Annotated in this window: 53 protein-coding genes and 1 pseudogene; 36 read left to right on the plus strand and 18 right to left on the minus strand. The window is 67.9% G+C overall.

The genetic code is table 11. The annotated features are described in order from the left end of the window. Nucleotides 1-348 precede the first annotated feature (348 nt). The 4 genes from ABZ893_RS35185 (at nt 349) to ABZ893_RS35200 (ending at nt 2,860) form a co-directional block, all read left to right on the plus strand. A complete protein-coding gene (locus ABZ893_RS35185) occupies nt 349-987 on the plus strand; it encodes a hypothetical protein (protein ID WP_361412262.1) in 639 nt (212 codons plus the stop codon). 290 nt (nt 988-1,277) lie between these two features. Further along, nucleotides 1,278-2,177: a replication initiation protein gene (locus tag ABZ893_RS35190; RefSeq protein ID WP_361412264.1), complete on the plus strand. Its 900-nt coding sequence runs from the start codon at nt 1,278-1,280 to the stop codon at nt 2,175-2,177. Further along, nucleotides 2,174-2,485: a hypothetical protein gene (locus ABZ893_RS35195; protein ID WP_361412266.1), complete on the plus strand. Its 312-nt coding sequence runs from the start codon at nt 2,174-2,176 to the stop codon at nt 2,483-2,485. Before ABZ893_RS35190 ends, ABZ893_RS35195 begins: the two co-directional genes overlap by 4 nt. A gap of 63 nt (nt 2,486-2,548) precedes the next feature. After that, entirely contained in the window at nt 2,549-2,860 is a 312-nt protein-coding gene (locus ABZ893_RS35200) for a hypothetical protein (RefSeq protein WP_361412268.1), read from the plus strand. 13 nt (nt 2,861-2,873) lie between these two features. On the opposite strand, the gene ABZ893_RS35205 is transcribed toward ABZ893_RS35200, so the two are convergent. Further along, nucleotides 2,874-3,161 (minus strand): hypothetical protein, encoded by a 288-nt coding sequence (locus ABZ893_RS35205; protein ID WP_361412270.1) that lies wholly within the window; start codon nt 3,159-3,161, stop codon nt 2,874-2,876. A 195-nt stretch (nt 3,162-3,356) separates the two neighbouring features. Between ABZ893_RS35205 and ABZ893_RS35210 the strand changes: the two genes are divergently transcribed. Next, nucleotides 3,357-3,710 carry a hypothetical protein gene (locus ABZ893_RS35210; RefSeq protein WP_361412272.1) on the plus strand — a complete coding sequence of 118 codons (354 nt, stop codon included), beginning with the start codon at nt 3,357-3,359 and terminating at the stop codon, nt 3,708-3,710. A 45-nt stretch (nt 3,711-3,755) separates the two neighbouring features. Here the strand turns inward: ABZ893_RS35210 and ABZ893_RS35215 are convergent, their stop codons facing one another. The 10 genes from ABZ893_RS35215 to ABZ893_RS35260 form a co-directional block, all read right to left on the minus strand. Next, nucleotides 3,756-4,037: a hypothetical protein gene (locus ABZ893_RS35215; protein WP_361412274.1), complete on the minus strand. Its 282-nt coding sequence runs from the start codon at nt 4,035-4,037 to the stop codon at nt 3,756-3,758. Between the two features lie 15 nt (nt 4,038-4,052). Beyond that, on the minus strand, nt 4,053-4,367 hold the full coding sequence (locus ABZ893_RS35220; protein ID WP_361412276.1) for a hypothetical protein: 315 nt from the start codon (nt 4,365-4,367) through the stop codon (nt 4,053-4,055). Beyond that, on the minus strand, nt 4,364-4,561 hold the full coding sequence (locus tag ABZ893_RS35225) for a DUF1778 domain-containing protein (RefSeq protein ID WP_361412278.1): 198 nt from the start codon (nt 4,559-4,561) through the stop codon (nt 4,364-4,366). The genes ABZ893_RS35220 and ABZ893_RS35225 overlap by 4 nt, the downstream gene beginning before the upstream one ends. Before the next feature lie 116 nt (nt 4,562-4,677). After that, nucleotides 4,678-5,202, minus strand: a complete 525-nt coding sequence (locus ABZ893_RS35230; RefSeq protein ID WP_361412280.1) for a hypothetical protein — start codon at nt 5,200-5,202, stop codon at nt 4,678-4,680. Nucleotides 5,203-5,301: 99 nt separating this feature from the next. Further along, nucleotides 5,302-5,898: a hypothetical protein gene (locus ABZ893_RS35235; protein WP_361412282.1), complete on the minus strand. Its 597-nt coding sequence runs from the start codon at nt 5,896-5,898 to the stop codon at nt 5,302-5,304. A 2-nt stretch (nt 5,899-5,900) separates the two neighbouring features. Continuing rightward, a complete protein-coding gene (locus ABZ893_RS35240; protein WP_361412284.1) occupies nt 5,901-7,508 on the minus strand; it encodes an acyltransferase in 1,608 nt (535 codons plus the stop codon). Nucleotides 7,509-7,655: 147 nt separating this feature from the next. Continuing rightward, complete coding sequence (locus ABZ893_RS35245) at nt 7,656-8,129, minus strand: hypothetical protein (RefSeq protein ID WP_361412286.1); 474 nt, start codon at nt 8,127-8,129, stop codon at nt 7,656-7,658. A gap of 118 nt (nt 8,130-8,247) precedes the next feature. Beyond that, a complete protein-coding gene (locus tag ABZ893_RS35250) occupies nt 8,248-8,472 on the minus strand; it encodes a hypothetical protein (protein WP_361412288.1) in 225 nt (74 codons plus the stop codon). Between the two features lie 406 nt (nt 8,473-8,878). Further along, nucleotides 8,879-9,328, minus strand: coding sequence for an ATP-binding protein (locus ABZ893_RS35255; protein WP_361412290.1), 450 nt, complete (start codon nt 9,326-9,328; stop codon nt 8,879-8,881). Continuing rightward, nucleotides 9,325-9,591 carry a hypothetical protein gene (locus ABZ893_RS35260; RefSeq protein ID WP_361412292.1) on the minus strand — a complete coding sequence of 89 codons (267 nt, stop codon included), beginning with the start codon at nt 9,589-9,591 and terminating at the stop codon, nt 9,325-9,327. Before ABZ893_RS35260 ends, ABZ893_RS35255 begins: the two co-directional genes overlap by 4 nt. A 187-nt stretch (nt 9,592-9,778) precedes the next feature. Between ABZ893_RS35260 and ABZ893_RS35265 the strand changes: the two genes are divergently transcribed. The 3 genes from ABZ893_RS35265 (at nt 9,779) to ABZ893_RS35275 (ending at nt 12,923) form a co-directional block, all read left to right on the plus strand. Beyond that, nucleotides 9,779-10,969 (plus strand): helix-turn-helix transcriptional regulator, encoded by a 1,191-nt coding sequence (locus ABZ893_RS35265; RefSeq protein ID WP_361412294.1) that lies wholly within the window; start codon nt 9,779-9,781, stop codon nt 10,967-10,969. 122 nt (nt 10,970-11,091) lie between these two features. Continuing rightward, a complete protein-coding gene (locus ABZ893_RS35270; RefSeq protein WP_361412296.1) occupies nt 11,092-11,751 on the plus strand; it encodes a ParA family protein in 660 nt (219 codons plus the stop codon). Continuing rightward, on the plus strand, nt 11,751-12,923 hold the full coding sequence (locus ABZ893_RS35275) for a ParB/RepB/Spo0J family partition protein (RefSeq protein ID WP_361412298.1): 1,173 nt from the start codon (nt 11,751-11,753) through the stop codon (nt 12,921-12,923). Before ABZ893_RS35270 ends, ABZ893_RS35275 begins: the two co-directional genes overlap by 1 nt. Before the next feature lie 109 nt (nt 12,924-13,032). Here the strand turns inward: ABZ893_RS35275 and dnaB are convergent. The 5 genes and pseudogenes from dnaB to ABZ893_RS35300 all read right to left on the minus strand — a co-directional run. Beyond that, nucleotides 13,033-14,352 (minus strand): annotated as a pseudogene (dnaB, locus tag ABZ893_RS35280) (replicative DNA helicase); the annotation flags it as partial. Nucleotides 14,353-14,492: 140 nt separating this feature from the next. Next, the gene (locus ABZ893_RS35285) at nt 14,493-15,179 is read right to left on the minus strand and encodes a hypothetical protein (RefSeq protein WP_361412300.1); all 687 of its coding nucleotides are present in this window, start codon (nt 15,177-15,179) and stop codon (nt 14,493-14,495) included. Between the two features lie 952 nt (nt 15,180-16,131). After that, entirely contained in the window at nt 16,132-16,812 is a 681-nt protein-coding gene (locus ABZ893_RS35290; RefSeq protein WP_361412302.1) for a dihydrofolate reductase family protein, read from the minus strand. A 22-nt stretch (nt 16,813-16,834) separates the two neighbouring features. Next, the gene (locus ABZ893_RS35295; RefSeq protein ID WP_361412304.1) at nt 16,835-18,259 is read right to left on the minus strand and encodes a helix-turn-helix transcriptional regulator; all 1,425 of its coding nucleotides are present in this window, start codon (nt 18,257-18,259) and stop codon (nt 16,835-16,837) included. A gap of 144 nt (nt 18,260-18,403) precedes the next feature. Then, a complete protein-coding gene (locus ABZ893_RS35300) occupies nt 18,404-18,736 on the minus strand; it encodes a GntR family transcriptional regulator (protein WP_361412306.1) in 333 nt (110 codons plus the stop codon). Nucleotides 18,737-19,152: 416 nt separating this feature from the next. On the opposite strand from ABZ893_RS35300, the gene ABZ893_RS35305 reads away from it, so the two are divergent. From ABZ893_RS35305 to ABZ893_RS35380, 16 genes are all read left to right on the plus strand, one after another. Next, on the plus strand, nt 19,153-19,761 hold the full coding sequence (locus tag ABZ893_RS35305) for a hypothetical protein (RefSeq protein WP_361412308.1): 609 nt from the start codon (nt 19,153-19,155) through the stop codon (nt 19,759-19,761). Nucleotides 19,762-19,791: 30 nt separating this feature from the next. Beyond that, complete coding sequence (locus ABZ893_RS35310; RefSeq protein WP_361412310.1) at nt 19,792-19,929, plus strand: hypothetical protein; 138 nt, start codon at nt 19,792-19,794, stop codon at nt 19,927-19,929. A 224-nt stretch (nt 19,930-20,153) separates the two neighbouring features. Next, nucleotides 20,154-20,555, plus strand: a complete 402-nt coding sequence (locus ABZ893_RS35315) for a hypothetical protein (RefSeq protein ID WP_361412312.1) — start codon at nt 20,154-20,156, stop codon at nt 20,553-20,555. Nucleotides 20,556-20,637: 82 nt separating this feature from the next. Then, on the plus strand, nt 20,638-20,826 hold the full coding sequence (locus tag ABZ893_RS35320; RefSeq protein WP_361412314.1) for a hypothetical protein: 189 nt from the start codon (nt 20,638-20,640) through the stop codon (nt 20,824-20,826). 155 nt (nt 20,827-20,981) lie between these two features. Then, nucleotides 20,982-21,758 (plus strand): hypothetical protein, encoded by a 777-nt coding sequence (locus ABZ893_RS35325; protein ID WP_361412316.1) that lies wholly within the window; start codon nt 20,982-20,984, stop codon nt 21,756-21,758. 460 nt (nt 21,759-22,218) lie between these two features. After that, nucleotides 22,219-22,674, plus strand: coding sequence for a hypothetical protein (locus ABZ893_RS35330; protein WP_361412318.1), 456 nt, complete (start codon nt 22,219-22,221; stop codon nt 22,672-22,674). A gap of 187 nt (nt 22,675-22,861) precedes the next feature. Beyond that, complete coding sequence (locus ABZ893_RS35335) at nt 22,862-23,224, plus strand: hypothetical protein (RefSeq protein WP_361412320.1); 363 nt, start codon at nt 22,862-22,864, stop codon at nt 23,222-23,224. Then, entirely contained in the window at nt 23,221-23,607 is a 387-nt protein-coding gene (locus ABZ893_RS35340; protein ID WP_361412322.1) for an RRQRL motif-containing zinc-binding protein, read from the plus strand. Before ABZ893_RS35335 ends, ABZ893_RS35340 begins: the two co-directional genes overlap by 4 nt. Before the next feature lie 12 nt (nt 23,608-23,619). After that, nucleotides 23,620-24,750, plus strand: a complete 1,131-nt coding sequence (locus ABZ893_RS35345) for a hypothetical protein (protein WP_361412324.1) — start codon at nt 23,620-23,622, stop codon at nt 24,748-24,750. Then, entirely contained in the window at nt 24,747-24,914 is a 168-nt protein-coding gene (locus ABZ893_RS35350; protein ID WP_361412326.1) for a hypothetical protein, read from the plus strand. The genes ABZ893_RS35345 and ABZ893_RS35350 overlap by 4 nt, the downstream gene beginning before the upstream one ends. A 289-nt stretch (nt 24,915-25,203) precedes the next feature. Then, on the plus strand, nt 25,204-26,838 hold the full coding sequence (locus ABZ893_RS35355; RefSeq protein ID WP_361412328.1) for an FtsK/SpoIIIE domain-containing protein: 1,635 nt from the start codon (nt 25,204-25,206) through the stop codon (nt 26,836-26,838). Nucleotides 26,839-27,000: 162 nt separating this feature from the next. Further along, nucleotides 27,001-28,017: an NlpC/P60 family protein gene (locus ABZ893_RS35360; RefSeq protein ID WP_361412330.1), complete on the plus strand. Its 1,017-nt coding sequence runs from the start codon at nt 27,001-27,003 to the stop codon at nt 28,015-28,017. Nucleotides 28,018-28,019: 2 nt separating this feature from the next. After that, complete coding sequence (locus ABZ893_RS35365; RefSeq protein ID WP_361412332.1) at nt 28,020-28,301, plus strand: hypothetical protein; 282 nt, start codon at nt 28,020-28,022, stop codon at nt 28,299-28,301. Continuing rightward, entirely contained in the window at nt 28,301-29,548 is a 1,248-nt protein-coding gene (locus tag ABZ893_RS35370; RefSeq protein ID WP_361412334.1) for a hypothetical protein, read from the plus strand. Before ABZ893_RS35365 ends, ABZ893_RS35370 begins: the two co-directional genes overlap by 1 nt. A gap of 12 nt (nt 29,549-29,560) precedes the next feature. Beyond that, complete coding sequence (locus ABZ893_RS35375) at nt 29,561-30,631, plus strand: hypothetical protein (protein WP_361412336.1); 1,071 nt, start codon at nt 29,561-29,563, stop codon at nt 30,629-30,631. After that, complete coding sequence (locus ABZ893_RS35380; RefSeq protein WP_361412338.1) at nt 30,628-32,874, plus strand: hypothetical protein; 2,247 nt, start codon at nt 30,628-30,630, stop codon at nt 32,872-32,874. The genes ABZ893_RS35375 and ABZ893_RS35380 overlap by 4 nt, the downstream gene beginning before the upstream one ends. Before the next feature lie 64 nt (nt 32,875-32,938). On the opposite strand, the gene ABZ893_RS35385 is transcribed toward ABZ893_RS35380, so the two are convergent. Next, nucleotides 32,939-33,892 (minus strand): 2'-5' RNA ligase family protein, encoded by a 954-nt coding sequence (locus ABZ893_RS35385; protein WP_361412340.1) that lies wholly within the window; start codon nt 33,890-33,892, stop codon nt 32,939-32,941. 318 nt (nt 33,893-34,210) lie between these two features. Here ABZ893_RS35385 and ABZ893_RS35390 point away from each other — a divergent pair, with 318 nt between their 5' ends. The 5 genes from ABZ893_RS35390 (at nt 34,211) to ABZ893_RS35410 (ending at nt 37,054) form a co-directional block, all read left to right on the plus strand. After that, nucleotides 34,211-34,822 carry a 2'-5' RNA ligase family protein gene (locus ABZ893_RS35390; RefSeq protein ID WP_361412342.1) on the plus strand — a complete coding sequence of 204 codons (612 nt, stop codon included), beginning with the start codon at nt 34,211-34,213 and terminating at the stop codon, nt 34,820-34,822. A gap of 344 nt (nt 34,823-35,166) precedes the next feature. Further along, a complete protein-coding gene (locus ABZ893_RS35395; protein WP_361412344.1) occupies nt 35,167-35,640 on the plus strand; it encodes a hypothetical protein in 474 nt (157 codons plus the stop codon). 198 nt (nt 35,641-35,838) lie between these two features. Further along, complete coding sequence (locus ABZ893_RS35400; RefSeq protein WP_361412346.1) at nt 35,839-35,961, plus strand: hypothetical protein; 123 nt, start codon at nt 35,839-35,841, stop codon at nt 35,959-35,961. A 130-nt stretch (nt 35,962-36,091) separates the two neighbouring features. Beyond that, a complete protein-coding gene (locus tag ABZ893_RS35405; RefSeq protein WP_361412348.1) occupies nt 36,092-36,538 on the plus strand; it encodes a protein kilB in 447 nt (148 codons plus the stop codon). A gap of 147 nt (nt 36,539-36,685) precedes the next feature. Next, nucleotides 36,686-37,054 carry a hypothetical protein gene (locus tag ABZ893_RS35410; protein ID WP_361412350.1) on the plus strand — a complete coding sequence of 123 codons (369 nt, stop codon included), beginning with the start codon at nt 36,686-36,688 and terminating at the stop codon, nt 37,052-37,054. Between the two features lie 140 nt (nt 37,055-37,194). Here ABZ893_RS35410 and ABZ893_RS35415 read toward each other — a convergent pair whose 3' ends face one another. After that, entirely contained in the window at nt 37,195-37,335 is a 141-nt protein-coding gene (locus ABZ893_RS35415; protein WP_361412352.1) for a hypothetical protein, read from the minus strand. 131 nt (nt 37,336-37,466) lie between these two features. Between ABZ893_RS35415 and ABZ893_RS35420 the strand changes: the two genes are divergently transcribed. From ABZ893_RS35420 to ABZ893_RS35450, 7 genes are all read left to right on the plus strand, one after another. Further along, on the plus strand, nt 37,467-38,087 hold the full coding sequence (locus ABZ893_RS35420; RefSeq protein WP_361412354.1) for a hypothetical protein: 621 nt from the start codon (nt 37,467-37,469) through the stop codon (nt 38,085-38,087). 365 nt (nt 38,088-38,452) lie between these two features. Beyond that, nucleotides 38,453-39,388: a hypothetical protein gene (locus ABZ893_RS35425; RefSeq protein ID WP_361412356.1), complete on the plus strand. Its 936-nt coding sequence runs from the start codon at nt 38,453-38,455 to the stop codon at nt 39,386-39,388. Between the two features lie 78 nt (nt 39,389-39,466). Beyond that, complete coding sequence (locus ABZ893_RS35430; protein WP_361412358.1) at nt 39,467-39,610, plus strand: hypothetical protein; 144 nt, start codon at nt 39,467-39,469, stop codon at nt 39,608-39,610. Nucleotides 39,611-39,773: 163 nt separating this feature from the next. After that, nucleotides 39,774-40,235, plus strand: coding sequence for a hypothetical protein (locus tag ABZ893_RS35435; RefSeq protein WP_361412360.1), 462 nt, complete (start codon nt 39,774-39,776; stop codon nt 40,233-40,235). Between the two features lie 79 nt (nt 40,236-40,314). Further along, nucleotides 40,315-40,731, plus strand: a complete 417-nt coding sequence (locus ABZ893_RS35440; protein ID WP_361412362.1) for a hypothetical protein — start codon at nt 40,315-40,317, stop codon at nt 40,729-40,731. Nucleotides 40,732-40,915: 184 nt separating this feature from the next. After that, on the plus strand, nt 40,916-41,563 hold the full coding sequence (locus ABZ893_RS35445) for a MucR family transcriptional regulator (RefSeq protein ID WP_361412364.1): 648 nt from the start codon (nt 40,916-40,918) through the stop codon (nt 41,561-41,563). A 51-nt stretch (nt 41,564-41,614) separates the two neighbouring features. Further along, entirely contained in the window at nt 41,615-42,385 is a 771-nt protein-coding gene (locus ABZ893_RS35450) for a hypothetical protein (protein ID WP_361412366.1), read from the plus strand. Nucleotides 42,386-42,755 lie beyond the last annotated feature (370 nt).

Here is a 42,755-nt window from a genome sequence, read left to right on the forward strand (position 1 = left end):
TCCCTCCAGCCCTGCGGGCCTCCGGTCACCAGGTCGCGCTCCCAGCGCCTCCCTCACCACTACAGAATGCAGCCAGACTGACCCCCTGTCAAGCCGCGCGGCGGAGTTGAGTGAGCGTCACGAAACGTGAGTATGCTCGGTTGCTGGCTGCGCTGAGTGGTCTATTCCACTAGTGAGCGCCTGAAGGGGTGGCTTCGAGCGGAAGGTGTTCAGTATTTGCCATAGGAAGTGAGTTGAATATCTCCTCGGATTGTGCCTGCTTATGCCGGTCAATCATCGACAGGAAAGGCGTTGCTGATTCTGTATTCGGCGCGCTCAGGAACTCTTGGAATGGCGGGAGAAAAACGCATGTGGGAATCACCGCTCAGCCGGGCTGAGGACGCCAAGCGCCGACGGGATATCGGCGCGGAGGTCGGCGCCCTGATCGAGGGGCACGGCGCGCTCACCGGTGCGCCCTGGTATCCGTCGCGGGCCGGGGACCGGCTCACGGTCACGCTGGGGGCCACCCAGCGAGCGCCGCAGTGGACGGACGCGTACGAGGTGGTCTGGGACGCCGAGCACGGGCGCGTGCTGCGGGCCCTGGGGTGTGAGGGGGCCGAGGACTCGGCGGGCGGCTGGTACGCGGGTCCGCCGGAGCTGTACGGCAGCGACCCTGTCGAGCAGCCGTGGATGGAAGCCGGCCCCGACTGGCTCACGCTCGTACGGGGCGGGCGGGTCGTGCATCAGGGGCGCCATGCGGCCGTGCCCTCCCCGGTGCCCGAGAAGCTGGCGCCGGTCGACTCGTTCGTGTTCGACGCGCTCCAGTTCATCCCCCTGCACGCCAACGGGGAGCACGTCACCGAGCGGGCGCTGAACATGTCGGTGCACGGGCAGGTGCTCTACGTGCCCGACCCCGCCGCGCGGTGGACGGCATTGAGGACGACAGCCACCGTCTCGGCGAGCGGCACCGGCGGGGCGCTACCGGGTCCTGGCCATGCGGACCGATGAGGCACACCCGGGGCCGCAGGCGAGGACGTCCGCCACGCCTGCGAAGACGCGTGTGGTGCCGTGGCCCGGTCGGGAGTGAGCTGCTGTGGGTTTCCGGCGAAGGGTGCAGAACCATCTGACTTGGTTTGTGACGCACTTTAAAGATCTGCACTCTTCGTGGAGGCCGAACACAGCGACTTCCTGGTGCAACAGGGCCGGGAGCCCCAACCATCTGACTTGGTTCGCGACGTACTTTAAAGCTTTCGGCGTGTCCGGCCCCGCTGGCGCTGTCAGCCCAGGATGATCAGCGCATGAGTGTGGAGTTGCCCGTGGTGCAGTGGGACGAGTTGTGGCTGCCGTTGCGGCCATACGCAACGAATCGACTGCAGGAGGGGATCCGGCGGGAACAGCGGCCGGTGGCGATGACGCGTCGGTACGTGGAGGCCAACCCGTCGGCGGTGAGCAACCTTCTCGTCGTGGATGTAGACCACGCGGACGCAGTGCTGCGGGCGGTGTCGTCGGTAGGGTCGCATCCGCTGCCCAACGCGGTCGTGGAGAACCCGGCAAACGGGCATGCTCATGCCGTGTGGGCCCTGTCTGAGGCGGTGACACGGACCGAGTACGCCCGGCGCAAGCCCCTGGCGTACGCCGCCGCTGTCACCGAGGGGCTGCGCAGAGCACTGGAGGGGGACGCGGCGTACTCGGGGCTGATGACGAAGAATCCTCTGCACACCGACTGGAGCACCGAGTGGCTCCACGGCGGTCTCCACACGCTTGGCAGCCTGGAGGAGGCGCTGGGCAGCCACATGCCGCCGGCGCGCTGGCGGGAGACTAAGCGTTTCCGCACCAACATCACCGGTCTGGGACGCAACTGCTCGATCTTCGAGACGGCCCGAACCTGGGCATACCGCGAGGTCCGCCACCACTTCGGCAGCCCCGACACCCTGCATACGGCCATCCACGCGGAAGTACACACCCGCAACGCCGAGTTCACCGAGCCGCTGCCGACGGGGGAGGCGCGTGCAATCGCCAACAGCATCCACCGGTGGATCACGACCCGGTCGAGGATGTGGAAGGACGGCGCTGCCGTCTACGAGGCCACCTTCGTCGCCATCCAGTCCGCCCGCGGCAAGAAGAGCGGAAAGACGCGCGCTACGCGCCGGGACGAGCGCACCACCGCCATGCTCGAGTACATGAGGGGGACGTCGTGACACAGCACCCCAGGCGTGAGCGCCGCACCGCGACGGCCCGTGAGCTTGCGGACCGGTTCGGAGTCTCCCCGCGGACGGTGATGCGCATGATCTCCGAGGAACGCGCCGCGTACGAGGGCCGGTCCCGGCAGCGTCGGGACCGGATCGTCGACCTGCACCGGCAGGGCCTGAAAGGGTACGAGATCGCGCGCGAGCTGTCCGTGACCGCCGGTCTGGTGTCCATCCGGCTCAGGGAAGCCCGCTCGGCCGGTGTCGACCTCACCCGCTACACGGCCACCGGTGAAGGAAACAGGGAAACCCGCACGTGAGTAGACACGGCGAGGAGCGCTCATGCCCGGCTAACGGCGCCTCGGGCCCCGGAGATACGAAGCGTGACGAGACGACGTGACGGTCCCGGGCGTGCTTCGGGAAGAAGTCCGTCATACGAGGTCAGCAGCCGCCTCGCCCCGTCCGCACCTGTCACCGACCGGGAGCTGGAACTCGCCGAGGTACTGATGCGCGAATTCGCGGGTGTCGAAGTCGGCCAGCTCCGGGACGAATACCGTCACGCACTTGAGCAGCTGGTCGAGGCGAAGGTGTCCGGCGGCGAGCTGGCCGCGCCGCCGGAGCCCGGGCCGTCGGTGGACTTGATGGCCGCGCTGGAGGAGTCGGTGCGAGCCGCACGCGCGCACCAAGGCGACTGAGTGGCTGGCGGGATCAGTGGCCCCGGTCCCACGGGATCGGATACGAGACGCTCGGCGTCGGCCGAGGCGCCGGGTTGTGCCACCCCGGGAACTTCACCGGGTACACGGCGGTCGGGCGAGGCCGGGGCGCCTCTTTCCCGGAGCCCTCCGCACTGCCGGCACCACTGGTGCCGGCGAAGCCGACGACCACCAGGGCGATGATGCTCAGGAGGCTCATCTCCCGCCGCGCGCCGGCCGCCCACCGCGAGTGCGCCCGGACCTTCGTGCCGTCCGCGCGTACGTACTCCTTCACGTGCACCACTGGCTGCTCCCCCGTCCAGACCCCGATGCGCCCTCGCGCACGGGACCCACCAGGAAAGCAGCTGCCACTGACAGCACGTCAGGAGCCGTTGCCCTCAAGGGCCAGATCCGGCCGCGGTCAGAGCCTCCGCGCCCGCCGCGCCTGACCTCACAGGAGACACCGGGAAGTGGCGCGTGGTCGAACTAATATCGGGCTGTGGCCACAGATTTCCCCAGCGATCTCCTCACCGCCCGGCGCGACCTCGACGCCGCGTACGCCGCCCTCGCGGCACTGTCCCGGACGCTGCCCTGGTCTGTGGAGCCTGACGCGAATGGCATCTCCCCGACCGGCCACGGCCCCCACGACATCGCGCGGCCGTCGACCACGGGCTACACGGAGCAGGAAGCCGCCGAGGTCGCTCGATTCAGGGCGGATGTCATGCGCCTCGCCACGCTCGTGACCGGACACGCCTACTGGAGCAGCCTTTCCGGCCCAGAGCTGGTCGAGGCTCGCATGGGCCTGATCAGCGCTGCGAAGGTGCCTGCCAGGCTGCCCGACGTCGCGGCATAGGCCCGTGCTCTGGTCGGAGTACTGCTGCTGTTGCGAGTTGTTGTCTCACCAGCCGGTGGGCGGCATCGGGTCGCCTGCTTTGTAGGCGGCGCAGCGGGTGCAGGTCGGCTTCCGGCAGGTTTCTTCGTCGGCGTTGCGGCGGTACTCGGTGCAGTGGCGGGCTTCCCAGCGGTAGGGGACGGCGTCCGCGGCGGCCTGCGCGGCTCGGCGGGCGTCCTCCAGGGCGAGGGGGTCATTGGGGGTGTCGAGCAGCTTCAGGGCCCGGTGCAGTGCCTCGCGGGCGGCCTGGACGTCGGGGGTGCGGCGGGTCGGGGGAAGAAGGGGCACGGTGCGGCTCCGGTGTCAGAGGTCGAGGACGGCGCGCAGTGCTGCGTCCACGCGGGTCATTACGGCAGGGGCTACCGCGCCTCGGAGGGTGGCATCGGTGAAGCGCGTCGAGCGGAGTTGCTGGAGGTTGACGGCGACGGCGGTGGACGGGACCGGGGTGTCGATGACGACCGACATCGCCGTATCGGGGTAGCGGCCCGGGGGGTGCAGCACGATCGCGAGGACGGCTCCGTACGCCTCGTCCAGGCCGGTCAGGGAGACCACCAGGACGTCACGGCCATCGGGTGCGGGCAGGGTCCAGATCTCGCCGCGCTTGAGCTCTGACGTCACAGGGCGTCGCCCTCGCCGGCCAGGTCCTGGCCCAGGCCGAGCGCGGCGAGCTGGTGGCCGGCGTCGAGGGTCGCGGCGCGGCGCGCGGCGCGGACGATGTAGGCGTTCACGCTCAGGCCGGCCGCCTTCGCGGCCTGACGGATCGAGGGGGCGATCTCGTCGGGGACTCGGAGCGTCATCGGGGTAATCGACATGACACCAGACTAGACACCAAATGTGGTGTCGTCAGGCGGTGTCGCAGATCGAGTCGGCAAGGCTTGCGCTCTGGTAACGGCGACGGCCGACAGCGGGGTACGGCGATCCGGCCGCTCTACTCCTCTTCCGGCTCCGCGTCGCCGATGGCCACGCGCAGATCGTGCATGTACCGCTGGACGTCGGTCACGGCGACCTCGGCACGGCCAAGGGCCTGACGGACGCCGGCCACGTCACCCTCGCGGAACCGAAGGTTGGCGGCGAACGTGTCCGACGCGGCCACGATGGCCGCTGACGCGGCCGACTGGCCTGGCAGCGTTTCGTCCTCGTCGAGCCCCAGGAGCTGCACCCCGGTGCGGTAGAGCCGGTTGACCAGCACGTTGGTCGACACCCCAGAGTCCGGGCTCACCACCTCCGTCCAGCCGAGCAGCACTTCGCCCTCGTCCTCGTCAAAGCCCAACCGGGTCGCCGCGGTGGTCTCCGACTCCACCGTGGCCAGGAGGCACCCGAGCAACCGCAGGCGGTCCTCGTCCTGCGGGCCCTCGGGCCGCGTCTCCGGGTCGAACAGCGGCTCCGCCCCCAACGCCACCAAGGCCCGGTAGACCTGGTCTGTGCTCACCGGGTGAGGGCTGCTGATGCTCATATCCCCAGCATCACCACACCGCCGTGCCGCGCCAACCAGGGCACGCCGATGCCCCCGCTTCCTGGCCTGTGACCAGGAGGCGGGGGCATCGGTGGGGTGTCAGGCGCTGATGCCGACGGAGGACACGTACGCGTAGGCGGCGTAGTCGCTGTCGAGGTCGGTGATGATGTCCTCCCAGATCTCATCCAGCGTGCTCTCGTCCTGGGCGGCCCAGGCGTCGACCAGGTCGGCCCACACGTACCGTACGACGATCGAGCGCTCCGAGACGTTGGCACGGGAGAAGCTTTCGGGGACGGCGGCCTGGTCGACGGGGTAGATCTCCATCCGCCGGCCCTGGCCGTCGTTGTCCAAGTGGCGCTTGAGCCAGCCGGAACGGATCAGGTTCTCCCGGCGGCGCGTCCAGTACGCGGAGTCGAGCCGGTCCAGGTTCGCTTTCGAGGGGCGGGACTTGCCCTTGAACCACGCCTTCATGGCGCGGTCACTGACGCCCTGCGCGCGCAGGGCCTCGCGGCCGGCCTTGCTGTCGAGGTAGCGCAGACGGGCATTCTGCCCGCGCTTCGAGCCGATAGGGGAAGCGATACCGGAGCTGTAGACGATCCGGTTCAGCTCCAGAATCAGAGCTTCGGCGCCCTTCATTCCGCGGGCGTTGTATTTCTGCCAGACGCCCCAGCGTGCCCACAGGCCCTCTGACCCCATTACTACTTACCCCCGAGCGTATAGGTGTTCTTCGCCTTCACCTGATTCAGGTCTCGGCCCTCCGGGAAAACCGGCCGCCAATCCCCGGCTACGTGCAATTCGTCGGTGCCCGACATCTGCACCACGGTCAATCCAGCGCCGTGGGCCTTGTACGCCTTGCGCCACAGGTTCGTGAACGCCTTCGAGCGGATAATGTGCATCCAGTCCGGGCGGCGAATTTCCGTGTTGGTACTGGATTCACCGATCGTGGACACGAACTTAGAATACATGGACTTCACGTACTCGACGGCGATTTCGTCACCTTCCTCGATAGCGGTTTTCCGCGATTCCGCGAGAGCGCGACGCAGCTTTTCGAGAAGGCTTTCCGTGCCGCCGGACAGCAGCGCTTTGTGGATGACGGGCTCCTCGCACAGGCCCCACTTCGCGCAGTCGAGCAGCAGGCGCACCAGGGAGTCAGGGACCCAGACGGGGCCGGGCTCCTTGCGGTTGCCGACCGGGTTGGGCAGGCCGTCGTGGTCCCACGCGGGCGGGGTGATCTGGTAGACGCCGGACCGCTTCGGATCGTGCATCCCGCTGGTATCTTCCACTAGCTTTCCGACCGGGAGCCAGCACTTGAACGCGGACAGATAGGCCGCATTCATGTCCAGGGCCGTAACCTCGATGGGTTCACCCTTCTTGGCCGCGTCGAAAGCGGGCTGGTTCCGCCACTTCGGACGCCCCTCCCAAATCTCGTCGGCGCCTTTCTGTGACTTCTTACGCAGAACATCGACGGTCGGCGGGAATTTCGAGTGCGCGTAGCGTCCACCAACCCTGGAGCGCTCGAACAGCGCCATGACGTCCGGGATCGCGGTCTTGATGAGCGCGGCCTGTGCCGCCTCCATGTCGCCCTGAGACCACGCCAGGACGTCCCGCACCCGGGACTCGATCTGATCGACGAGCGTCTCGGAGGCGTAGCCGGGAGCACGGCTCGCGGTGGCCGGCGCCTGGTCCATCGCGGTCGATACCGGGGCGGGGGCAGTCTCCTCGGACGATGCGGCGGCGGAGGCCGCGGTGGAGTCGACGGGCACCGACTCGTGCACCTCTGGAGCCGGTTGGACGTCCTCGGGTGCCGCCGGGGCGGGAGCTGCGGGCGCGGGGACGGCCTCGGGCGCGTGGTCCTGGTCGACGTCGTCGACGAGCGGCTCGGCCTCATCCAGGGCCTCGGCGCACTCCTCACTCGTCAAGTGCTGCCAGATTCCCTCCACTTCATCCGTGGCAGGCTGCCCGCACAGCACACACGGCCCGCTCAGGGCCTCACTGCGCGGCACCGACACAACCGCCGGAGCGGGGGCCGTGAGGGGTGCAGCGAGCGGAAGAGAGCCCTGGGCGCCATCGGCGAGCGCCGTCACGGCGTGGGTGGGGCCGGCCAGGAGATCGAGCACCCCGAAGCCGTAGTGCGCGGCCAGAAGATCGACATCCTGCAAGGTCCAGTGCTGCTTGCCGCCTTGCTTGCGCGATACCTGCGCCTGAGCCTGCCCGAGCGCTGCCGCGAGATCTTCCTGTCGCTCACCGGTCCGGCTCATCAGTGCCGACACCGTCAGCCGCAGCAGGTCTTCCGTACTCAGCGTCATAGATAACAACCTAGCACCTTTCATACTGTTTCCGTATGCACAATGCGAGTTCTGTTCGCTGAGACTTGGTGGCGAACGCGGCAGGCTCCTGGCGTTCGAGGCCGGACCGCGTTCAGCGCGGTCCGGCCTCGTGCGTGCAGGAGCGCCTCAGTGCCCGCTTGACGGGATGACGTGCGCTTCGGCGACCTGTGGGGGCTCGGGAGTGAAGGCGACCGTTCCGCCCATGTGGGTGATCGCGCGAGCCTGCCCCACCAGAGCGTTGAACCTGTTGTTGAGCTGCCGCGCGTCAGAGAGAAACCCGCCACTCGCCCAGCGCCGCTCCATCACCGCGATGGCGTCCGCGAGCCACTCGATCTCGTGGAGATACAGGGGGAGGCGGGCGCGCTGCGGGTCGGGTTGGACGACCGAGGCGGCGCCGGCGCGCTGATAGAGCGTCGCGACGACGTTGCGAACGGTGATCAGTTCCGGCCCGTAGTACGCGGGGCTCTCCCCCCAGCAGCGACGCAGCCGGTCCGCTTCGAGCAGCGCCTTTTCCAGCGCGGCGAGTTCACCGAGGTTGATCGCGATGACTTCCGGAGCGGCCGCGCTCGGGGCCGGGGCTGCCGGATTCCTGCGGAACATGAGTCCTCCTGAGTCGTCGCCGGGGCGCTGCTGCTCCACCCCAGTCGCCGGCGAACCCGACGACGACTCAACATTGCCTCATAGTGAGGCAATGTTCAAGAGGCTCACTCGCGGCACTTCACTGCGCCTTCAGGTCGGTGCGGGCGCCGCGGCCGGGCCGGGACGCTCGCGCCGCGAGGACATCCTCTCGGCGATAGATGGAGGCACCACCACGCCCGGGCTCACGGCCCACGGCACGTACGCCCCACCGCGACAGCGTCCTACGGGCGGAGTCGGTGGACGCGGCTCCGATGTACTCGGCCACCTCCGCGATCGTCCACGTGGTCGGCTCAGACTCGGACACGAACAGGTCTCCCTTCAGGTGGGGCGGCTCCCCGTCGGGCAGCCGCCCCACCACCTTGCTTCATTACGAGGCAAAGTGAAAGAGCAACCGACAGTAGGCCAGCCAGGCTGACCGCTTGTGGCCGTTCGAAGAGCACCTCAGATTCGTACAGCAAGTGGACTGTCAGGAAGGTCAACTCCTGACGGGCCACGGGACCGCAGGCCCGCTACGGGGGTACGGGCCTGCGGCATCTAGAGGCCGGCCGCGACTCGTTCAGCTCGTGTCCGAGTCACCGTGAGGCGCGTCGGATCGGTGGCCGGCCAGGGTTCACGTCCGGCTGCACGGAGCCAGGGAACGCCGCCTCGGATGTCCGTCACCACAGCGAGGATCTCGCCGTCTGTCACTTCGTCACCGACGCTTGGGCTACTCATACCAAGTCCGCCTTCGCTGCTGCCAGTCGTGCCCACACGCGCTTGCCCCAGTGTCGCGGCCCGACGCCTAAGAGGTCATACCCCCATTGCTCCGTGAGCACGTCCACCATGAGCAGCCCTCGGCCGGTGACGTCCTCGATGCCCGCCACCTTCAGGTGCGGTAGAACGCCTGGCGAGCGGTCGACGACGGCGAGATACACCCGGTCCTCGGCGGGGCGGTCGATGATGAGCCGAACGGCGCCAAGGCGAGCGTGTCGGACCGCGTTGGTGACCAGTTCGGACATGACCAGCTCGGCGGCCTCGGTCGCATCGTCCAGTCCCCAGGTGGCCAGGGAAACCCGGACCAGGCGCCGGGCCTCGGCCACGGTCTCCGGCTCGCGGGCCATCGTCACGTTGTAGCCGGGGTGTCCGATCCTGCGGGGGTGTACTGCGGGCACGGGACTCATCGCCGCCCCTCGATCCACAGGCCGCGCGGGGCCACGCGGAGCGTGCGACGCCGTACGAGGCGCTGCGCCTGGAGGCGCCTCTCGTGGGCGACGAGGTACGGCCGGACGAGCCCGAGCGCCTCACCGCAAAGCGCGGGCACCGGGGCGGACGGGGCCGGCCGATGCCCACCAGGGAGCGCGCCCGAGGCACTGTGGCGTCCGGCGGCGGAGGGCAGAAGCCTCCGCAGTACCCGCTTCCATCGGCGGGCGCTAGCGTGGGTCATGTCGTCAACTCCAACCAGTTGATGGCCACGCCCCCGGGCCGTATACGGCGGCCGCGGGGGTCCTTCATTCAGTCAACGCCCCAGCAGCTCCCGCGACTTGCACAGATCTTGCACAACGGTGTGCGGGCACCCGTCGGGCCTGTGACCATGGCAGTACGGCCGTGCCTCCCAGAGAGACCTGATCATCATGGGCACCACCATCGATCCCGCGCCGGGCGAGCACGTAGCGATGCTCCGGAAAGCACGCGGATGGACTCAGACACAGCTATCGGACCGCGCGTCCGTCTCGACGTCTCTGCTGAGCAAGATCGAGGTGGGGAACCGGGCGCTGACCCCCGAGGTCGCAGCGAGCTTGGGCCGCGCCTTCGGTATGAGCATGGCCGAAGTTCTCGGCCGCGCCTCGGTCGCGGCCAACGACGAGCAGCTCCTCGCAGAGCTCCGGGCCGCGATGCGCGACTACGACATGCCCGAGGACCAGGCCGCGCCCGAGGACCGCATCGCGGCCGACCTCCGGACGGCGGACGGGTACCGGGACGCCGTGGACGTCGCCGCACTCATCACGCTGCTCCCCGGCCTCCTGCGCGACGCCACGACGTACGCGCACACCGCCAACTCGGGCGCGGCCTGGTCAACGCTTGCGGACGTCTACAGCACGGTCTACTGGCTCGCCGCGCGGCACCGCTGGATGGACATGGCCGAACTTGCTGTCACCAGGCAGAGGTGGGCCGTCGAGCAGCAGCCCAACCCCGTCGCCGAGGCGTTCGCCGCCCGCGACCGCGCCGGAACGTACCTGAATTTCGGGGCGGTCGAGCGCGGCCTGGTCGTCGTCGACCGAGCGATCGTCGCCGTACAGTCGGCCCCGCTCGGCACCACCGACCGTGATCTAGCCATGGGCATCCTGAACTTGCGCGGGATGACGCTCGCCGGCCGACTCCAGGACAAGAAGGAGGCCAAACGCGAGGCCCAGCGACACATCGACTCGGCCCAGCGGGCGGCCAGTTCATTCCCTGCCGGCGACATCGACGCCCACGGTCTCACCTTCGGCCCGCAGAACACCTTGACGCACGTCCTCGCGACGAACGTCGACCTCGGCCAGCCTCAGGCCGCGCTCGCGCTCACGGACAACCTGGACCAGGCGCTCACCGGCCTGCCGCCGACCCGCGTCGCACCGACACGGATCAACGCCGCACGCGCCCAACTCGACCTCGGCGATCGCGACGGCGCACTCGAAAACCTCAGCCTCGCGTTCGACGCCGCACCGCAGATGGCACGCATCCACCCGATGGGCAGGGAGGTACTGCGCGTCCTGTCATCGCTGCACCGGCGATCCAACCCCGAGTTGGTGCGGCTCTCCCGACTCTCCGGGATCCGCCTCTGACCTGAATGGTTACGGCAGTCGTTTCGGGCGCGGCGGCCGCAACTCCCCCAGGTGCTGGCCCGTCTGACAGGATGCTCCGTGCCCGCAGTACCGGAAATCACGGGAAGCATACGGAGCATCAAATGAGTGCTGCTGTCTACGTTGTATCCATCGACCCACAGGCCTCCACGGTCTGGTGGGCGAACAGGATCAGCGACCTACCCTTCGACTTCTCTCAGGAGCACGAGACTCCCGAGAACCTGAAGATCCTCAAGGACACCGGGGCCAAGGTCCACGTCATCGCCAACCAGAAGGGCGGCGTCGGCAAGACCACGACCACTCTCAACCTCGCGGCCGTCGTTGCTGACTCAATGAAGAACTCAGACCAGCTTCAGCACGTGTTCATCGACACCCCCGGCAGCCTCCAGGACGAGAACCTCCTTATGGAGGCCCTCAAGTACGCCCACGACGTCATCGTTCCCCTCCCGCCGGAGGGCCTGGCCTTCGACCCGACCGCCCGCACCATCCAGCAGATCATCGAACCCACCGGGCTCCCCTACCACGTCCTCATCAACAACTGGGACCCCCGCGATGGAAAGGCCGACCTCAAGGAAACCCGCGAGTACGTGCAGGCCCAGGGCTGGCCCCTCCTCGAGTCGGTAATAAGGCGTTACAAGGTCCACACACGGGCCTCGGTCGAAGGGCGCGTCGTCACGCAGTACGACGAGAACCGCCCCGCCTACAAGGCGCGTGAGGACTTCTACCGGCTGGCCATCGAGCTCGGTTACGGCGGAGGCAAGTGATGGGACTGGGACGTCGCACCAGTCTCGCCTCGCTTACGGGCAAGGCCGATGACGTTCCAGGCCGCAGCGACCCGCTGCTGCTGACACTGCCGCTGGAGAAACTGCACTGCACTCGCTTCAACCCGCGCCGGAACTTCGGCACCGATGAGGAGCTCTGCGAGTTCGGACAGAAGCTCGACAAGAAGCAACTGCAGCCGGCCGTCGTCGTCTCCCGGGCCGCGTACCTGAAGCTGTGGCCGGATGAGGCAACGAACGTCGGCAAGGCCGTGTATGTCATCGCCAACGGTGAGCGTCGCTACAGGGCCTCTCTCCTGGTCGGCCGTAATCTCGAGGTCGTCCACCGCGAGGACGTCGCCGCGTCGAGGGCCGACTTCCTCGACGCCGTGCAGTCGGAGAACAACGACCGCCAGGACCTCGACCCCATCGAGCGGGCCATCGCCGTCGACACGATGGTCAACGAACTTGGGGGATCGCAGGCGGTCGCCGACTACTACGGCAAGACGAAGGCGTGGGTGAGCCAGCAGCGCAAGCTCCTGAAGCTCACTCCTGAGCTCCAGGAACTTGTCAGCGCGGGCGAGATGCCGGTCCGGGTGGCCCGGGACATTGCCGGGCGTCCAGAGGAGGAACAGGCCGATGCGTGGCGGGCCGAGCTACAGCGACGCGAAGAACCTAAGCCCACTCGGCTGAAGCGCGAGGTGGTAACCGCGGTTAACGCCCCAGCTTCGACGCCTGCGGCCCCTGGGGGACAGGCGTTCGCTCCCGCCCAGGTGGTAACCGCGGTTAACGGCACTCCGGCCGAAGACCCGGGGCCGACAGCGCCCGCCCCGGCGGCTCCGGTGGTAACCGCGGTTAACGATGCGCCCCCGGCTACACAGTCGCCAGCACCTGCACCCGAGGGCCAGGCGCCGACTTCGGACGGCGCCCCGGTCCCACGGGCCCATGACCGGGCTCAGGAACCTTCAGAGCCCGGCGCACCGAGGCCGCGGTCCTCGCCGCCAACGATTCCGTACGACAACCCTCCATATATCAACAAGCACTTCGGGCTGATGATGAAGGATCCGCACTTCTATGAGCTGATCCTGCTGATGTTGAAGCAGGGGCAGTCCAAAGACCCGGATCAGCTCCGTAAGGTCCTGGAGACGTTCATGGCTAGCGCCAACGGCAAGGCCTGAACCGCACTACCTCGGCCCCGCTCTTCCCACTGTGGTGGGGGAGCGGGGCCTTGTTGCGTTTCCGGCCCTCCGGGCGCCTGGCCCGCTTCACACGTGCAGTCAAGGTCGGTCAGGTCTGCGCCATGTCCACGAAGCGGGAGTAGTGCCCTTGGAAAGCGACGGTGATCGTGGCGGTGGGCCCGTTGCGGTGCTTGCCCACGATCACGTCGGCCTCGCCGGCGCGGGGGGATTCCTTCTCATAGGCGTCCTCGCGGTGGATCAGGATGACCATGTCCGCGTCCTGCTCGATGGCGCCAGACTCGCGAAGGTCGGACACCATGGGCTTCTTGTCCTGGCGCTGCTCGGGGCCGCGGTTGAGCTGCGCGACGACGACGACGGGGATGCCCAACTCCTTCGCCATGAGCTTGAGCTGACGGCTCATGTCGGACACTTCTTGCTGCCGGGACTCCGGGCGGCGCCCGCCGTGCTGGAGCAGTTGCAGGTAGTCGACCACGACCAAGTCGAGGCCGTGGCGCTGCTGGAGGCGTCGGGCCTGGGCCTTGATCTGCAGGATGGTCTGATTCGGCTCGTCGAAGATGTGAATGGGTGCCGCCTCGACGGCGGTCATGCGGTTGCCGAGTCGCACCCAGTCGTCTTCGGTCAGGTCGCCGTTGCGCAGATGGTGCAGGGCCACGCGGGCCTCGGCGGAGTAGATGCGCTCCTGGACTTCGTCGCCGCTCATTTCCAGGGTGAACAGGGCGGATGTGCGGCCGTGCTTGATCGAGGCGGCCCTGATGAAGTCCACGGCGAGTGTGGACTTGCCCATGGCCGGCCGGGCGGCGACGACGATCATCTGCCCGGGGTGCAGCCCGTTCGTCAGGTTGTCGAAGTCGGTGAGGCCGGTGGGCACGCCCTTGGTGATCTCTCCCCGGGAGCGGGCTTCGATCCGGTCGAGGAAGGCGGCGGAGCGGTCGCCGAGCCTGAAGCCCGCAGACTGCTCGCGCATGGAAACGGCCGCGTTGAACACCTGGCCAGCGCGGTCGAGGGTGTCCTCAGTATCGCCTTCCTGGGCATAGGCCATGGCCGTGATCTGAGTCCCGGCGTCGAGGAGGCGGCGCAGCTTGGCTTTGTCGGCGACGATCTCGGCGTAGTACGCGGCGTTCGCGGCGGTGGGCACGGTCTGGACGAGGGTGTGCAGGTAGCTGGCTCCGCCGATGCGGCCGATGTCACCGCGCTTGGTGAGTTCGTCGGCGACGGTGATCGGGTCGACCGGCTCGCCCTGGCCCCACAGATGCAGGATCGCGGCGTGGATCGTCTCGTGGATGGGTTTGTAGAAGTCGGGGCCGTCCAGGAGCTCGACGACTTCACCGATGGCGTCCTTGGACAGCAGCTCGCCGCCGAGAACACACTGCTCTGCGTCGAGGTCGACGGGCGGTCGGCGGTCGAAAGTGCGGTGGTCCTGGTGCTCGTCGTCGAGGTGGAGTTCGGGGGCGTCTACTGTGGTCACAGGGCACTCCTGAAGGTTGAAGCGTGGATGGGGTGCCGACGGGCCGCCCCCGGCATGGGGCGGCCCGCCGCGTTGTGCGGGGTCTAGAAGCCGGGGCCGTCGCTGCGGCCGCCGAGTGGCACGCCCCGGTCCGGGGTGACGCCTTGGGCCTCGGCGGCGTGGGCAGCGTCCAGGAGCGCGTTCGCCTTCTGCCGGGCGGCGTCTTCCTCGACGGCGGCGGATGCCTGGCGGGCGCCGGCGGACTTGCGGCGGGCACGGGCCTCACCGTGCGGAGTCTTCTGCACCGAGCGGCGGTCGCCGGTGCCGAGGCCGAGCTGGGCGCGGATCGCGGCTACCTGCTCCGGGGACGCGGGCAGGGCTGAGTCCCCGGTCGCGCTCGGGGTGTTCTCGCCGGACCGGCACGGCAGGCACTCGACGGCCTTGCGGTGCGGGTGGTTCGGGCACGCGTCGTCGACCGGCTTTGCCGGGGCAGCAGCAGCGGAGCCGGCCGTGCGGTGGTACGCGCCGTACCGGGGCAGGTTCTCCAGGCGCTTGGGGAGCACCCGAGGGAACGGGCCACGGATGCCGACGCTGTCCTTGGTCAACCAGGCTTCCAGCTCCGGGCCGAGAGGCCAGCCCTCTCGCTGCGCAGCGACGGCCAGCAGCGGGGCCAGCTTCCTTCGGATCTCGAGGCCGCAGGACCACTTGCCCGGCAGGTTCGCGAGAAACTCGCTGGCCTCGGAGACGTCGGCTTCGGCCACCTGGGGGTGGTCTGTGTGCGCTGTGCGCATGTCCTCCCCACCCGTAACGACCTGAGCCCCTGGGGCGGGATCCGTTTCGTGGGGGGGATGGTGGGGGGGTTTACCAACCCCCCGGGGGGGTGTGGGGGGGAGCAAGCCGGAACCCGGATTTTCCGGTTTCCGGGCCTGACCTGCGAAAACACCCTCAGAGGGAAAGCCGGTTTTTCCGGGTTCCGGAGCGGAGCCCGGAAAAACCGGGTTCCGGCTCTGACCAGGCAAAACCCGGTTTTCCCGGGTTACGGACGGGCTCTCATCTTCCGGGACCCGGTTTTCCCGGTTTTCGGCGCTGACCTGCGACAACGTCACTGTGCCCTCGGCGACGTATCGCGGGTTGTTGGCAGGGTTGCGGTACACCGAGTAGCACCATTTCGGGCGCTTCGCCGCAGGGTCGTACACAGACTCGCGGCGCAGGTGTCCTGCCCTCGTCAGACGCCGCGCGACCTTTTCGAACCGGTCGTCGCTCATCTTCCAGCCGCGAGCGCGCATGTCTGCCGCGAGCTCCTTGCCGGTCTGCTGGACGTCGGGCCCGAGGAGCAGCAGGTACGCGAGCGCGCCGATGTCCTCAGGCTGCAGCCCTGATGTCTCGACCACCGGGCGCGGGAGAACAGCCTCTTCGGGCCGTTCAACGGCTCTGGTGAACGTGGATGTGCCGGTTGTTTCGTCGGCAGGGGCCTGCTTCGGCGCCATGGATGTGCGGCCTCTCGTAGCCGCTGACCGGGTGCACAGATTGAGGGCTCGGATCGAAATCCGCCCTTGTCTGCCTTACACTCAGCAGCGAAGTGTGGGCCCCCCGGAGGCCGCTGGAGTAGGTGCGCTAACACCGTTGATCCCAGCACCGTCGGGGGGTTTCGGTTTTTCTTGTGGTCTCTCGCTGATGGGACAGCGTACGCGCGCTGTGACTGTCCGTGCGGACAGTCGTGTGACCTGCGCGAACGCCCAGTTGTCAGCCGCGTTCCTTCGGGGCGTACCGGAGCAGTACGACGTCGCCGATCGCACGGGTTTCCAGCAGCTGCATCCGGGCAGTCGACCCGCCGGGATACTCAGCGGGACCCAAGAATTTCGGGGCGTCGGCCTGGCCCACCAGGAGTGGGGCGACCGCGAGGTGGACCTCGTCGGCGAGGTTCTGGGCCATGAGCTGGGTATGGATCGAGCCGCCGCCCTCCACCATGAGTCGGTCAATGCCCCGGCGACCGAGTTCATCGAGGACCAGGCCCCAGTCGAGTTCGGCTCCGGTGCTGACGACGTCGGCGAGTCCATCGAGGGTGGCCTTCACCTGCTCGAGGGCCGCGTCCACGGTGAAGACGATCTTCTGGTCTCCGTGGTGCCAGAACTTCAGGTCGGCGCCCAGGTCTCCGGAGGCGGTCACCGTCACCTTCAACGGGTAGGCCGGCCGCCCCTCCGCGACCCGCTTGGCGCGTCGCTCCTCGGAGTTGACCAGCAGGCGCGGGTTGTCCTTCCGCATCGTGGTCGCGCCGATGAGGATCGCGTCGACCGAGGCGCGCACCTCGTCCACGCGGTCGAAGTCGTCGGCGTTGGACAACAGCAGCCGCTCGGGGCTGGTGTCATCCAGGAACCCGTCGACCGACATGGCAGCGGAGAGGATGACGTACGGACGTGTGGTCATTGGTGGTGTGATCCGTTTCTGTTCAGGATTCGTGGGCGAGTACGGCGTCGAAGCCGGCGCGGAATTCAGCGACCTCTGCCTGGTGCTGCCAGGGGATTAACGACTGGTCCAGGCGCACGAGCTCGCGGATGATCCGGCCGGATCCGGTGTCCTGTGCCACCGTCAGCGCCTGGAGGCCGACCGCAGCCGCTTCATCGGGCGCCCCTGCGCCAACGTGCGCCACAGCAGCCCGAGCCAGGTAGACCCCGCGGTCGCGGTGGTACCCATCGGGCAGCGCGTTGATGGCACTGGTGAAGATCTCCGCGGCCTCCGCGTGCCTGCCCAGTACCTCCAGGCCGTGGGCTCGGTGTACTTCGACGTACTGCTCGTTCAGCCACACACCCCAGGGAGTCGTGTCGCCAGATACGCGGTCGAGGGAGTTGAGCACGTCGTCGATCGCGCGCTCGCTGTCGGTCGATTCACCGCGCAGTGCATGGCCGTACGACTCGTATGTCCGGGCGACGGCGGCGAGTCGGCTCCGGGGGCGTGCCATGCGCTGGGCGGCCTCGGCCAGGTCGACGACGTCGACCAGGTCTCGGCTCTCGCCGGCCAACTGTGCCTTGCGGGCCATCACGTACGAGGTCAGGTCGCCGTCACCGACGGTGTGGCTCCACTGGAAGGCCCGGTCGAGCCAGAACTGCGCGCTGTCGAAATCTCCCAGATCCTGGTACAGCCAGGAGGCGAACTCGGCGTACTGCGTCTGCAGTTCCATGAGGGACCGGCGGTCGACGCCCTGGCTGTCCTGCCTCAGATCCTTGATGGTCTGGATGTGCTCAAGGGCGGCCTTGATGGCATGGCGGGGCCCGAGGAGATTGTCGTTGTCGATCAGCAGCCGCCGTGCGCGCTGAAGATGTTCGACAGGCGTGTCGCTGTACGCGGCGGCAGACCTTGCCGGCCGCCTCACCGATACAGCTTCCGCGACAGCGGGCGTCCCCACGCCCAGCGCAGCCGCTGCACCGATCCCCACCCCGCCGCGCAATAGCGCGCGTCGATCGAGCGTCACGAAAACCACCGATCCATCCCGTAGACGAGCGGGGACGAATATCCCCTCCTGGTCAGACGCTGCCTGTTGAGACGCGGCAGTGGCCAGCCCAATCGACGCTTCGGATACAAGGGGAGCCGAAACGGATACAGCGACAGGTGCGGAGACCGCCGGAACGATGCGCTCCCACAGGTCGACCAGGATGCCGCCCGCACGGAGCAGCGAGTCGACCAGCTCGACCTCCACTCGCTCCTTCGGTGGCCGGTCGCCGTTCTCCCATTTCTGCAGCTTGGAGTGCGAGATGAAGGCCTTCTCGGCCAGCCCTCGCAGAGAGAGACGGCGAGCCTTTCGCAGCTCCCGAAGCGTGTATCCGAAGCGGTGCTGGGGCGACTGCTCCGGCCTCAATACGTTCGCCTGCTGCCCCACGTGGTGCTCCCTCCATGTCTCCACTCGGTGTATCCAGCGACTGGATACACGTCCGATCTAGAACTCGCTCCCGGGCCTGGCTTACAACTTTGCTAACGAAGTTGACCCCGCCGAGGAGGGACGAACATGCGCAATAACAGGACGTCAGCTGTCGCGGTCCTTCTCAATTCGCTCAAGACGGGTGGACAGGTCTCTGACCAGTTCCTCAAGCGTCTTGAGGGCACGGGCGGTCGAGTCCTCGGCGGTCTCGCTGGCGGTCTCGGTAACGAAACTTCCGCGGCCCTGGTGGGAGTAGATCAGCCCAGCACTCCGCAGCTCGGCGAGCGCGCGTTGGACGGTGCCGGCCGCGACGCCGTACTCGTCGGCGAGTTCCCGTGTGCTCGGCAACTTCGTACCCGCGGTCAGCTGACCCGAGCGGATCTTGTCGCGAACATCTTGAATGATGCGTTGGTAGGGCTGTACTGCCTCGCTGCTCATGAGCGACATCGTAGGTCGACCCCTTCGACTTAGCTAGCTTCCTCAACTTCCTCAATGAACCGCTTGACACACCCCAGACTGTATCAGCTAAGTTAAGTGTGTCGACAAGGAGGGCGTCGGAGAAACCGCCACCCGCCCGTCACACGGAAGCCGGACCCTCGGTCCCCTTCCACCCGAAACACCGCAAGACCGCAGTAGTCGTCCGCCCTTCGGGGCAGCCGGAGTAGTCCTCAGCTCGCTGAGGACGCGAGAGCACCATCGAACTCCTCCGGGGCCTGACAGCCGCGACAACTGTGTGCACGTCGCAGCGCTGTGCGCTGTCTGTCCTACGGGACGCCGGCCTCGTGCCGTGCGGCCCGGAGGGCAGAGAGAGCATCGCGACGCGCTCCCTGCCACTCCGCCCATGAGGAGTCCAGATGACTGCTTCCACCCTTGAGCGCACCGCCCGTCCCCGCCGGAGCCGGACCCGCTCCCGCACCGTCAACGCCCGCCCGGCGCTGGCCCTCTCCACCCTCAAGCCCCACCAGTACGACCTTCGCCCCGCCTGCGCGTCGCTGGTCTGCCCCGACTGCCAGACGTGGGTGCCGATCACCGGCCTCCAGACCAAGCAGCCCAAGCTCGTGCCGCACGACACCGGCCGTGCGGGCAAGGACGCCGCCGTCCGCTGCCGCCTGGGCAGCAACCGCCTGGTCACCATCAACGTCACGGCCAGGAAGTGGGAGGAGAGCTTGACGGACGGCAACTCGGAGACCGTCCACCGCCGCCGGACCACCGTGCGTCGCAAGCCCAAGGCTGCGGTCGCCCTGGCCGTCAGCCAGATCGCCGCGAAGAAGCAGACGCCGGCGGATGACGAGCGCAGCAACGACCGGACCCTGTGGCTGCTGCGCAAGGAACAGTGGGCGGCGACCGAGCCCGCGGTCCGAGACACCGACACCCGCCGCGCACAACTGCCTGCCGGTGCCGCGCCGCTGGGAGCGCCGCCGGTGCCACTCAAGACGCTGCACCCCAAGCGCCCCGAGCACTGATCCGGATCACAAGCCGCTGAGGAGGACCTAATGGACAAGCTCGACGAGATTCTGGCCCGGGCTGCTGAGCGTGAGCGCGATTTGAAGGAGATGCACGCGACATACGAGGAGATGGACCAGGCCGAGTACGAAGAGTTCATGGACGAACTGGACGCCGGACAGAGCTGACACCCGTACGAACGACCACGGCCCCGGCCATCCCTTTGCGGGGTGGCCGGGGCCGTGGCTGCTCGTACCGCAGCCAGAAAGGCGACAGCCCCGGCGACTTGAGACCCCCGGAGCTGTCCAGGACCTGACTGGAGGACCTGATGCAGAACAGCATGACACGCACCGTGTCGCGGCCGACTTCCCCCCGCATCCCTCTGCCTCGAACGACCGCCACGACCGTGTGGGTGGCCTTCCCCAACGGATCGGTCGACCCGGTCGACACAGTCGCAGTCGAACGCGCAGTGCGTGGTGAGCGGACCGACTGGACGCTCACTCCCGCCGAAATCCAGTACGCCGCCCCGTTCATGTTCGACCTCGTGCCGTACTCGGTCGTCTGCTCGCGTCTCGGTATCTCCGCCACGAGCCTCAAGAAGCTTTTCCCCGAGGTCGGGCCGCGCTCGGAGCGCGCCGCACACTCGGGTCCGCGAGCAAAGCGGCCGGCGCAGTGCGGTACCCGCCGCGGCTATCACGCGCACAAGAGCGGCAAGGAAGTCGCCTGTGGAAGCTGCAAGTCGGCGAACGCGGCCGCCGACCGCCACTACCGCCTCCACGGCACGTACCAGGGGGCGCCGGAGGTGGCCGCATGATCACGGGACTGACCGAGGAGCAGCGTGCCGAGCTGTCCCGCAGGAACGCAGAGCAGAACCAGCGATCGGAGAAGAACGGTCGATGAGTGCTCGCCAGACCGACGACTTGTTCGTCCGCTACATGAGGGCGTTCGAGGACTCCACCAAGCACACCGCTGACTGCCCGGCCTGCCAGGGCGAGACGCCGTGTGCTCAGGGGACCTTGATCCACGAGCGGTTCGCGACTCTTCAGGACGCCTACCGCGACCGCCAGTCCAAACAGCAGCGCTGATACCCGGCATTGCCTGTCGCTCCCGCGCCGACCGGGGCGGGGACGGCAGAGAGCGCCGGGAGCTCCCGCTCGCTCCGGCCTTTCCGGCCGTCAAAACAGAACACCGAGTCCGGTCCGGGGTGTGTGTACCCCCGGGATCAACGAAGGGACATCTCATGAGCTTCGGTCGTACGCACTCCCTGTCCGGCGAGCAGGTCGCGGAGATTTTCAACGTCCGTCTCCGCCCTCACCTCCCGAAGTACCTGTCCAAGGTGGAGCCGAACACCTACTCCGTCCGCTACGTGTTCCTGCCCTTCACGGGCCGCGAGCCCGAGCCGATGACGCCGGAACGTTACTGGGAGGACCCGAACCTCGCGTTCAAGCACATGGACGAGGAGGCCGGCCGCGCAGTCGCTGACGAGGCCGAGTATGACCTGCGTGAAGCCGCCCGTTTCCTGCTGGACAACGTCTATACGGAGGCCCGCATCGAGTGGAGGAACGCCCGACACATCGCCGAGTTGAAGACGGTCGTCCAGGACACTGGCGCCCGGTGGAAGGCCCACAACCTGGCCAAGCGGGCCTGCGAGGCCGCGTTCGCGTACCTCCGTGACCCGGCGGCAGCCACGGAGTGGACCTCCGCCATCTCCCGCCTCGTCGACGCCCAGGGCACCTACATGAAGGCCGCTGGCGCCTTCGATGAGCGCGCTCAGGAGATCGCCGAGACCCACGACCGGCACTTCCACGAGGAGATGCTCGGCGACAACGAGGCGCTGATCGCGGCGGGATACCCCGACGGCAAGGACTGGTACATCACCCACTCCGACTACTACGGCCGGAGCTACCGCGGCGAGTACGACGAGCGCACCCTTGCCGGACGGGCGCAGTCCCTGATCAAGGAGCAGGAGGAGCATGTCAGGAAGGTCGGCAGCCTGGCTGGCGGTGCCGTTTCCTGAGGCTTCCGGACGTGCTCCAGCACTCGCCCGTCGAACATCGACCGAAGGGACGCCCGATGGCCACCCCCACGCTGATCACTATGACCGGCCCCGTCGCCTACGCGAAGGCCGTGTCACATGCTCAGTCCGCGGCCGAGGCTGCTGAGAAGGGCTCCTTTGAGCGGGCCCGGACCATGGCCGCTGTGGCGGAGGCCTTCGCGGCCATCGCCACTGCCGAAGCCACTGCCCGTATAAGCGCGGAGCCCGCCCGGTACCCCGAGGGCGGATGGAAGGAACACACCCACCCCGAAGACCGTCCGTGGTGGGCCCGCTAAACGCACGAACGACCGCGGCGGTCCCCGGCTCGTACATCGCGGGCCGGGGCCGGCCGCGGCTGCTCGTACGGGTGGCCAAACGACGACGACCCCGGGGGCGCAACCCCGGGGTCGTCCAGTCAACGGAGACCTTCAGGGAGGTTCTCGTGACCACAACGATCATGGCACGTCCGGGCGTTAGCGCGGTACAGGCCGCGAACCCCGAGTACGCGTGTACGGCCTGCGGAAACTGGCACGCCGGACCGTGCCCCACCGCGCAGATGCACCGCCTGGTGACGCACATGGTGCGTCACGCGGACGCCCGCATCCCCGTCGGCCGAAAGGCACGGCGCACGCTGCAGGAGATGGCGCCCGGCTACGAACGGCAGCCTGTGCTCATCCTGCACCGGCCCACGATGGCCGACGATGCGTGCGTGCTGTGCGGCCGCTGGAACTGCAACCCGGCCAACTGCCCTCCCCAGGCATCGACTCCGGCCCCCGCGCCGGTCACCGGCGGCGGCCAGCAGTGCGATCAGTGCGGCGGAGTCTTCGGCGCCGTCCCCGGACCGCCGGCCACGCTCACCGCCTGGACGTGCGGCACCTGCCTCGCGCTCGGGCGCTGATGCACCACCTCATACATGCGGCCCGGACAGCGCAGCACCGTGCAGCCCGGGCCGCGTCCAGCATCGGCGCCACCCACCCCCACACACGCCTGCTCCTCGCGGTCGCCTCACTCGCGGCGGCCGCGGCGTGGGAGGCCGGGCACCACGTGGCCGACCTCCACACAACGCCCGACCGGAGGCCCAGTTCATGACTCAGACACAGATGGCGAAGCGCCGGCCGCTGGACGCGGCAGGCAACGACGACTCCCTGTTCTCGGCCGACCACGCGGTGACCAGCCAGGCCACCTCGCTGCGCCGGGCCGCGACCACGGTCGGGCCGGCGGAGAACAACCACCGCCAGGAGGACGAAGACGAGGGCGCGCCCCGCTTCGACATCCCCGACGTCCAGATCATCGGCACCATCTACAAGCTCAGCGTCCAGACCGACGCGCGCGGCGCTGTCCTCGTCGCGTACAGCCGTGACGCCGAGACTGGCAGCATCGGGCGCTCGTTCCTCCGCCTCGACCGGGCCGGGGCCGAGTACATCCGGCGCCGCCTCAGCGAGCTGTGACGCGGTTCTACGACCCGGACGGCGAGGAACACGGCATCCCGACCTACCCGAAGAAGCTTGCGCCGGACGGCCTGGCCACGCGGCGGCAGTTGCGTGACGACGGCCTTCGGCCAGGAGGTCAGGACGTCGCCGCGCAGATCCTCTGGTACGGCCGGCGCGATCCGCGCACTCGGATCCGTCCCGTCCGCGTCGCCTTCCTCTACCGCATCGACCTGGCCCTTCCCGTCCGGCCGATGACGCCGGGCCGGTGGCGCGCGGTGCACGCCATGCTGCGCGCCCGCCGCACCTGCCCCGTCTGCCAGGTCACCTACGACTACGTGATGCCGACGTCTCTGGGCTGCTGCCCAGGGTGCGCCGGCGACCCGGTCGCGCTTGCGGCCTGAAGGAGCAACAACATGAAGTTCTGGACGAGCAAGAACACGAACGAACCCAAGGACGAACCCGGCACTGCCCGGTGGTCCTCGCGGGCCTGGGTGCTCGCCGTCCTCGGCGCTTTCACGCTGGGCGTGGCGGCGCTCTCGATGAAGGTCACCTACTCGATCCTCGTACCGCACTTCGGTCCGTGGGCCGTGCCGACCGTCGGCGCGCTCGACGCGCTGTGGGTCGTCCTCCAGGCGACCGAGATCCTCTCCGGCAATAACAGGACGCGCGTCAATCGCGTCCGCTGGGCTGGTCTGGCCCTGACAGCTGTCCTTGCGGCCGTACCCCCGGCCGACCTGATCCTGACGAGCCGTGGCGCCGGCCTGGACCTGGCCGTGGTCCTCACTCCTGTGGCGATCGCACTGACCAAGGGCGTCTGGTGGCTGGTCCTCCCGTCTCTGGGACGCAGCGTCTCGCCGAGCACCCGTCAGGCCATCGCCGACCGGCGCCAGACCGTCGTCGACCGGCTTGAGGAGATGGAAGCGGAAGCGGCTCACAAGATCGAGCTGCTGGGGGTCGCCAAGGACCTGAACCTGCGGGTGACCAAGGCCGAGACCGAGTACCGCCTGTCGGCGCTCAAGGCACAGCAGGAGATGACCGACGAGCTGCACACCCAGGCCCAGACGACCGCGCAGACGATCAGCAAGAAGGTACTCCCGGAGCTGGTTTCGCAGATCGAACTCCCGGAGTTGGAGGGGTGGGAGCCTGCCGCTCCGGAGCTGCCCGTCACGCCCGTCACGCAGGTCAGGGCCCTGATGGGCCCCGAGTCCGGCACGCCTCGCGTCACACCCGTCACGCTCGAAGAGCTGGCCACCGTCGCGGGTGTGACGGTGCCCCGGCCCGGAGAGCCCCTGGACGACGACCAGCTCGACGTCGTCGTGCGGTATCTGCGCTACAGCGACGACCCGCCTCGTTCGTACCGGGCGACTGCGAAGGCGATGCGCGAGGCCGGGTTCATGGGCAGCGAGGAGCGCGTGCGTCACGCGTGGCGCGAGGTGGTGAGCAAGGAGTCGGTCACGAGTCCTGACGCCGCCGAGACGAACAACGAGACGGACGAAGAGATGGACGACGAGGCTGAGGAGCCGGCTGAAGGGACGTCGCGATGAGCACATTCGAGTACGTGGTGGGTCTGGTGTTGGTGGTGTGGGGGCTGGTCCTGTTCATCGCGACGCCGCTCGCACTGGCGCACAGCCGGACGGAACACGATCACGGCCCTGACTGCTGGTGGTGCCATCCGCACCTGCCGGGCCGCCGGCGCGAACAGCAGTGAGACACCACCTTCGAACCCCATGACCGTGGGCGGGGCAACTCGTTGTCCCGCCCGTTGGTCCGGCACCACCGAGACAGCCCGACCCTTCGCGGGGCCGGGCTGTGTCGCGACTGCCGGAAACCGCAGTCGGCTCAGGCTGACCCGGCGAGCCATTCGGCGAGCGAATTCGGAAACGAATCTGTCGCAGACCCGCAGGGCAGACCCGGCGAAGCCTGACAAAACCTCAAGCCGCATATGCAAGCGGCAGTTATCATCGGCAACTCTTCGATCCAGAAATGCAGGGGGGAGTATGGGACGAAAGAAAGGCCAGAGCGGCGGCCAGGCCGAGGACCTTTACGGTCATGTGGCCGGGGCGATCGGCGGGCTGGGTTTCGTTTTTGCGGGCCTGACTGCCATCAAGGTCAAGCTCGGCCTCAACTGGCCGGCGACCGTGGCCCTTGCCGCGGCCGTACTGATCGCACTCGGGTGGGCGGCCTGGTGGGTTAAGACCAGCGTGATCCGCTTGTGGGCCAAGAAGCCGTCTGAAGGGCCCTCTAAGGCGCTGGCTCAGGAATCCCCGACCAATGGGGCGGACGATGCCCAGGCGGCCGTGTCGCATCCAGAGCTGACTGCGGCCCTGACCCGAACCGGTGCCATCGGCAAGGACGAGATTGTCCGCGCCGACGAGGTCAGTACGGAAAAGCTGCCGGGTATCGGCACGAGGCACACCTTCCTGGTGCCCGAGGGCCGAACTCACGAGGACGTCGCGAAAAGGCTTGGGCCGATCGCGTCGATGCTCAACGTCACGCGTCTTCACCTTGCGCTGGAGACGTCCCGGCACACCGAACGTGAAGTCAGGCTCCTGAAATTGGACGAGCCGCCATTCACGCACGCGTTCTCTGCCCCCACTCGGCAGGAGATCGAGTCGTTCGCTGGTATTCCGCTCGGTCACGATGTCACGGGCCAACTTACCGGAGTGCCTACGTTCGATAAGGCCTCCATGTTGGTGGCTGGCATGACGCAGATGGGCAAAACCACGTTGGTCAACGGGCTCATCACATGCCTGTTGATCGCCTACGGAGAATTCGAGCTCTACTTGCTCGATGGAAAGTTCTGTGGGCTGACCCGGTTTGAGCCGATCGCAACCCGCTATGAGTCGTCCGACGACCCGGCCGTTTTTTGGAGTATGGTCCGGGAACTGAACGCCCGTGCGGACAGCCGGTACGCGGAAATCACGGAAGCAATCCGTAGCCGGAAGCCCATTCCGAAGTTCAAGCCGGTAATTTTCATCGTGGATGAAGCGGCTGACTTTTTCGCTTCCGGCGCCACGAACGAAGAGAAGGACCAGGCCCGGCAGATTGCCGAAGATACGCGGTCGCTGGTCTCGAAATCCCTCGAATCAGGTATCTCCACGGTACTCATGACGCAAAGGCCTTCACAGAACGCCATTCCCGTCATGGTGAGGGATCAGTTCCTCTACCGGTTGTGTCTTTACGTGGCTTCTTCGGGCACGGTCAAGGTTGCTCTCGGGGACACCTATTTCGAGACGGTGGCACCGATCAACGCGGCACTTCTCGACCCGGACATCAAGGGTCAAGGCGTCCTCTTCGCTAACGGACGCTCGGTGCTCATCCGAGGATTCAACTTTGAGGATGAGTTCATCTGGAAGGTAGTGGACGAAAAAGCCGCCAAGCGAATGGAAGCATTCGAAGCGCTCCCCGAGGAGACCCCGCTTCGGCAAGCCATCAACGTGATGCAGGACAAGGGCGTGGACTTCATGACCACACCCGACATGGCCACATCGCTCGGAATCATGGAATCGGATCCGACGGACCGCGGAAAGAAGCTGAAAGCGCTTCTCGGCGTTCCGGCCGGCAGGGGTGCGAAGGGCGTTCGGGGCTACCACCTGGACGACCTCCTCGCCGCGGCTATGTCCGATTCGTGACCGTCACCCGGCACCGACGAAGCACCGTCAACGCACCGCCACCCGACCGCCACCCGGCGGGCAGGGTGGCGGTCGGGTGGCGGTGCCGTGTCGGTCCCCTGTCGGTGCCAGGTGACGGTCCTGACCAGGGAAAACAGTGAAAATGGTAGGAGGGGGAAGATCTTGCGATCTGGCACCGCAGCAGCCGCGATCGGCGCGGGAGCGACCGTGGTCGTCATCGCGGCCGCGTACATCCAGTCCGCCAGCGACAGCAACCCGGCTCTGAACGCCGCGCTCAGCGTCAGCGTCCCGGCCAAGTATCAGAAGCTGATTGAGGATGCAGGGCACACCTGCTCCGACATCTCGCCGAACTTGCTGGCCGCGCTCATCACCCAGGAATCCGGTTTCAATCCGCGAGCCAAATCACCAGTGGGCGCTAAGGGCATCGCTCAGTTCATGCCGTCCACATGGAATAACGGCGCCGGGATCGACGGCGACGGCGACGGCAAGGCCAATATCTGGAATCCGAAGGACGCGATCCCGTCGGCAGGAAAGCACCTCTGCGACATCGCGAGCCAGGTGAAAGACGTTCCAGGAAACAAGCAGAACAACATTCTCGCCGCGTACAACGCGGGCGCTGGAGCGGTCAAGCAGTACCACGGTGTTCCTCCCTACCGGGAGACCCAGAACTACGTCCGGTCGATTTCCGCTCTGGCTGGACAACCCAACAAGGGCGGAAAGGCGGGAACTTCCGTCACCGCCCAACAAGCAGCCACAGCCGTCAACGCGGCTCAGGTAATGCTGGGAAAGCCCTACTCGTGGGGCGGCGGAAGCACATCCGGACCGAGCACCGGAACGTGCTGTTCTCCCCGGGGATTCTCCGGGGAGAACATCACGGGCTTCGACTGCTCCGGTCTGACGCTCTACGCCTTCGAGAAGGTCGGGATCATTCTTCCCCGCACAGCCGCGGCACAATATGCGGCATCCGAGCCTGTAAAGCCCGAAGACATGCAGATCGGAGATCTGGTGTTCTACGGCTCCACCGCATCGAACATTCACCACGTCGGTATTTACGTCGGCGGCGGCTACATGATCGACGCGCCACGCCCCGGCACCAAGGTGCGTTTCTCTCCGCTCGATTCCATGCGCGACTTGTTCGGCGTCGCGCGTCCCGTTCACAGCAGCACGAAGGAGATCTGAAAGTGTTCACCACCGCCAAGAACGTCGTCCTCGCCGCGCCGGTCGACCTCAGCAAGGGGTTCGGAGATTTCTTCGGATCGATCGGGCTGACCGGCACGGGCCTCGTGATGAAGGGCGTCGCGGCAGTGATCGCAATTGTCGCGCTTCGTATGCTCATCCAGATCCCGGGTAACCCCAAGCACGCTCTGCGGAACGGATCGGTGGGACTCGGCGTGCTGTTCGTCGCTGTGGTTCTCGCGATGTACGGACCTGACCTGTTCTCCACCGTGACCAAGGCGCAGTAATGGCAAACTGCGACGACATCAAAGGGCCGGCACACGATTACTGTGTGAGGGGGAACGGAAACGGGCCCCCCGACTTTAATCCCGGTCCGGACGGCAACTCCGCAGGCGGACAGTCCCCTTCCGAGAACCTCAGGGATTTCGCCGACTACCTCATCAAGAAGATCGAGCACCTTGTCGCACCCGACCAGACGTGGGCACCGAAAAGCGCCGACAGCGCGATCTTCAGCCCGTTCCTGTGGCTCGGTCAGCATCTGGCCATCGCCATCTTTACCTGCGTAGTCGTTGTGTGCGCTCTGTCCGCGTGGCAGGGCGCACCACGCCTCCGGCAGATGGGCTACTCGACCGGGTGGACGCTCGCGGCCACCATCGGAATGGCCTCCGTGCCCGGTTTCGTCTTCGGACTGAACCGGGCAGTTTCCCAGGCATTCAAGATCGCTTTCGACTCGAACGAAGGCACCCTGTTCGGCACCATCAAACGCGACATGGTGAAGGGCGCGGACTCCGGTAACCCGCTGGCGATCGTGCTCATCATGGGGGTGCTCTGCGTCGCCATCGCGGTCGCCATGCTGGTCTACCTGACGCGCAACCCGGCGATTCTCGCGTTCGTCTGCATTTCGCCGCTGGTGCTCGCGTCCCTTGCCCGCGAGGGCGACGTGCAGGCGGTCCAGGCGTGGGCACAACGGCTGTTGGGGATCATCTTCGCGCCGCTCATCCTGCTCATGGCCTCGCCGTTTGTGGCGGCGTTCAAGGGCTCGCTCATCATGGACGCGGTGATCCTGGCCGCCGCGGATTTCCTCATGCTGAGGATGATCTTCCACGGGATTCCGTACTTCGGTCCCCGGATGGCGCGGGGCGCTCGCCGAATGGTGGAGAACCACACCCCCAGCCCGATGCTGCACATGGCGGCCCGGGCGGCAGTGCCCGACTTCCACGAGCAGGAAAACGCCCCGCGCGGACCGCGCCACGTCTCCACCCCGGGCCGTGCCATCGCTAAGGACAGCGACGTCCTGTTTGCCTCGTACGGCCTCAAGCGGCGTCCGCGGCCGGGACGGCTGACGACGGACTCCGTCATCTCCCAGATCAACACCGACTCGGCCCGCACGCAGCAGCTCACCGCCGCGCGCCGGCAGGCCCGGGCCTCCCAGCTGGGAGGCCCGAGCCGGACGCCCACCACCAGCCCCACGCCGACGCCCAGTTCGCCGACCTCGTCCCGCTCGGGCGGGGCCGGCGGGCAGGCCACCCCGTAAGGAGGGTTCTCCGTGTACACCCTGACCCCCGGCTACCGTGTTCCTGCCATTCAGCGCGGGCTCAGCCCCGCCGAGGTCGTACTGACCAAAATCAACGCCGGGGCAGGGGCCGCGATCCTGGCATCTGGACTGGTCGAGCAGCCGCCCGTGTGGGCGTTCGGCCTCGTCGCCGGGGTCGCCGGACTGATCAACGCCTCGCCCGGCCCCCGCTCCATCGCCCGATGGGCGGGGGTCGGCGCACGGTACCTGCGTGAGCGCACCACGCCCGACCTGGCCACCAGCGGCACGACCAGGACGTGGACGCTGTACCCGGACCACGGCACCATGCAGGACAGCTACCAGCGGGCCGCGTTCCACGAGGCGTTCGCCCGTGCGTTGACGTTCGCGTCGGGACAGGCCCGCACCGCTGGCATCCAGGTGCACGTGGCCCACCACGCTGCGGTCGACGAGTACACCGAGCACACACAGACGGTGTCCGTGCACATCCCCAAGAACCTCGTGGCGCAGCCCGAGCGCACCATGGGCACCATCGAGGGCGAGTTCGCCGAACTCGGCTACCTGGAGGAGGTCGCCGCCGCGCCCGCACCGGCCGTCGTCGAGCGGTCCGGTTCCTGGGTCGCGCTCGAGGACGGCCGGTACGCGTCCACCGCGCGTATCACCGGGTGGCCGGCGGAGACGGACGGCGACCTGATGCCCAGGTTGCTGCTGGGCAATCAGGAGTCGGACCGGTCGCTGGCCGTGCTCTACCGACCGCTCCCCGCCGCACAGTCCCGCCGCTCCGCGAAATGGCAGGACGCGGCAGGCGCCGCGTTCACCAACGACAAGATCAAGCAGGACGAGAACGAACTGTCCGTGGGGTCCACCCGCGTGGCGCTCGTTCAGGGCGCGTCCCTGGTCGACATCGACGCCTACCTGACCGTATGGGGCGCCAGCGCCGACGAGGTCATGCAGGCGCGCTGGGACGTCGACCTGGTCGCCGACCGATTCCGCATCTCGCGCGAGTGGCTCACCGGCCAGCAGCACCGCGCACACATCATGACCACCCCGCACGGGGCGTCCACCCGGAAAGGGGCCATCCTGTGATCCGACTGCCCGCGACGCACGCCGCCATCACGGCGCCCCTGGTCGCCTCCACCACACGGTTCCCCGGCATCCCGATCGGCCGCTCCGAGACCGACGGCCGCCCGTTCTCCCTGTCCCCGGTCCTGGTGGACGCGCAGATCCTGCCCGCCACCAACAGCCTCGGCCTGGGCGGACTCGGCTCGGGCAAGAGCACGACCGGCAAGCTCCGCGCCCGCCGCGAGGTGCTGAAGCATCGTCACCAGTACGTGGTCATCGACAGCTACGGGGAACAGTCGACGCAGACCCAGGCCCAGGAGGGCGAATGGGCGCCGCTGACGCGCTCCCTCGGCGGGCAGGTCATCGAGGCGGGCGCGTTCACGCTGAACCCCTGCTCGGCCGAATTCCCTGACGAGGTACGCGAGCAGCTCGTCCGCTCTCTGATCGGCGCGGTCGAGCCCACAGCCCTTACCCCGCAGGCCGCGCACGCACTCCAGCACGCACTCGCCAGCCCGAAGGCCAGCGGGCTCAGTGGCCTGGTCGACGCACTCCTGCACCCGGAAGACGGACGCTGGCCGGCGGCCAAGCTCGCGGAGTGGGGAGAGGGCGCAGCCATCGCCCTCGACCGCTACACCGAGGGCAGCCTCCGAGGACTCTTCGACGGGCCGAGCGCCGGCCTTCCCGAAACCAACCTGCCGATCATTTCCTTCGACTTCACTCGACTCGACAGGAACAGCCCCGCGATCCCCGCCCTGATGGCCGCCGTCGCGTGCTGGGTCGAGCACGTCTGGCTGAAGCAATCGACGGCCGTACACCGCCACCTGGTGATCGAGGAGGCATGGCAGATCCTCCTCTCGCCGAGCACCGCAGAACTCATCCAGCGGCTGCTCAAGAACTCCCGAAAAGCGGGCCTGTCGCTCGACGTCATCATGCACACGCTGTCCGACCTCGGCGAAGGCCGTGCGCAGGACCTCGCCCGCCTCTGCGATCTCGCCTACGTCGGGCGCCTCGGCCCTGAAGAGGCCGCCATCGTGGGCGCGATCCTCGGCCTGCCTGAATGGGCCATCAAGAAGATCCCCCGCCTGACTCCCGGGCAGGCCATCTGGAAGGTCGGCCAGTTTGTCGACGTCATCAAGACGGCGATCCTCGACGAGGACGAAGCGGAGCTCACCGACACCTCAAAACGCCGCCGCGAAGCCCAACAGGCTGCCTTTGCAGCCGATGCGCCGGTCTCGCTGGACAAGAACGACGACGAAGCCACCAGGGGACTGGAAGCGGACTTCGAGTACGAGGAACCGGCCGCAGCGATGGAGGCGGCGGACGACCAGCCAGCCGATGCGCTGACCTTCGCCCTGCCGCCCACCGTGATCGACACCGTGTACTCCGGTCCTCAACTCGACGACCGGCACCTGGCTGTGCTCGAAGCCGCTCGCGCCGGCCGTCTCAACGAGGCCGCCGACCTGGCCGCAGTCGGGGAGCGCCAGGACATCAGCACGCACGGCCTCAACTCTGCCCAAGCGGCGGCCTGGCTCGTCACCCGCGCCGAGGTCGCCGATCTGTCCGGAAATCCGACCCAGGCAGCTCACCTGCGCGCTACCGTCACCCGCATGGGGAACAACGAAGGCGCCGCCTGGTTCGAGACGTACACGGACAACGACACCTCCACCCCGATTCACCAGGTCCCCGAGCCGCCCACGCCCGCGCCCATGTCGGCGCCCATGACCGACGACGACCAACCACAGCCCCGCGGTCCTCGCCGCGCCTGGCCCTACGTCGCGGCGGTCGCGGCCCTGGCCCTCACCACCGCGGTCATCTGGCAGCAGGCTGACGACGACCAGAAGGCGGCTGAACAGGCTGAACAGGTGGCCTCGTACAAGGGCGTGTCCGCCACCAACCTGAACATCGACGGAGTCAAGGCAGAAACACTTGCCTCATGGAGCAAGGACGGCCGCTCGGTCGTCCTGAGCGCGTCCGTTGACTGGAAGGATCGCCCCAAGATCGTCCGCATAGATTCGGCGGACCAGACCGCGAAGGAAGAGACCCACCCTCTGCAGAAGGGCGAGATTCCCATGCCGATCGAGCTGGAGGTAGAGGTGCCGGTCAAGAGCCGGTACCAGGCCGTTCGGCTCACGATCGCTGTCGGTGGTCCGCACTGGAAGGCGGGCACACGAGCTCAGCACCGCGAGATCGAGTTCCGCCCGGACCGAACAGCCATCGACACCAAGACGGGTAAGCGTCTTAAGCAGGAGCACTCGTCGTTGCTCTGAACAACTTGGGCCCGGTCCGACTCCGTAGAGTCGGGCCGGGCCCTTTTTGGGTTGTACCCCGGAGTTACAGGCTCTTCTCGTTCGTCTGCTCCAGGCCGTCGAGGCGTTCCCAGAGTCGGCGGACGGCGAGGGCGAGTGCGGCCTGGTCGGATCCGTCGAGTCGGCCTGATGAGCGTGCCTCGGGTGAGGCGTATTGGCCGTCGTGGATCCGGCCGGCGCTCAGGGATACCCCGGTGTGCATCAGGCTGCTGCTGACGCCGATCCACCGCTGGTCGCCACGGTGCTCGATGCGTTCCATCTCTGGGCTGACCCATGTCGAGCTGGTGGCCGTCTGCCACCCCATGACGTTGATGATGGTCTGCGCGACGTCGCCGGCGTGCAGACCGGGGACGTCGGTGGTCCGGCGGTTGCCGTCCAGTGGCAGTGAGGCGAGGGTGCGCCAGGTGATGGTGGATCCGTCGTGCCATTGCTCGACCAGGTGCAGGCGGGTGGCGTGCAGAGTGTGGGACAGCGGGCCGTCAAGATGGGCCAGGGACTGGCGGAGGTCTCCTGCGTCCACGGCCTCGGCGCCGGCTGCGGTGTAGGCGATCGACATGTGCGGGTACCGGCTGGCCGCGAGCTTGAACTCGCCGCCGTGGTGCTCGTCCAGAAGCGCAGTCAGCCCGTCCACGAGCGAGGTGAACGGCTCCCCGGGCCAGCCGCTGATCTCGACGGCGACCGGGCCGACGGCGGGCCGGTCGAACGTGAGCCGGAACGGCCTTGTCTGCCGCGCGAGTTCCTGTGTGCCCGCGATCAAGGCGTCGACATCGACGTGCTCGGCGGTCATACCGACCGCGTGCACGAGAGTGCAGTGCAGCCACTCACTCGGAACGCGGACCAGGCCGGGCCGGGAGAACCGGTCGGCGGGGTAGGCCGACAGCAGTTTCTCGGCCTCCTCCGGCGACGGCAGCAGATGCCAGTGCAAGTCCCTGCGCCCGGCCGGCCAGACCTTGCCCACCCGCGCGAAAAAGCTCTCCATGCTCTCTTCCTCCCCTGCCTGATCCGTCGGTAGAGCCTGTCAGCCCGACAAGCTGGGCTGGACCCCAGGGGGCCAAAACTGATGGCCAAGTACCCCTGCCTCAGGAGGGCCCGCCCCCTTTAGGGTGGATCATCTTGATCACGACGGAGGCATTTCGTGGCGCAGCTCGGCGACGAGGAACGGTTCACGGCGTACGCACGGAGTTTCGCGCCGCTGTTCGCTGACCAGGGGGACCGGCTCGGAGTCGTCCCAGACGAGTGGTTGCACTGGACGGTTCAGTTCCCTGTCAAGTCAGCGTGTTGAGATTCGGGACTCGCCATGGAGACCTTCTTCGACTCTGCACGTGTGCGTACCTGGGCGAACGGTCCCTTCCTCCACTTCCTCGTTCTTCTGAACCGCCACGACGACTACCGCGCCTACGCACGTGCTCACCGCGACCTTTTCAGCGGGTTCGATGAGCACCTGGGTGTGGTGCCCGAGGAATGGCTTCATTGCACGGTTCAGGGGATCTACACCCCGACGACTGCAGAGCAGACCGAACAGCTCATCAACGCCACCCGCCGGGAAGTCGCGGGGATGCGCCCGTTCACCGTGCAGATGGGCCCGACCTGGCCGGGCGTCACCGGCGTGACCGTGGCCATGTACCCGGAGACTGGTGTGGCCGAGCTCAATAAGCGGGTCCGGGCGGCGGCCGAAGCCGTGCCCGGCATCGAACTACGTCCAGGGTCGGCGAAGTTCTGGGCCCATTCGACGTTGGCGTACGCGCGGGATGGCGACTTGGACGACCGGCCCCTGAACCGGGGGCTTCGCTCGCTCCGTCCCGAGCGGGTCGACGTCACCATCGACCGTGTCCACCTTGTCAACCAGCGGCAGGACCCGGCAGCGGGGTACTACACGTGGGAAGTCGTGGAAGAGTTCCGATTCCTATAGATGACGGATAGGTCAGGAAGCCAACTCGCCTGAGTGAGTGTTTGAGATCCCCGGCAGGTCTTCGCTGTGGTCTTGCTCGGCCACGGCCCTGGGGGCTGTACTGGTAGCTGGGGCCACCTGGAAGAAGGCGGGTTCCACCGTGATCATCGGCCTTTCCGGCGTATCCGCGTGAAACGGACCTCAGTTCCGTCGCGGACTGGCGTCACCGTGACGCTTCCACGGAACGGCAACTTCTGCCCCACCCTTCACAGTGCGGCTTTGACCTGCGTTTCTTGGGATCTCAAACACGCACTGAGCCTTGGAACAGTTCGCCTTACGACACCCCAGGGAAGGAAGATGTCGGCATGACGACCATCACCGAGCAGTCGCGGGAGTGGCAGGGCGAGGGCGGCCCCGCCGAGTGGACGCAGGCATGGGACCGCGCCCGTGAGCTGATCGGCACCCGTGCCGACCGCTTCAGCGAACGCGACAGCGACGGCTCGCAGGAGGACGGGATCTCCGCGCTCGCGACCGCCCTGTACATCACGGCTCGAGAGCGGCGCATCGTGCCTGCCGCTGTGCCCCGGCAAGCCGTCGACGAACTCGTTGACGGGCGTCCTGGGGAGACCGACCTCGATGTCGTCCGGAGGTGGGAGGTGCACCTGGAACACCTGGGGCATGACGTCGATGACAGGGCTGACCCCGTCTCCACCCGCTGGCACCGCCTTCGGTACAACCACGACCCCGAGCTGTACTGGGACGACGCGTCCGCGCGTCATGGATACGGCCTCACCGCCATCCGCTACGTGCTCAGCGACCACGTGGCGCTCGCCTTCTGAAGCCGTCCCCTCGCAGTCGAAAACGCCGCGTCTGGACGGGGAACCGGCTGCCGCTGGAGAGCGACGACATTCGATTACCTGCTCGCCAAGGAACGGCACACCTCGTCGGCGCGGTCACCCGCGCAGACCTTGAAGACCTGGCCGGCCTCGACGCTGGGACACCCCGGCCCGGACGGCTCACGGAAGCGTGGTCCGTGCGTGATGCCGCCCGAGCCCGACCCGGACTACGCCGACGCCTCCCTGCGCGACGTCGACCAGCCGAGCGAGAGTGCGCTCCGCCGCCTGCTGGCACCGCGTCACAGCGACCGCCTGCCGCTGTGACGAGGCGGGCCTGCGCGCCCGGTTAATCACTGGTTCCCACGGAAAGCGATGCGCGCCTCTTGAACATTGCCTCACAGTGAGGCAATGTTGGGGTTGTGCGCACCGGCGTACACCGTTGAGGGGGACCACCATGATCGGGACCATCATCGCCATCCTGGGCACGCTGGCTGGAGCCGCTCTGTCAGCGCTGCTGCAGGGGAGGCAGGCGCGCACCGCCCTCACCGGCGCCGAGGCCGTGGCACGGCGTCAGGCGGCCGTGGACGCCGTGGCCGACCTGGTCGCCGCAGTAGCCGCCCACCGAGCCGCCATGTGGCACCGCGAGTCCCTGCGCCTGGAGGGCGAGGACTGGTCCGAGGCCCGCGCCGCGAGCCAGACCACCCGCGCCGCGATCAGCGCCCCCGCCGTGCGCGTCGCGGTCCTGGCCCCCGCCCTCCGTACGGCCGCCGACGCAGCCGCCCGCGCGTCCTACGCACTGCGCGATGCCGAGACCACCGAGGACCTGGCCGCCGCCCGAGCCGCGTCCCTCGCGGCCCAAGAGCAGCTGGTGACCGAGGCCGGCCACCTGCTCGGCATCTGACGGCGAGCCCGAGACCGACCGCGTCAGCTAACCCCGCACCCTGCACAACAACCTGCACCGGTGGAGCGATGACCGTATGCCGAGGGCGGCGTGCAGTCACCCAGGTACCGGAACCCTCCACCAGCAACCGATCGAAGGAGCACCTCCATGGATGCGCTGCTCGGCGACTTCGCCCGCCGCATCAACTCCGACCCCGACCGCATGTTCACGCCGGATCGGCTCCTCACCGTCCTGACCCTGTCCGCTCGGCTCACCTACGACACGGCCGGCGCGGACAACGCCGCGTTCGAGTCGTGGTACGCGAACAAGTCCGGTACCTGGCACACCCGTGAGGCCCGCGAGAAGGCCATCAGGGAGGCGCGCGAGTTCGCTGACTACGTGTGGAACGAGGCCACGGACGATGCCGGCGCCGCGCACCTGCTGCTGCTTCGGGGTGGCGAGGAGACGGTGACGGCCGCCGAACTGGTCGACCGGATCACCGTCATGACGGCCGCTGGTCTCGCTATCTCCGCCTGACCACTGTCCGATCCGCCCGACACGCTGCGGGCGGTGAGGAGACCTGGCCAGCACCCACGAAGCCCGCCCCGGATGTACCCCAGGACGGGCCTCTCAACTACACCCCCACAATCAAGAAGGGGGGCGCCGTCGTGCGCTCATCATCCCACCCCCCAGCCAACCGTCTGCTGCTCACCGACGCCGATCGCGAAGCCGCGGCCGACGAGTCCGTCGCCACGTACGAGCTCGCTGTGCAGGCTGAGGACAAGAGGCTCGCCACGTACTCCGAGCAGAGCGGACACCCTGTCGAGTTTCTCCGCGCTGGGCTCTCCCGCCGGGAGAAAGAGGCATGAGCTACCGCTACGCCCCCGCGACGTCCCACGCTTGCCGTCCTTCTCGAGCAGTCCGAGCCGATCACGAAGCAGGTGCCCCGATGACCGACATTCCTACCGAGGTCGAGCCGTCCGAGGGGCAGACCGTCGCGGACGAGTTGCACTCCCAGACCCCGAGCCGCCGCTGGTTCCGGTCGCCGCTGGTCCGCCGGTCCCGCCTCGACGAGGCCGAGCAGGACGTCGCCGTGTACCAAACCGAGGCCGCCAAGCAGGCCGAGAACGTGGGTGACCTGTACCGGCAGCTAAGTGAGAAGGGGGCCCAGGCCGTTGAGGCGGAGGACCGAGCGACGGCCGCCGAAGAGACCGCGGCGGGGGCCGAGCACCGGATCAGCGAACTCAAGGAACAGCTCGCCGACGCGGAGCGCCGGCTGCGTGTGGTCGAGGAGATGCGCGAGCCCCTCCTCTCCGAATTCAGCTACATGGAGAAGCTCGCCACACACCTGCAGCAGGGCGGGCGGGACCTGGTCGCCGTGTTCACGAACGACGACGCGGATGAAGTAACCCTCGACAAGATCGGCCAGATCCTCAGGCGGCACGCACACCGCTTCGATCTCCCCGCCGGCGACCTCGCCAAGATCCGACGGAGGCCTGAACCAGCCGACTCCGATGATGATGAGAGTGACCATCTGCCGGGCACGGGCATCTGTGCCGCTGGCGCCTGACGGCTGGACGCATGAGGAAGGGCCAGCCCCCGAGTGATCGGGGGCTGGCCCTTCCTCATGCGCAACGGGGATGTACGCGCTTCCCAGGGCCTGCCTAACGGCTGGCGCCTGCTCGACCAGACGCTCGTCGACAGCGGGCGCCCGGAGCGGAAACGCAGAGCACGCCTCTTGAACATTGCCTCACAGTGAGGCAATGTTGGTGTTGGGCCCACCGCCGACTGAGCGGGGGACGCCGTGCTCGTAGCGGTAGGCGGCGCGTAGTAGTCGTCGAGCGCTGACCTCGGAGCCCGGCCCTGGCCAGTCTCTCCCCGCCTGAACCGACTGCACGGCCATTACCCCAGAACCCCAGAGACGGAGACCGCAGCATGACCGACACCACTCCCGTCCGTGACAGCAACGCCGAGCCGACCGAGCAGGAACTTCGCGACCTCGCCGCCAAGCACGACATCGACATCCCGACCCGCCCGCCCCTCGGCCTGGTCCGACGCAGCCGGTTCGACGACCTCGCCGATGACCTCGTCACCGCCCTGGTGGCGCTGGCCAAGGCCAAGGACGACGTGCGCTATTGGATGGGGCGCTTCGACGAGGCGCACGACCGCGCGACCGTGTCCCGTCTTTCCGAGACCGCAGCGCGTACCGCCTACGACGTCGCCAACGAGCGCGCCAACAAGGCTGAGGGGCGACTGAAGCAGATCAAGGAGCAGCGCGAGCACCACCTCACCGACGACTCCCACAACGTCGCCCTCCTCGCCCAGGTACAGCAGGCCGGCCGCGACATCGTGGCCGCCTACGCGAAGGGCGCCGACGAGAGCAGGGTCCTCGACGAGATCGGCCGGGTCCTCGTCCGCCACGCCCACCGCTTCGACGTCCCCCCGAGTGACCTCGTCACCGTCCGCCGCCGCATCGAGGAGACCGCCCAGCTCCGTGACCGGCCTGCACCGTCGGCGTACCTCGACGACGAGGGCGGAAGGCAGGAGCCGGACGCCGAGGAACGCACCGCCGAGCAACAGACCGCCCCGGCACCCGGGCCCACCCTGGGCATGACGGATGCCGAACTCCTCGCCGCGTCGTACCGGTACGAGCACGAGTCGACCGCTCCCGCCCTCATCGCCGACCACCTGCCGGTGTGCGCATGGTGCACGCAGGCCGTGTCCGGCCTGCCGACCGACACCCTGATCGAGGCCAGCCGGATCGCGCGGGACACCAAGAAGTCGGACGCGCTGTACGTCCTGCTGCTGGAATTCGAACAGCGCGGGCTCCTCGGAACCCACAGCACGACCGCCACGGAGGCCACGACATGACCGAGCCGTGCGACTCCAACGCCGTCCACGTCTACTACCTGCCCGCCTGAGCGCCTGTTCCTGAGCTACGGAGCCGTCATGCCCAAGAAGGTTGTCGTGACCGATGTCAACGGCAAGACCACCGAGACCGTCGTCAGCGACGACGCCACTGCCCGCCATTACGAAGACCTTCCCTTCGAAGCCGACCACATCAGCAGCGTCACCGTGACCGACGCCGACTGAACAACCCCACATCGGCAGCAACAGGCGGAGGAATGGCTTCCGTGACCCCATGAAAGATGGCCCGCACTTGACGGTGCGGGCCACTTTTGTAGCGCGCTATAGACGCATAGCTATAGCGTGCTATACGGTTGGGGTGTTCTCAGCGACCCAAGAGGAGCATCCGATGCCCAACGTCACTGCCGAGCAGGTCAAAGACCTCTACTACGAGGGCCACGTCACCGAGATCGACCGGGGCGACGGCTTCAGCCCGGTCACCATCGACGACGTCACCGCGCTGATGCAGTCCAGTGGGATCACCCCGGACGACACCGACGAGGATGGCAACCCCGCCGAGCACATGTGGGAAGTCCTCGCCGAATCCCTCAACACCAACGAGTTGGGGAGGCCGACGAGTGACCGGCAGTCCTTCGCTCTGCAGGAGGTCGCGGAGGCCCGCTTCGCCCTTGATGAGGCCGAGCGCCAGATCGCGGCGTTGAAGGAGCAGCTCGACGTCGATGCGCGGGAGGAGCGCCTGCGCGAGGCGATCCGCGCCGCCCTTTCCACGAAGGCGCCGCGGCAGGCCATCGCGGACGAGGCGCGGCTCTCGATCCCCCGCCTCTACCAGATCCGAGACGGACGGCGCTGATGTCGCCCGATCTGACCAACTCGCTGGAACGCGATGTGATCACGTGTCAGGGACTGTTCCGAAGGGGAGACCGTTGCTCATGACCGAGACCGGCACACTGGATCTGACCCGTGCCGCCTTCCGGCGTCGCCGGGCCCGCAGGGCGCCGGTGGCGACCCTGGCGGACGGGATCACACCGAGCGACGGCCCGCCGACCGGCCCCGACGTCCTGGTGGAGTGCGACATGGCGCCGTACTGGGGACTCAATCCCGAAAGGTTGGAAGCGCTCCGCGCCGACCTGGCCATCCTGCTGGGGATGCGGGCCCTGGGGGCTGGACTCGTTCCGGTCGAAGAGGTCGGCTTCGACCTGGTGTGGCGGTACTGGAGACTGCCGTGGGTCGACCAGAAGAACATGCGGATCCACTTGCACCCGTGGCCGTTCCGCTGCATCGGCAACCTGGGCGAGCACGTCTACCTGAGGGCCTGGCAGCGGGTCGCCTCGGGTGGTGAGGCATGACTCGGCCTGAGCACATTCATGACGGCCTGCGACAGACTCCGACGGAGCTGACGCGCGCACGTATCTACCAGATCCGCGACCGCCGCCGATGACCGCCGCAACCGGCGATTTGGCCTCCCGCCTGGCCAGCCGGCGGGAGGCGGAGCCCCTTCTCGGGTATGCGCCAGGCAGCCTCAGAGCCGTCATGCAGCAGCAGCGGGGCCGCTGGCCCGACCCGGTGGCCTGCCGGGTGAAGGGGCGAGCCCTGCTGTGGGATTTGAACGCCTTGCGCGCTGCGGCTCGCCAGGGCGGTACCGGGTCCCGACGCCCGTCCGGTGCCGACGCCGACGGCATCGTCACGTGCCTGTCCTGCGGACGCCGCTTGCGCTCCCTCGGCCCCCACCTCGCCCGCGCCCACCGGATGACGGCCGCCGAGTACCGGGCCGAACACCGCCTCCCAGCCACCGCCGCACTCATGGCCGACGAGGTACGCGGTGCTCTGTCACAGGCCCGCACCTCCGCGATGGCCGACGACCCGGACATCATCGGCCGGATGCGCGCCGCAGCGCTCCCCCAGCAGGAACTGGCCCGCCGATCTTCCGGCGCCCGAGCCGCCACCGACGGCCTGCCTGCCGTGCAGACAGCACGAGCCGCCGGCGCCCGTAGGACTCTGCCCGCCGCCCAACAGGCCCGCCGCAACGCCCTGGAAGCCAAGGCCAGGGCTGCTGGCTTCGACTCGATGACAGCAGCGATCGACGCGACACGGCACCTGCCGAGCCGGACAGCAGCACAGCAAATCGGCATCGCCGCGAGCACCGTCAACCGGTGGCGGCGACGCTCCGAACACCGCTGACACAGTGACTCCTGTTCTGGCGACCGCCTGACCACGAATGCGAGGCCGAAGATGACCAGGATGTGGCCGCCCGGCGGCGGTACCCGTCGACCGCTCGCCCCGCGCGTCGCTGCGCCCCGTGAGCCGGTCGACCCGGCCCGCATCGGCCGCCGCGTCGTACGGCGCCGGGCGAAGGGCATGGACGCCGCCGCTGTCGCGGCGGCCCTCGAGGAAGCAGGGTTCGACGCGCGGCAGGCGTCCCGGTACGAGGACCTGGCCGGCGATGTCCGCGGCCCGGCGGAGCTCGCGGAGTGGGAACGGATCGACCAGCTGCTCGCCGCCGCGACGGCGGGCACCGCCTACGACCCGGACACCGACGATGTCGTCCGGGTCGAGCTCGCCGCCGAAGCTGCGGCGGCCGCCGCGCGGGAAGCCGAGCTGCGCGAAGCGATGCGGATCGCGGCCCGCGCCGACGAGCTCCAGGCGCTGCGCGAGCTGGGCACCCTGGAGCAGACCGAGCCCCGCGACGGCGACGAAGCCGTACGCGACGAACTGACCTGCCGGGCGGGCGGCCACGTCCAGGCCGACGTCGACGCTTGGCTCGCGCACGCGTTGGCCGGGCACCTCGGGCACTACCGCGACCTGGCCGCACGCGAGGAAGCGGCCGGCCTTCTGACACCGCCGGTCCTCGCGCACGCCGCGCTGCTCGCCGAACTCGCCCGCCTGGTCCCCGGTGCCGACGTTGACGAGCTGGCGTTCGTGGCCCGGCTCGCCACCACCGAGCCGGAAGCCGCCGGCGCGCTCGCCGCGTTCCTCGCCCGCGTCGAAGGAACCCAGGCCTGAACGACGGCCAGAAGCTGGGAATGGTGGGCCGGGAAGAGCACAGTTTTGCGGGTTTGATTTGTTCTATGCGCCCTTTTGGCGCCTTCTCGGCCCTTTTTCAGGCCTGCCTTTCTTGTTGGTGCGTCTTTTGTTTTTGGGCTTGGGTCTATTTGGGCTGGAGCTGGAATGCTGCTCGATATCTATCCGGTTTCTGTATCTTGGTGGTGTAGACCTCTCCTTGAAGCCTGATGCTGAGTCAGGTTGCGGGGTGTGATGGTGTGTCGGGTGTGTGGTTGGGCTTGACAGGGGGTCAGTCTGGCTGCATTCTGTAGTGGTGAGGGAGGCGCTGGGAGCGCGACCTGGTGACCGGAGGCCCGCAGGGCTGGAGGGA

The organism is Streptomyces sp. NPDC046821, assembly GCF_040645335.1.
GTDB lineage: Bacteria > Actinomycetota > Actinomycetes > Streptomycetales > Streptomycetaceae > Streptomyces.

What these genes read in the sequence shown, in the direction of transcription:
- ABZ893_RS35385 (WP_361412340.1), bottom strand. Translation starts at nt 33,892, where the DNA reads ATGGAGAGCTTTTTCGCGCGGGTGGGCAAGGTCTGGCCGGCCGGGCGC.
- ABZ893_RS35335 (WP_361412320.1), top strand. Translation starts at nt 22,862, where the DNA reads ATGACTCAGACACAGATGGCGAAGCGCCGGCCGCTGGACGCGGCAGGC.
- ABZ893_RS35190 (WP_361412264.1), top strand. Translation starts at nt 1,278, where the DNA reads ATGAGTGTGGAGTTGCCCGTGGTGCAGTGGGACGAGTTGTGGCTGCCG.
- ABZ893_RS35425 (WP_361412356.1), top strand. Translation starts at nt 38,453, where the DNA reads ATGACCGACACCACTCCCGTCCGTGACAGCAACGCCGAGCCGACCGAG.
- ABZ893_RS35430 (WP_361412358.1), top strand. Translation starts at nt 39,467, where the DNA reads ATGCCCAAGAAGGTTGTCGTGACCGATGTCAACGGCAAGACCACCGAG.
- ABZ893_RS35320 (WP_361412314.1), top strand. Translation starts at nt 20,638, where the DNA reads ATGAGTGCTCGCCAGACCGACGACTTGTTCGTCCGCTACATGAGGGCG.
- ABZ893_RS35240 (WP_361412284.1), bottom strand. Translation starts at nt 7,508, where the DNA reads ATGACGCTGAGTACGGAAGACCTGCTGCGGCTGACGGTGTCGGCACTG.
- ABZ893_RS35435 (WP_361412360.1), top strand. Translation starts at nt 39,774, where the DNA reads ATGCCCAACGTCACTGCCGAGCAGGTCAAAGACCTCTACTACGAGGGC.
- ABZ893_RS35285 (WP_361412300.1), bottom strand. Translation starts at nt 15,179, where the DNA reads ATGCGCACAGCGCACACAGACCACCCCCAGGTGGCCGAAGCCGACGTC.
- ABZ893_RS35245 (WP_361412286.1), bottom strand. Translation starts at nt 8,129, where the DNA reads ATGTTCCGCAGGAATCCGGCAGCCCCGGCCCCGAGCGCGGCCGCTCCG.
- ABZ893_RS35230 (WP_361412280.1), bottom strand. Translation starts at nt 5,202, where the DNA reads ATGAGCATCAGCAGCCCTCACCCGGTGAGCACAGACCAGGTCTACCGG.
- ABZ893_RS35450 (WP_361412366.1), top strand. Translation starts at nt 41,615, where the DNA reads ATGACCAGGATGTGGCCGCCCGGCGGCGGTACCCGTCGACCGCTCGCC.
- ABZ893_RS35300 (WP_361412306.1), bottom strand. Translation starts at nt 18,736, where the DNA reads ATGAGCAGCGAGGCAGTACAGCCCTACCAACGCATCATTCAAGATGTT.
- ABZ893_RS35290 (WP_361412302.1), bottom strand. Translation starts at nt 16,812, where the DNA reads ATGACCACACGTCCGTACGTCATCCTCTCCGCTGCCATGTCGGTCGAC.
- ABZ893_RS35260 (WP_361412292.1), bottom strand. Translation starts at nt 9,591, where the DNA reads ATGACCCACGCTAGCGCCCGCCGATGGAAGCGGGTACTGCGGAGGCTT.
- ABZ893_RS35325 (WP_361412316.1), top strand. Translation starts at nt 20,982, where the DNA reads ATGAGCTTCGGTCGTACGCACTCCCTGTCCGGCGAGCAGGTCGCGGAG.
- ABZ893_RS35370 (WP_361412334.1), top strand. Translation starts at nt 28,301, where the DNA reads ATGGCAAACTGCGACGACATCAAAGGGCCGGCACACGATTACTGTGTG.
- ABZ893_RS35270 (WP_361412296.1), top strand. Translation starts at nt 11,092, where the DNA reads ATGAGTGCTGCTGTCTACGTTGTATCCATCGACCCACAGGCCTCCACG.
- ABZ893_RS35390 (WP_361412342.1), top strand. Translation starts at nt 34,211, where the DNA reads ATGGAGACCTTCTTCGACTCTGCACGTGTGCGTACCTGGGCGAACGGT.
- ABZ893_RS35405 (WP_361412348.1), top strand. Translation starts at nt 36,092, where the DNA reads ATGATCGGGACCATCATCGCCATCCTGGGCACGCTGGCTGGAGCCGCT.
- ABZ893_RS35410 (WP_361412350.1), top strand. Translation starts at nt 36,686, where the DNA reads ATGGATGCGCTGCTCGGCGACTTCGCCCGCCGCATCAACTCCGACCCC.
- ABZ893_RS35420 (WP_361412354.1), top strand. Translation starts at nt 37,467, where the DNA reads ATGACCGACATTCCTACCGAGGTCGAGCCGTCCGAGGGGCAGACCGTC.
- ABZ893_RS35310 (WP_361412310.1), top strand. Translation starts at nt 19,792, where the DNA reads ATGGACAAGCTCGACGAGATTCTGGCCCGGGCTGCTGAGCGTGAGCGC.
- ABZ893_RS35395 (WP_361412344.1), top strand. Translation starts at nt 35,167, where the DNA reads ATGACGACCATCACCGAGCAGTCGCGGGAGTGGCAGGGCGAGGGCGGC.
- ABZ893_RS35350 (WP_361412326.1), top strand. Translation starts at nt 24,747, where the DNA reads ATGAGCACATTCGAGTACGTGGTGGGTCTGGTGTTGGTGGTGTGGGGG.
- ABZ893_RS35185 (WP_361412262.1), top strand. Translation starts at nt 349, where the DNA reads ATGTGGGAATCACCGCTCAGCCGGGCTGAGGACGCCAAGCGCCGACGG.
- ABZ893_RS35345 (WP_361412324.1), top strand. Translation starts at nt 23,620, where the DNA reads ATGAAGTTCTGGACGAGCAAGAACACGAACGAACCCAAGGACGAACCC.
- ABZ893_RS35275 (WP_361412298.1), top strand. Translation starts at nt 11,751, where the DNA reads ATGGGACTGGGACGTCGCACCAGTCTCGCCTCGCTTACGGGCAAGGCC.
- ABZ893_RS35255 (WP_361412290.1), bottom strand. Translation starts at nt 9,328, where the DNA reads ATGAGTCCCGTGCCCGCAGTACACCCCCGCAGGATCGGACACCCCGGC.
- ABZ893_RS35265 (WP_361412294.1), top strand. Translation starts at nt 9,779, where the DNA reads ATGGGCACCACCATCGATCCCGCGCCGGGCGAGCACGTAGCGATGCTC.
- ABZ893_RS35305 (WP_361412308.1), top strand. Translation starts at nt 19,153, where the DNA reads ATGACTGCTTCCACCCTTGAGCGCACCGCCCGTCCCCGCCGGAGCCGG.
- ABZ893_RS35225 (WP_361412278.1), bottom strand. Translation starts at nt 4,561, where the DNA reads ATGTCGATTACCCCGATGACGCTCCGAGTCCCCGACGAGATCGCCCCC.
- ABZ893_RS35440 (WP_361412362.1), top strand. Translation starts at nt 40,315, where the DNA reads ATGACCGAGACCGGCACACTGGATCTGACCCGTGCCGCCTTCCGGCGT.
- ABZ893_RS35445 (WP_361412364.1), top strand. Translation starts at nt 40,916, where the DNA reads ATGCAGCAGCAGCGGGGCCGCTGGCCCGACCCGGTGGCCTGCCGGGTG.
- ABZ893_RS35355 (WP_361412328.1), top strand. Translation starts at nt 25,204, where the DNA reads ATGGGACGAAAGAAAGGCCAGAGCGGCGGCCAGGCCGAGGACCTTTAC.
- ABZ893_RS35235 (WP_361412282.1), bottom strand. Translation starts at nt 5,898, where the DNA reads ATGGGGTCAGAGGGCCTGTGGGCACGCTGGGGCGTCTGGCAGAAATAC.